Source organism: Acidovorax carolinensis, from assembly GCF_002157145.1.
In the GTDB taxonomy this organism is placed as follows: domain Bacteria; phylum Pseudomonadota; class Gammaproteobacteria; order Burkholderiales; family Burkholderiaceae_C; genus Acidovorax; species Acidovorax carolinensis.
Window position 1 is genome coordinate 1,245,669 of the sequence record NZ_CP021361.1, and the last position, 57,166, is coordinate 1,302,834.

Genomic DNA, 57,166 nt, shown 5'->3' on the forward strand with positions numbered 1-57,166 from the left:
GCTCGAAGTGTTTGGCGATGTGTTGCCAGTTTGAACGTGAACGGCGCCCCAGCATGCGCAGGCACGGTGGCCGTGTCGCCAGACCAGGGCGAAAATAATCGGGGTCGGATTCCAATTAATCCTTCAAACGTTGTAAACGTTGGATGACCGCTTCTTCTTGGCGTCACCCGCAGCCCCTGGCTGTTAACGGGCGTATCGAACCGACGCCTCGACGTTGCGTGACCCTTAACCCCACGCCATCGCCGCCGCAACGTCCACCCCACCTCCGCGGTCTTTGCCTTGCTCCAGATTCGGCATGTGCGACCTCGTCGTGATGGCGTCCGCAGACTGCGGTAGCGCAGGCGCTGTCGATCACACGAGATTCAAGCAAAAATAGCTGCCAGCGCTTGTCTATCAGGCGCTGGCAGCTATCAAAATAATACTGGCCGTCGTGTGACCAGTTGGGGGCTATCTCTCTATCAGCTCGCCAGCGCGGCTTTCACGGCGGCCGAGACCTGGCCCATGTCGGCCTTGCCGGCCAGGCGGGTCTTGACTACGCCCATGACCTTGCCCATGTCGCCGGGGCCTGCAGCGCCCAGCTCGGCCACGATGGCTTTGACGGCGACCAGGGTTTCTTCGGCCGACATGCGTTCGGGCAGATAGGCTTGCAGCACCGCCATTTCGGACTTTTCCTTGTCGGCCAGGTCTTGGCGGCCTGCGCCTTCAAAGGCGGTGATGGAATCCTTGCGCTGCTTGATGAGCTTGTCCACGATGGCCACGATGGCCACATCGTCCAGCACGACGCGTTCGTCCACTTCCTTTTGCTTCATCGCGGCCTGCAGCAGGCGGATGGTGCCCAGGCGCTCGCTGTCCTTGGCGCGCATGGCGGTTTTCATGTCTTCGGTGATCTGGTCTTTGAGGCTCATGGCGGCTTCCTTTTTTGGTTTTCAAACAGGGAAAAGGGTTTGCCAAAAGGCTTTCTGGCTAGGCGTCAACGCCGCAGGCAGTAGTGCTGCTACGACAAGGCGTTGCAACGACGCCAGAAAGCCTTTTGGCAAACCCGAAAAACAAAAACCCGCGCTTGGCGTCCCTAGCGCGGGTTCTGGGACCCAAGCAGGCTTGGGGTCCGAAGATCAGTACATCTTCTTGGGCAGTTGCATGCTGCGAACGCGCTTGTAATGGCGCTTCACGGCGGCTGCCTTCTTGCGCTTGCGCTCGGCGGTGGGCTTTTCATAAAACTCACGGGCGCGCAGGTCGGTCAGCAGGCCGAGCTTTTCAATGGTGCGCTTGAAGCGACGCAGTGCAACGTCAAAGGGTTCGTTTTCTTTTACGCGGATCGTAGTCATTAGCTAATGGTTTCCAAAATGTTGCTCGCAGAGGGGCTTGGGGAGATCGGGCCTCAAGACCATACGTAGCGGTTTCCCCGTCTGTAACTAGTATTTGGCCGACGGGGCATTGCCAGCAAAGCCGGAGATTATAGCCCGGCCGCAGCAAATTTCAAGCGGGCAGCGCCTGGGCACAGGCGTGGGCGCTGGCCCAGGCCCACTGAAAGTTGTAGCCACCCAGCCAGCCCGTCACGTCGACCACCTCGCCAATGAAGTACAGGCCGGGCTGCGTCTTGCACTCCATGGTCTGCTGGGACAGCACGCGCGTGTCCACGCCGCCCAGCGTGACCTCGGCCTTTTTGTAGCCCTCGGTGCCCGTGGGCGTGAGCTCCCAGCGCGCCAGTTGCTCGGCCAGCCGCGCCAGGGCCTTGTCGCTGGCCTCGTTGATGGGGCGCTGCCAATCGGCCTCGCGCTGGGCCCAGGCGTCGGCCAGGCGGCTCGGGACCAACGTGGCCACCTCATTGGCGATCAGCTTGCGTGAGCGGGCCTTGGCCTGCGCCAGCGCGGCGGGCAAGTCCACCGTGGGTGCCAGGTTGATGGCCAGTGGTGTGCCTTCTTGCCAGTAGCTCGATATCTGCAGCACCGCCGGGCCCGAGAGGCCACGGTGGGTGAACAGCAGGTCTTCGTCAAACGCCATGCGGTTTTTCTTGCTACCGGTGCTGATCTGCACCGGCAAAGCCAGCCCCGCCAGCTGCGCATAGGGGGCCCAGCCCGCACCGTCAAAGGTCAGCGGCACGAGGCCCGGGCGGCGTTCTATGAGCGCAATGCCGAACTGCTGCGCCAGCCGATAGCCAAAGTCGGTGGCGCCGATCTTGGGGATCGACAGGCCGCCGGTGGCAATCACCAGCGAGCGCGCTGCTACCGGCCCGCGATCGGTATCCATTTGATAGCTTCCTGCGCTTTGTGCATCGGCGCCAGGGGCTGAAAAGGCTATTTTTTTGACACCGCAGGGTTGCCAGTGCGTGACGCCACCGGCGGCGCATTCCGCCAGCAGCATGGCGATGATGTCCTCGGCCGAGCGGTCGGCAAACAGCTGGCCCTTGTGCTTTTCATGAAAGGCAATGCCGTGCTTTTGCACCAGCGCGATGAAGTCCGCCGGTGTGTAGCGCGACAGCGCCGAGCGGCAGAACTGCGGGTTCTGCCCCACAAAGTGTTTGTGCGGCGCGGCGGGGTCGAGGTCGCGGTTGGTGAAGTTGCAGCGCCCGCCGCCCGAGATGCGAATCTTTTCGGCCACCTTGTCGGCATGGTCGATGAGCAGAACTCTCAGGCCGCGCTGGCCGGCCTGGGCGGCGCAGAACAGGCCGGCGGCGCCGGCACCGATGACGATGGCGTCGTAAAAAGGAATGGACACGGGGGTGGTGTGGGTCAGAGCGGAAACGGCAATTTTGCCCGGTGAGCGCGGGCGCGCTTCTAAAATTGGTGCATGAACATCCCCTCCCACCAGCTCAGCATGACCGTGCTGATGTCCCCCGACATGGCCAATTTTTCGGGCAACGTGCACGGCGGCGCCATTTTGAAGCTGCTCGACCAGGTGGCGTATTCCTGCGCCAGCCGCTATTCGGCCTGCTATGTGGTCACGCTGAGCGTGGACCAGGTGATGTTTCTGCAGCCCATCCATGTGGGCGAACTGGTGACGTTTCTCGCCAGCGTCAACTACACGGGCGCATCGTCGATGGAGGTGGGCATCAAGGTGGTGGCCGAAGACATCCGCTCGCAGGTGGTGCGGCATGTGAACAGCTGCTTTTTCACGATGGTGGCGGTGGACGAGGCGCGCAAACCGGTGAAGGTGCCGCCCCTGGCGCCTTCCACGCCCGATGAGCGCCGCCGCTGGGACGCCGCACTGCTGCGCAAATCGCTTCGCAAGGAGCTGGCCATGCGCTTTGAGCAGGCACGCCTGGCGCCGGGTGCAGCGCAGCCGGTCTGATCAGCAACTGTGCTGCTTGCTTGCTGCCGCGCCGAGGCGTCAGCCCGCGCGGCGGCGTGCGGCAGCGGGCAGCGCGTGCGATGCCAGCGCCACGCCCCGCACCACATCGCCCACCACGATCACCGAGGGGCTGGCCAGCCCTTCGCGCGTGATGGTGGCGTGCAAACTGCCCAGCGTGGTGATGGCATGGCGCTGCTGGGGCAGGCTGGCGTGCTGGATGATGGCTACGGGTGTTTCGGGTGGCAGGCCGGTGAGCAGATCTTGCTCGATCTGCGCTGCGCCGCTCACACCCATGTAGATGACCAGTGTGAGCCGGGCATCGCGCGCGGTGGCGGCCAGCTGGCGCCAGTCGGTTCCGGCATCGCCGGGCTTGGCGTGGCCGGTGATGAAGACCACGCCGTGGGCATGTTCGCGGTGCGTGAGCGGCGCGCCCAGCGAGGTCAGGCCCGCCAGGCCCGCCGTGATGCCGTTGATGACGGTGACCGGCACACCCGCTGCACGCAGGTGCTCGACCTCTTCGCCACCACGGCCAAAGATGAACGGGTCGCCCCCCTTGAGGCGCACCACGTTCTCGCCTTCGTTCACGGCCATGAGCATCAGCTTTTCGATGAAGGCCTGCGGCGTGCTCTTGCAGCCGCCGCGCTTGCCCACATAGACGATGCGCGCCGTGGGCGATGCGTGCGCCACGACGGCATCGCTCACCAGGTCATCCACCAGCAGCACGGTGGCCGCCTGGATGGCCTTGAGGGCCTTGATGGTGAGAAGTTCCGGGTCGCCCGGGCCCGCGCCCACCAGCGTGCATGTTCCCCCGGAGGTGGCTGGCGGCGGCAGGCTGGTGGCGGGCACGGTGGGTTTCATGGTGTTGGCGATGGGGTCGATGTGGTTTGTGCAGCCAGACGCAATATGTGTTCCACCTGCTGCGCCAGCGCTGCTGGAACGGGCAGGTGGCCGTCCAGAACCTGCCGGGTGTAACGCGCGGTGGTGTCGATGTCAATCTCGGTGGGCAGGCCTGGCACATCGGGCGCGGTGCCGGGTTGCTGCTCTTGCAGCAGCTGGTGCACCCCGGCCACGAAGGCGTCGTAGCGGGGCGTGCGGCGCGGGTCGGCCGCCACCTCGCCTTCGAGGCCGCGCGAGAGCAGGGCGGTCATGTGCATGGCGCCAAAGGTGGCCTGCAGCATGTCGTAATACTCGGGATGGGTGTAGCTGGTCACCACCACGGCGGCGCCCGCGCAGGGGTTCATGATCTTCACGGCGCTGTGCCCCGCGTTGCGCAGCCCCACTACTTCGCGCACGGCCAGCAGGCGTGCCAGGCCGGCGTGCAGGTGCCGGGTATCGATATGGGCCACGCTTCCGGTTGATATTTTTTCAGGAGCTGTTAGCGCAGGAATACCAAGCGCCAGCAGCACATCGGATGCCAAAACCCGGCGTTTTTCGGTGCGCATGCCGTGCAGCAGCACGGGCAACCCCTCGCGCGCCAGAAGCAGTGCCAGCAGCGGCGTCAGCACGGGCAGCTTGCGCGCACCGTTGTAGCTGGGCAGCACGACCAGGGGGCGGTCGCTGGCGGGCAGCAGCGCCATGCGGCTGTGGGTGGCGTCAAGAAAACCGCACATTTCCTCAGCCGTTTCGCCCTTGATGCGCATGGCCAGGCAGAAGGCGCCAACCTCCAGGTCGCTGGCGGCGCCGTCTAGCACCTGGCCGAACAGGTCGGCCGCCTGCTCCCGCGTGAGCGGCTTGGAGCCGCGTGGCCCACGGCCGATTTCCTTGATGTACTGGCTAATGCCCATGGTTTTGGTTGGCGGGATGGGTGAAAAAGGGCTCCAGCGTCGTTATTTCGGCTTGCCGTATGCAAGTACTGTCTGCGCCGAGATGCCTAGCTGGAGCCCAGTTGCACCCATCCTGATGCTGTGGGTGATTGGTTCGCTATTTTCCTTGAGATCAGACAACTTTTGGTTATATGGCGGCCTGCGCCAGCGGCTTGGGCGCCAGCGGCCCCGCGGCGCGCACCATGCGCTTGAGTTCGGGCAGGCACGAGCCGCATTGGGTGCCGCAGCGCAGTTGGCCTTGCAGCTGGGCCAGGCGGTCGTCGTCGGTGCCGTGGCATTGGGCCAGCTTCGCGTTGATGGCGGTGTCGGTCACGTTGAAGCAGGTGCACACCGGCTTGCCGCGCGACTGCACCGCCACGGGTGCCTTGGCGCCGGGCACCAGCAGCAGGCGGCCATAGGTCTGTGCGGGCAGTTCTTCTTGCAGCAGGGTCTTGAGCCAGCCTTCGGCGCTGGTGTCACCCGCCAGCACGATGCCTTCCAGCGTGGTGTTGTCCCCATGGCGTGCCAGCCGCGCCGCGCGGCGCTGGCCGCGCTTCTTGTCGGCGTAGCGCAGCGTGTCGGTGGTGGCCAGGCCCAGCAGGGATTCGATGCGTTCCACCATGGCGTCCGGCGGGGCCTCGTGCGCGGCGGCGCGCAGCAGCACACCCACGCGCTCGCGCCCGGGTTCACCCAGCGGCGTGTTGTTGCTGAAGGGCACACAACTGGTGAACTGGAAGACGGGAAACTGTGCCATGAGTGCGGACAAGGCTTCGCGCGCAGCCAATGCCCTGTCAGCGGGCAGCCAGGCCATGGCCAGTAGCGTCCACGGCAGTTCGGCCTTGAGCACTTTGACGGCGGCGTGTTTCAGCTCGGGCTGTTTGGAGGTGGGGCAGAACGCCGAGGTGGTGAGCGCATTCACGCCCGCCAGCCGTTCGCCGGTGGAGGAGCAGCCGCTCAAGAATTCGCTGCCCCAGTGCATGGCTATGAAGGCCTGCGACAGGCCCAGCGTGGCATCGGCCTGCACGGGCACCACGATGGAGCCGCGCTTGCTGGTCACATGCACGAGGTCACCGTTTTTCAGGCCGCGTCGTTCCATGTCCTGCGGGTGCAGTTGCACGCTGGGCTCGGCCACATGGCCGAACAGGCGGCCCAGGGTGCCGGTGCGGGTCATGCCGTGCCACTGGTCGCGCAGGCGGCCGGTGGTCAGGCTGAAGGGGTAGCGCGAGTCGCGTTGTTCGGCGGTGGGTTGCCAGGCATGTGCTGCAAAGCGTGCGCGGCCGTCGCTGGTGGGGAAGATGCCGTCTTCGTACAGGCGGGCCTTGCCCGAGGCTGCACCCTCAGGCAGTGGCCATTGCTGCGGGCCTTGGGATTCGAGCAGGTCCCACGACAACCCGGTGATGTCCAGGTCGCGCCCGCGCGTGCTTTCGCGGTGTTCGTTCCACACCATTTCAGCGCCCTGGTCGGCGTGGTCGGTGGTGTAGGGAAACAGCGTGGGCTGGCCGGGGCGCAGGCGTGCCTCGAGCTGGTGCGCAAACTGCACCGCAATGGCCCAGTCGTGGCGCGCCAGGCCGGGTGCGGGCACGGCAGTGCGCACGCGGGAAATGCGGCGCTCGCTGTTGGTCACGGTGCCGGTTTTTTCGCCCCAGGTGGTGGCGGGCAGCAGCAGGTCGGCGAATTGCGCGGTTTCAGCCGTGGCAAAGGCCTCCTGCACCACCACGAACTCGGCGCGCTGCAGCGCGCGGCGCACGGTGGCCTGGTCGGGCATGCTTTGCGCGGGGTTGGTGCAGGCAATCCACAGGGCCTTGACCTCGCCATCGGCAGCGGCCTGGAACATTTCTACCGCTGTCTTGCCGGGCTGGCTGGGCACATCGGCCACGCCCCACAGCGCGGCCACTTCGGCACGGTGCTGGGGGTTGGCCAGATCACGGTGCGCGCTGAGCAAATTGGCCATGCCACCCACCTCGCGCCCGCCCATGGCGTTGGGTTGGCCGGTCAGGCTGAACGGCCCCGCGCCGGGCTTGCCGATCTGGCCCGTGGCCAGGTGCAGGTTGATGAGCGCGGCGTTCTTGGCGGTGCCGCTGCTGCTCTGGTTGAGGCCCTGGCAGTAGAGGCTCAGCGTGGCTTTGGACGTTGCAAACCACTTTGCGGCCGTGGTCAGGTCGGCCACCGAGATGCCGCACACCTGCGCCACGCGCTCGGGTGTGGCGTCGCGCACCAGGGCCTTGAGTTCATCGAAACCTGTGGTGTGTGCGGCAATGAAAGCCGCGTCGATCCAGCCCTCCCACAGCATCAGGTGCAGCATGCCGTTGAACAGCATCACGTCGCTGCCCGGCTGTATGGGCAAAAACAGGTCGGCCATGCCGGCGGTGTCGGTGCGGCGCGGATCGGCCACGATGAGCTTCATGCCCGGGTTGGCGGCGCGTGCGTCTTCGATGCGGCGGAACAGCACAGGGTGGGCCCAGGCCGTGTTGCTGCCCACGATGAACAGGCACTGCGCGTGGTTCAAATCGTCATAGCAGGCGGGCGGCGCGTCGGCGCCCAGCGTGCTCTTGTAGCCCGCCACGGCGCTGCTCATGCACAGGCGCGAGTTGGTGTCGATGTTGTTGGTGCCGATCAGGCCCTTGGCCAGCTTGTTGAAGACGTAATAGTCCTCGGTGAGCAGCTGGCCGCTGACGTAAAAGCCCACGGCATCGGGGCCATGCTGTGCGATGGTGTTGGCGAATTTGTCTGCGGCCATTGCCAGCGCTGATTCCCACGGTAGAGGCAGTGCTGCTGCGTTGCGCTGCGCGCGGTGCAGGGGGTGCAGCAGACGGGTCTGCAGTGTGATGGGGCTGGTGGCAGTGAGGTGCAGGGTCGAGCCCTTGGTGCACAGGCGGCCGAAGTTGGCGGGGTGGGTGGGGTCGCCGCGCACACCGGTGATTTGCGCGCCTTCGGATTCGATGATCACGCCGCAGCCTACGCCGCAGTAGGGGCAGGTGGATTTGGTTTCTTGCATGGCGTGGGTTTTGGGTGTTTTTGGGCTCTAGCGCTTATTCATCAAGCGCTGGTAGCTATTTTTTCTGTAGTGTCTATTTTTCACTGGCCGTTCGTGCTGAGCTTGTCGAAGCCGGAACGTGCCAGTTGGGACAGCATGCTTGGTTTCAAGGCGGAGGCCGGGAGTCGCCCGGCATGCGAGTAACTTTCTTTTGCTTCGCCAAAAGAAAGTCACCAAAGAAAAGGCGACCCCCAGTCTGCGACCCCTTCGCTGCGCTACGGGGCGACCTGCGTCGGTGCGGTTGCGGGGTGCGCCGCAGAACTCACTGCGCTGCTGTGCAGCTCCGTTCAAACAACTGCGGCGAGTCAGATCACGAGGCATGCGCGCTTCGACGCGCATGCTCACCCCGCAAGCGCCCCGACGCAGGCGCAGCCAGCAGGGGTTGGACAGCCGAACAGCCGAATATCCACACGGGCCATTGCTTCGCTCGGCCCAGTTTGCGCAGCGCGTGGCGCTTGCGCCTGCGATGTGGGGCCGAGCGCAGCGCAGCGAAGCAATGGCCCGAATGGATGTTGGTTCCCCAGCCCCTCTGTATGTGCCGAGGAGCGCAGCGGGCGGGGTGGCATGTGTGCCGCAGGACACACATGCATCGTGGTCTGACTCGTCGCAGTTGTTTGAGCGGAGCGCGTCAGCGCGCAGCGAGTTCTGCGACGCACCCCGTCGGCGAGCACCACAGGTTGCCCCAGCGCGCAGCGCTGGGGACGCAGACAGCGGGGTCGCCTTTTCTTTGGTGACTTTCTTTTGGCGACGCAAAAGAAAGTTACTGCGCCGCCGGGCGCATACCCCGGCCTCCGCCCTCTGCAAAGGCAAGCCAGCAAAAATAGGCAGCCCCGTAAACAAATCAAACCCCCACAGTCCTGCGTGCAGGCCCCGCCACAGGCCGGGTCAGATCGGTCGCTACAGATGCCAACTCCTGCGAATCCATATACACCGCCCCATCCTCCACCCTCACCGCAAACTTCGGCGTGCACCCCTCATCCGGCGCCGCCGCCTGCCCATCGCACAAGCCAATCGTCCAGTTGTGCATCGGGCAAGCCACCTGCGTGCCAAACACAATGCCTTGGCTCAGCGGCCCGCCCTTGTGCGGGCAGCGGTCCAGCAGCGCAAAAACGCCGCCCGCATCGTTGCGGAAAACCGCCACATCCAGGCCCTTTTCGCGGGCGACGCGGCGCGAGCCGAGCACCGGGATGTCTTCCACGCGGCAGATCAGTTTCCAGGCATTCATTGCTATTCCTTTGGTAGCTGCTTGCGCTTATCCATCAAGCGCTAGAGACATTTTTTAGGCTCTTCTAGCGAATAGTAGTGATGGCATGCTCCGTACGTCCTCAAACAGCGTTTTTGGAGTACGGCGTTTATCGAGTGCATCACTAGCATTCGCTAGAAGAGCCATTTTTTATTCAATAAATGGGATCAAGCCACGGCAATCGGAATGAACTGGCGCTGGTCCACTGCTGCCTTGTCAAACTCGAACCAAGGGTCGGGCTCGCCGTCGAGCGCAAACTGCAGCTGCTCCCACAGCGCCTTGCGGCCCTCGTGGTCTTCCAGAATGCGCTTTTTCACATAGTCCAGGCCCACGCGGTTCACGTAGTGCACGGTGCGCTCCAGGTACCAGCCTTCCTGGCGGTACAGCTCGCAAAACGCGCCGGTGTACTCCAGCACTTCTTCTGCGGTTTTGAGCTTGGTGAAGAAGTGGGCCACCTCGGTCTTGATGCCGCCGTTGCCGGCCACGTACATCTCCCAGCCGCTGTCCACGCCGATGATGCCCACGTCCTTGATGCCGGCCTCGGCGCAGTTGCGCGGGCAGCCGCTCACCGCAAACTTGACCTTGTGCGGGGCATACATGCGCCACATGGCGCGCTCCAGGTCCTTGCCCATCTGCGTGCTGTCTTGGGTGCCCATGCGGCACCACTCGCTGCCCACGCAGGTCTTCACGGTGCGCAGCGCCTTGGCATAGGCGTGGCCGCTGGGCATGCCGATGTCCTTCCACACGTTGACCAGGTCTTCCTTCTTCACGCCCAGCAAATCGATGCGCTGGCCGCCCGTGACCTTGATGGTGGGGATGTGGTACTTGTCGGCCGCATCGGCAATGCGGCGCAGCTCGTCGGCCGTGGTCTCTCCCCCCCACATGCGGGGGATGACGCTGTAGGTGCCGTCTTTCTGGATGTTGGCGTGGCTGCGCTCGTTGATGGCGCGGCTTTGCGGGTCGTCCTTGGCGTCCTTGGGCCAGGTGCTGATGAGGTAGTAGTTGACGGCGGGGCGGCAGGTGGCGCAGCCGTTGGGCGTCTTCCACTCCATGAATCGGAACACGTCGCCAATGCTCAGCAGCTTGTTGGCGCGGATCGCGTCGCGCACGGCCTGGTGCCCATGGTCGGTGCAGCCGCACAGGGCCTTGGTCTTGGGTGTGGCGCTGTAGTCGCCACCGGCGGTGAACATGATGATCTGCTCAACCAGCCCGGTGCACGAACCGCAACTCGCGCTGGCCTTGGTGTGCTTGCGCACTTCATCGAGCGTGAACAGGCCCTTGTCCTTGATGGCCTTGCAGATGGCGCCCTTGGTCACGCCGTTGCAGCCGCACACTTCGTCGCTGTCCTGCATGGCGGCGGCCTTGCTCTGGCCCTGGTGGCCGGTGTCGCCCAGGTGCGATTCGCCGAACATCAGCTTGTCGCGGATGTCGTTCACCGTGCGGCCGTCGCGCAGCAGCTTGAAGTACCAGCTGCCGTCCACGGTGTCGCCATACAGGCAGGCGCCCACCAGCTTGTCGTCCTTGATGACGAGCTTTTTGTACACGCCGCCAAAGGGGTCGCTCATCACGATCTCCTCGGTGTCGGCGCCGCCCTGGAAGTCGCCCGCACTGAACAGGTCGATGCCCGTCACCTTGAGCTTGGTGGACGTGAGCGAGCCCTGGTAGCGGCCAATGCCGAACTCGGCCAGATGGTTGGCCAGCACCTTGCCCTGCTCGAACAGCGGCGCCACCAGGCCATAGGCAATGCCCCGGTGCGCGGCGCATTCGCCCACGGCGTAGATGCGGGCGTCGGTGGTGGTCTGCAGCGTGTCGCTGACCACGATGCCGCGGTTCACATGCAGGCGCATCTTTTCAGCCAGTGCGGTGTTGGGGCGGATGCCCACGGCCATCACCACCAGGTCGGCGGGCACCTCGGTGCCGTCCTTGAACTTCACTGCCTTCACGCGGCCCGTGTCGTCACCCAGCAGCTCCTGCGTCTGTGCCTTCATGAGGAACTGCATGCCGCGCTCGGCCAGCGACTTTTGCAGCATCCGGCCGGCCACGTCGTCGAGCTGGCGTTCCATCAGCCAGTCGCCCACATGCACCACGCTCACCTGCATGCCGCGCTTCATGAGGCCGTTGGCGGCCTCCAGGCCCAGCAGGCCACCGCCGATCACCACCGCATGTTTGTAGGTGGCGGCCGCGTCGATCATGGCCTGCGTGTCGGCAATGTCGCGGTAGGCCAGCACGCCCTGCAAATCCTTGCCCGGGATGGGCAGGATGAACGGGTTGGAGCCCGTGGCCATGATGAGGCGGTCGTATTCGGCGGTGATGGTCTCGCCCGCTGCATTGGTGGCGTGGACGGTGCGGTGCACGCGGTCCACGTCGGTCACGGTGAAACCCGTGTGCAGCGTTATGTGGTGATCGGCATACCACTGCCAGTCGTTCAGGATGATCTCGTCAATGGTCTGCTCGCCGGCCAGCACGGGCGACAACAGGATGCGGTTGTAGTTGGGGTGCGGCTCGGCGCCGAACACCGTGATGTCGTACAGGTCGGGCGCAATCTTCAGCAGCTCTTCGAGCGTGCGCACACCGGCCATGCCGTTCCCCACCATCACCAGCCTGGATTTTTTCATCGTGACCTCCGTAGGCGTTTCGGAAAAACAAAAAGGCGTCCGCACGGTGCGCTGGCCTGGCAGCCAACACCCTCGCAGGGACGCCATCGTCTTCGTCAGCCCAACACGCCATTGCACCGGGCTCAACATGCGGCCTACCTTGGCCACACCCGGGGTAATGCAAGGCCTGTGCCAGCGGTGAGCGGAATGGAGGGTTTTGGCGAAATCGGGCTGCAACGCTTATGTATAAAGCGCGAATAGCTATCAAAAAAGAAGTAGCGATAGAGGCGGGCTCGCGTTGCCGGTGCAAGGCCAGCGTGGCGGTTGGGCCAGCTTGGTGCGTGTGCACCACGGGGAGCTGGCCTCAACGTGGTGGGCATGGCGGATCAGCGCCCACGCTTCACCAAAGGGCTTGCACCGCCCTGCGCTGGAAACTGCTTGTCTCACAGCGCAGTGCGAAAACCTTCGCGCGCCGCTTCAGGTGCCGGGCGTTGTCGTGCTATCGCCCGTGGCGGCGTCGTTCCATCCGCCGCCCAGCACCTTGTACAGCGTGATGCGGTTGGCCTGTTCGGCCAGCGCCAGACCGATCAGCGTCTGCTGCGCGCTGTAGAGCGAGCGCTGGGCGTCCAGCACGGGCAGGTAGCTGTCGGCGCCCAGGCGGTAGCGGGCTTCGGACAACTGCAATGCCTTCAGCGTGGCCGCCTGCAGCGATTGCTGGGCCTGCAGGCGCTCGGCCAGCGTGGCGCGTTCGGCCAGGGCATCGGCCACTTCGCGGAACGCGGTTTGCACGGCCTTGTCGTATTGGGCCAGGGCGGTGTCGCGCGCGGTTTCGGCGATCTGGAGGTTGGCGCGGTTGCGGCCAGCATCAAAGATGGGCAGGCGGATCTGTGGCGCAAAGCTCCAGGTGCCGTTGCCGCCGTCAAACAGGCCCGACAGCGCGTTGCTGGCGGTGCCCGCCGACGCCGTGAGCGTGATGCTGGGGAAGAACGCGGCACGCGCCGCGCCAATGCTGGCGTAGGCGCCGCGCAGGGTGTATTCGGCGGCGCGCACGTCGGGGCGGTTGAGCAGCACCGACGAGGGCAGGTCGGCCGGCACCGCCAGCAGGGTGGCGGCGGGCGTGGCAGTGCTGGGGTTGGGGGCGACCGACGTCGTTGTCGTTGCCGGTGCGGCCTGGGTGGGCGACGCCTCGGTCGCCCCGGCTGCCGGGTTCGCGCCATCAGGCAGCAGGGCCGCAGGCACTGGCGCGCCCGCCAGCAGGGCCAGTGCATTGCGGTCGCGCGCCACCTGGCTGGTGAAGGCGGCCACATCGGCGCGGGCGGTGTCCACCGTGGTCTGGGTTTGCGCCAACGTCAGGCCCGAGGCAGCGCCCAGCTCGTAGCTGCGCTGGGTCAGCTCGTATGACTTCTGGCGGCTGCGCAGGGTGTCTTGCGCCAGTTGCAGGCGCCGGCCATCGGCGTCCAGCGTGAGCCAGGCGTTGGCCACCTCGGCCACCAGGCTCAGTTGCACGCTGCGGCGGTTCTCGGTGGTGCGCAAAAATTCCTGCAGCGCGGCCTCGTTGAGGTTCTTCACGCGGCCAAACAGGTCAATCTCGTAGCTGCTGAAGCCCAGCTGCGCGCTGTACTGGCTGCTGGTGGGCGAGCGGCCGCTGGCGGTCAGGTCGTCGGCCGTGCGCGTGCGCGTGCCGGCGGCGGTGGCGCCCACGGCAGGGAAGCGGTTGGACTGCTCCACGCCATATTGCGCGCGGGCCTTCTCGATGGCCAGCATCGCCACGCGCAGGTCGCGGTTGTTTTGCAGCGCCAGCGCCACCAGCGCGCGCAGGCGCGGCTCCTGCAGAAATTCCTGCCAGCCCATCGGGCCGATCTCGGGTGCCAGCGCGGTGCCGTCCGCCACGCTCGTGCCGGTCAGCGTGGCAGGCACGGGCAGTGCGGGACGCGCATAGTCTGGCGCCAGGCTGGTGCAGCCAGCGAGGCTCAGCAGAGCCAGCAAGGCCAGTGCGCTGGCGGCGGTGGCGCGCACCACGGTGCGGCGGGGGGCGATCAGGGGGGTGCGGCTCATGCGGCGGCTCCGGTTTCGCTGGCTGTCTGCTTTGCCTTGCGGTCGGCAAAGTAGCCGCGAATCAGGACAAAGAACACCGGCACAAAAAAGATGCCCAGCACGGTGGCCGACACCATGCCGCCCAGCACCGCCGTGCCGATGGCCTGGCGCCCACCGGCGCCCGCGCCGCTGCCCAGGGCCAGGGGCAACACGCCAAAACCAAAGGCCAGCGAAGTCATCAAAATGGGGCGCAACCGCAGGCGCACGGCTTCCAGCGTGGCATCGAGCACGCTGCGGCCGCGCTCTTGAAGCTGGGTGGCAAATTCCACGATCAAGATGGCATTTTTGGACGACAGCCCCACGGTGGTGAGCAGGCCCACCTGAAAGTACACGTCGTTCGACAGCCCGCGAAACCCGATGCCCAGCAGCGCCCCGACAATGCCCAGCGGCACCACCAGAATCACCGAGAACGGCACCGACCAGCTTTCGTAGAGTGCGGCCAGACACAGGAACACGAACAGGATGGACACCGCATACAGCAGCGGCGCCTGCGAGCCCGACAGCCGCTCCTGGAACGAGGCGCCGGTCCATTCGTAGCCAATGCCCGGAGGCATTTCCTTCATGATGTCTTCGACCGCCGCCATGGCCACGCCCGAGCTCACGCCCGCCGCCGCATTGCCCACGAACTCGTAGCTGGGGCTGCCGTTGTAGCGCTGCAGCTGCGGCGAGCCATAGGTCCAGCGGGTGCTCGAAAACGCCGAGAACGGCACCATCTGCCCCTGGTTGTTGCGCACCGTCCAGGGCGCCACGTCCTGCGGCAGCATGCGAAACGGCGCATCGCCCTGCATGTAGACCCGTTTGACGCGCCCCTTGTTGAGAAAGTCATTCACATAGGTGCCGCCCAGCGCGCTCGACAGCGTGTTGTTCACGTCCACCGTGGCCAGGCCCAAGGCGCCGGCCTTGCTGTCGTCAATGTCCACACCCAGCTGCGCGGTGTCGTCCAGGTTGGTGCTGCGCGTGTTGCTCAGCTCGGTGCGCTGGGCTGCCAGTTCGAGCACCTTGTCGCGCGCGGCCACCAGGGCGTCGTGGCCCAGGCCGTTCAGGTCCTTGAGCTGGAAGTTGAAGCCCGCATTGGCCCCCAGCCCGCGCACGGCGGGCGGCAGCAGCACGAAAATGCGCGCATCGCGGATGGCGGCCAGGTCCTTGGTGGCCTTGCGGGCAATGGCGTCGGCGCTCTGGTCGGGGCGTGTGCGCTGGCTCCAGTTGGTCAGCCGCACAAAGCCGCGCGCCGAGCTCTGGTCGCCGCCTGAGCCGGTGATCGAGTTGAAGCTGATCACATCGGGCTGGGCGGCAAAGTATTTCTGCACCTGGGCCATCACCGCCTGCAGCCGGGCGTTGGACGAACCTGGCGGCAGGGTGATCTGCACCGACACCGCGCCCTGGTCCTCATTGGGCAAGAACGACGTGGGCAGGCGCAAGAACAGCACCGCCATGCCCGCGCAGATCAGCAGATACACCAGCATCATGCGTTTGCCCCGGCGCACCACGGTGCCCACGCCGCGCTGGTAGCCGTCGGCCGTGCGGTCAAAACGGCGGTTGAAGCCGACAAAAAAGCGGTCGATCCAGCCCGCAACGCCCTTGCGCGGCGCGCCATGGGGGCTGTGCTGCCCTTTGGCAATGGGCTTGAGCAAGGTGGCGCACAGCGCGGGCGTGAGCGTCAGGGCCACCAGCACCGACAGCACCATGGCCGACACGATGGTGATGGAAAACTGCCGGTAGATCACCCCGGTGGAGCCGCCGAAGAACGCCATGGGGATGAACACCGCCGACAGCGTGAGCGCAATGCCCACGAGGGCCGGCGTGATCTCGGCCATCGACTTGCGCGTGGCCTCTTTGGGCGACAGGCCTTCCTCGCTCATAACGCGCTCGACGTTTTCCACCACCACGATGGCGTCGTCCACCAGCAGGCCAATGGCCAGCACCAGGCCGAACATGGTCAGCGTGTTGATCGAAAAGCCCGCTGCCGAGAGCACGCCAAAGGTGCCCAGCAGCACCACCGGCACCGCAATGGCCGGAATCAGCGTGGCGCGGAAATTCTGCAAGAAGACATACATCACCAGCACCACCAGCACCATGGCTTCGAACAGGGCCTTGACGACTTCTTCGATGGAGGCGCTCACGAATGGCGTGGTGTCGTAGCTGGTAAAGGGCTTGAGCTGGTAGGGAAAAAAGGGCTGCAGCTCGGCGATCTTGGCATTCACGGCCTCGGCCACGGCCATGGCGTTGGCGCCGTCGGCCAGCACCACGCCCATGCCGGCGCCGGGCTGGCCGTTCAGGCGCGAGGTGATGGTGAGGTTTTCCGCACCGAGCTCGATGCGCGCCACGTCCTTCAGGCGCACGGCGGCGCCGTCGCTGGTGGACTTGAGCACGATCTGCTCGAACTCTTCCTTTGTCTGCAGCTTGCTGCGCGCCGTGATGGTGGCGTTGAGCTGCTGCTCGCCCACGGCGGGCAGGGCGCCGAGCTGGCCCGCCGAGACCTGTGCGTTCTGCGCGTTGATGGCGCTGTCGATGTCCGACGGCATGAGCGCGAATTTTTCGAGCTTGCCCGGATCGAGCCACACGCGCATGGCGTAGCCGGTGCCCAGCGTGAGGACGTCGCCCACGCCGTCAATGCGGCTGATCACGTCGACCAGGTTGCTGGCAATGTAGTCACCAATGTCCACCTGCGACACGCTGGGGTCGGGCGAGGTGAAGGTGATGATCATCAGGTAGTCGTTGCCGCCCTTGGTGACCGAGACGCCGCGGCTTTGCACGGCCTGCGGCAGGCGCGACATGGCCTGCTGCAACTTGTTTTGCACCTGCACCTGGGCCACGTCGATATTGGTGCCAGCGTTGAAGGTGAGCGTGGTGCGCGAGCTGCCCGAGGCGTCGCTGGTCGATCCCATGTAGATCAGGTTGTCCAGGCCCTTGAGCTGCTGCTCGATCACCTGCGTGACCGAGTCTTCGACCGTCTTGGCCGAGGCACCGGTGTACTGGGCGCTGATCGACACGCGCGGCGGCGCGATGTCGGGATATTGCTCCAGCGGCAATGTCTTGATGGACATGGCGCCGGCCAGCATGATGATGATGGCGATGACCCACGCGAAGATGGGCCGGTTGATGAAGAACTGAGCCATGGCGGGCCAGCCCTCAGCGCGCAGCCGCTGCGGCGGATGCGGTTGCTGCAGCGCCTGCAGCCGGGCCTGCTGGCGCTGCCGGTGTTGCGGCGGCAGGGGGTGTGGCCGCCATCGGCTTGACCACCACCTCGGTCGGCTTCACGGCGTCGCCGGGCTTGATGCGCTGAAAGCCATCCACCACCACACGATCACCGGCTGCCAGCCCGCTGCCCACCAGCCAGCGGTTGCCCACCGCTGCGTCTACCGCAATCTTGCGCCGTTCGATCTTGCCTTCGGCGTTGACCAGCAGCACGCTGGCATTGCCCGCGGTGTCGCGGTTCACGCCCTGCTGGGGCACCAGCAGCGCCTGTTCGTTGATGCCGGTTTCCAGCACCGCCCGCACATACATGCCGGGCATGAGCAGGCCGTCGGGGTTGGGCACCACGGCACGCAGCGTCACGGCGCCGGTGCCGGGGTTCACGCTCACGCCGGCAAACTGCAGCTTGCCGGGGTGAGGGTAGCGGCTGCCATCTTCCAGTTGCAGGGTGATGGGCGCTTCGGCCTGCCCGCTTTTCTGGATGCGCCCGCGCGCCAGGTCGCTTTTGAGGCGCAGCACCTCGGTGCTGGACTGGGTGACATCCACATACAGCGGATCGAGCTGCGAGATGGTGGTGAGCGCGGCGGTCTGGTTGGCGGTAACCAGTGCGCCCGGCGTGACGGTGGAGGTGGTGGTGCGGCCCGAAATCGGCGCCTTGATGCGCGTGTAGCCCAGGTTGATGCGCGCGTTGTCCAGCGCGGCGCGGGCAACGGCCAGGTCGGAGCGGGCCTGCACTACAGCGGCCTGGCTGTCGTCATACACCTGGCGGCTGACCGCATCGATCTTCACCAGTTCGGCATTGCGCCGGGCGTTGACCTCGGCCGTGCCCACGCTGGCCTGCGCCTTGGCCACCGAGGCCTGGGCGCTGGCCAGCGCCACTTCATACGGCGAGGCATCCAGCTGGTACAGCACCTGGCCGGCCTTGACCTGCGCGCCCTCGGTGAACAGCCGCTGCTGCACGATGCCACCCACCTGGGGGCGGATTTCGGCGCTGAGGAAGGCGCTGGTGCGGCCGGGCAGTTCGGTGGTGACGGTCTGGCGCTCGGGTTGCAGGGTGACCACGCCCACTTCGGCCGGTCCCTTGGGCGCCGCAGGCGCCTTCTTGTCAGAGCAGGCGCCCACCAGCAATGCCAGGCCCGCCAGGGTAGCCACGGCCAGCCGGCGGGACGAACGGAAAGCTTGCAGGGGCGTGGTGGAGCAGGGAGGCAGCGTGGGGGCAGGCAAGTGGTCAGTGAAAAGAGGTGTCATGGGCGCGCGCGGTCCTTGGTTGCGAAACATTCTGACGCAAAAAGTAGGAGGAACGTGGAAGTCTGCGGCGCCTGGGGATATGGCGCGCCCTGCGGCACCGGCGGTGCTCTAATTCATGCGCGGCAGCGCCCGTTGCGCTGCGCCATCCGCCATTGATGCGGCCTATTTCCACTCCAACGTGTCACCTGCCTTGCTCCGTCTCAAACCCGGCATCACGGCCAAGTTGTTTCTGGCCGTGCTGGCCACGGCCGTCTTCGTGGTGATTGCCATGGGCCTGGCCGCGCAGTGGAGCTTCAGCCGGGGATTTGTCGGCTATCTCAACGAGTTGGCGGTGGAGCGTCTCGAAGCCGTGCGGCCGCGGGTGATCGAGGCCTACCTCGCCAACGGCGCTAGCTGGGATTTTCTGCGCGACGAAAAGGGCAAGTGGCGCAAGCTGCTGCGCCCCGTGGCGGGCGTGGATGCGCCGCTCACCCCGGCGTCGGTTGCGGCAACCCCCCCGATGTCCGACCTCACCGGCGCCATGCTGCGCTTTGCGCTGCTGGATGCCGACGCGCGCCTGGTGGTGGGCTATGCCGATGTGCGGCCCAATGCCCCGCGCCTGCCCCTGGTGGTGAATGGCCACACCGTGGGATGGCTGACCACGGCACCGTTCGAAACCGTGAGCGCCGCCGGCGACGTGCGTTTTGCGCAAAGCCAGTTGCGCGCCAGCTGGACCATGGGCGCGGTGTCGGTGCTGCTGGCGGCCCTGATCGCCCTGTGGGCCGCGCGCGCCTTGCTGCGCCCGGTGCGTCAGGTGGCCGAGGCCACGCACCGGCTGGCGGCTGGCGACTACGCCACGCGCGTGGACATTGCCTCGCGCGACGAGGTCGGCCAGCTGGCCCGCGACTTCAACCGCCTGGCGGTCGCCCTGGAGCGCAACGAGCAGATGCGCCGCGATTTCATGGCCGATATTTCGCACGAGCTGCGCACGCCGCTCGGGGTGCTCAACGGCGAGCTGGAAGCCCTGGAAGACGGGGTGCGCCCGCTGACGCGACAGTCCCTGCAATCGCTGCAGGCCGAAGTGGCCACGCTCAACAAGCTGGTCAGCGACCTGTATGACCTGTCGCTGGCCGATGCCGGCGCCATGACGCACCGGCCCGTGCCGGTGGACCTGGCCGGCGTGTTGCAGGCCAGCGTGGCATCGTTTCGTGCGCGCCTGGCCGAAGCCGGCATTGCGCTGGAGCTGCGGCTCGATGCCCGGGCGCTGGTGGTGGCGGCCGATGCGCGCCGGCTGGGGCAGCTCTTTGGCAACCTGCTCGAAAACGCGGTGCGCTACACCGACGCGGGCGGCACGCTGCGCGTGGCGGCCCGGCGCGAAGGCGGCGCCATCGTGGTGGAGTTTTGCGACTCGGCCCCTGGCGTTTCGCCCGAGCACCTGCCGCGCCTTTTTGACCGCTTTTACCGCGTCGAGGCCTCGCGCAACCGCGCCAGCGGCGGGGCGGGCCTGGGCCTGGCCATCAGCCGCCGCATCGTGGAGGCGCACCGGGGCGAGATCAGCGCACACGCCTCAGCGCTGGGCGGGCTGTGCATCGCCATGCGGTTTCCGCTGCTGTCTGCCGACGCCACGCAGCAAGGTGGCCGCGCGTGAACGCGCCCCTTGCCAGCGGTGCGCCACAGCCCGCCCATATCCTGGTGGTGGAAGACGAGCCCAAGATGGCGGCGCTGCTGATGGACTATCTGCACGCCGCCGGGCACCGGGCCGACTGGCTGGCCGATGGCCGCGGGGTCAGCGCGTTTGTGCAGGCCCGGCACCCCGACCTGGTGCTGCTGGACGTGATGCTGCCGGGGCGCGACGGCCTGCAGGTGTGCCGCGATCTGCGCGGCTTCAGCGACGTGCCCATCATCATGCTCACGGCCCGCGCCGACGAGGCCGACCGCCTGGCCGGGCTCGAAGGGGGCGCGGACGACTACATCTGCAAAACCCCCTTCAGCCCCCGCGAGATCGTGGCCCGCGTCAAGGCCATCCTGCGGCGCAGCCGGCGTGCGCAGGCCGGCGTGGCGTCCGAATCAAAGGGGTTGGCGGCGCTGCACATCGACGCGGCGGCCTACCGTGCCAGCTTTCATGGGGTGGCGCTGGAGCTGACGCCGGTGGAGTTCCGGCTGCTGCGGTCGCTGGCGGCCGTGCCGGGGCAGGTGCTGTCGCGCGAAGTGCTGCTCAACAAGCTGCACGATGACCGCCGCGACGTCACCGACCGCGCCGTGGACGCCCACATCAAGAACCTGCGCCGCAAGCTGGAACAGGCGGCGCCGGGCTGCGAGCCGATCCGGGCCGTCTATGGCGTGGGCTTTCGGCTGGAGCTGTAGGGGCCGGGCCGGTGGGGCATGCCTGCACGGATGCCCTGTTTTGCATCAAAAGTGCCGCTGGCGCATATGGATAAAGCGCAAGCAGCTACTGAATTAATAGTGTTTACCGCCCGCCCCGGAATCAGGCCGGCTTGCTCGAAGCGCTGGCGTCGTCCTCGTTGCGAAAGCGCTGGAACAGCGTGGCCACCAGCGGACCGGAGATGTTGTGCCACACGCTGAAAATCGCGCTGGGCACCGCCGCCAGGGGCGAAAAATGCGCCGTGGCCAGCGCCACGCCCAGGCCCGAGTTCTGCATGCCCACCTCGATCGACAAGGCCTTGCGCTTGGACACATCCATGCCCGTGAGCTTGCCCAGCCAGTAGCCCAGCAACAGGCCCAGGCCGTTGTGCAGCACCACCACGGCAAAGATCATCAGGCCGCTGGTGGCGATGCGGGCCTGGTTGCCCGCCACCACCGCCGCCACGATGGCCACGATGGCGGCCACCGACACCAGCGGCAGCACCGAAACGGCCGCCTTGACCTTGTCGCGCAGCAGCGACTGCGCCACCACGCCCAAGGCAATCGGCAGCACCACCACCTGCACGATGGACCAGAACATGGCCGAGGCGCTAACCTCCAGCCACTGGCTGGCCAACAGGTAAATGAGGGCGGGCGTTACCACCGGCGCCAGCAGCGTGGTCACCGAGGTGATGGCCACCGACAGGGCCACGTCGCCGCGGGCCAGAAAGGTCATCACGTTCGACGCCGTGCCACCGGGGCAGCAGCCCACCAGGATCACGCCCACGGCCACTTCGGGCGGCAGGTTCAGCGCCTTGGAAAGCACCCATGCAAGCCCCGGCATGATGATGAACTGGCCGAGTACGCCGATGGCCACGTCCAGGGGGCGCTTGGCAACTTCCTTGAAATCATCCTTCGAGAGCGTCAGGCCCATGCCGAACATGATGATGCCCAGCAGCGGCACGATGTAGGGGCCGATCCATTTGAACTGGGCCGGTGCATAAAACGCCAGCACGGCGAACACAAGAACCCAGAGGGCAAACGTTTTGCCAACGAACTGGCTGAGGCGGGCAATGGCCTGCATGGTGCATATCCTTGAAAGGCGCGGCGGTCGCGGCAACGCGGTGCTGTCGTGCAGCACGCGGGGGCAGCGCAACGGCTGCGAAAGATTGAACGGGGAAAGCCTGTGAACGCCGTGCGGTACGCGGCGATGGACATGCACAGTGCGCAGGTGTGGAGCACACAGCGTGCAATTGCCTGCACCAACCGGGTGGGTTGCTGCTGCGGCACTAGGGTTAACCCTGATTGTAGTAATTGGTAAATCCCTTGTCCGCGGCTCGGTTGATGGCCCGGCAAGGGTGCACATTGCTGTGGGATGTCACCCATTGGGCCTACCATGTCTGTCGGGCCCTGTGGTCCGTGCATTTTTTTGAAAGGATGCCAGTCATGAACTCCCCTGCCTCCCTTGTTGACGAACTCATGGCCCAGCTTCAGGGCGCGCCGCTGCAGCAGATGGCCCAGCAACTGGGCACCAGCCCCGAGCAGACCGAGGGCGCCGTGGGCGCGGCCCTGCCGCTGCTGCTGGGTACGCTGGGGCGCAATGCGGCCCAGCCCCAGGGTGCCATGGACCTGTTTGGCGCCTTGCAACGCGACCACAGCGGCGGCCCCGATCTGGGCGGGCTGCTGGGTTCGCTGCTGGGCGGTGGTGGCGGCAGTGCGGGCGGTGGCGCGCCCGACGGCGCGGCCATCCTGGGTCACATCTTTGGCGGCAATCAGCAGCGTGCCGAGGCCGGCCTGGGCCAGGCCACGGGCCTGGGCGCCAATGCCGGGCAGTTGCTGCAGATGCTGGCCCCCATCGTGATGTCGTTCCTGGCGCAGCGCATGGGCTCTGGCGGCATGGACGCCAGCGGCCTCGGCCAGGTGCTGGGCCAGGAGCAGGCGCGCGTGCAGCAGCAAGGCGGCCTGGGCGGTGGTTTGCTGGGCAGCCTGCTCGACCAGGATGGCGACGGCCAGGTGGGGCTGGGCGACCTGCTCAAGATGGGCGGTGGCCTGCTTGGTGGACGGCGCTGAAGTGTTGTAGATTGCTCTGTTTTTGATAGCTTTCAGCGCTTTATGGATAGGCGCTGGAAGCCAATCTGATCAAAAAATAGGCTGCGGTGCCAAGGGCGCTGCGGTGTTGCCCAATACCGCCAGACCGGGCTCTTGTTCATGCCGGAGTTGCGCACAAGGCAGGATGCGTTGAAACTCTTTCACGTCCGCCATCATTTTTGTAGGGAGGCCCTTCATGACTGCCGTTGCTGAAATTCTCAAATCCAAGAACGACAACACTGTTCACGCCATCGCTCCGGGAGATTCGGTGCTGGATGCGCTGCAGCGCATGGCCGACAAGCACATCGGGGCCCTGCTGGTGATGGAGGGCGAGACCATCGTGGGCATATTCACCGAGCGCGACTACGCCCGCAAGATTGCCCTGATGGGCCGCACCTCGTCGGTGACGTTGGTCAGCGATGTGATGACCGCCGACGTGATGTATGTGCGCCCCACCCAGACCAGCCAGGAATGCATGGCGCTCATGACCGAAAACCGCCTGCGCCATCTGCCCGTGGTCGATGGCAGCAAGCTGGTGGGCTTGATCTCCATCGGCGATCTGGTCAAAGACATCATTTCCGAGCAGAAATTCATCATCGAGCAGCTCGAGCACTACATCACGGGCGGTGGCCGCTGAAATTAAACACCCCCCCTGAGCCGCTTCGCGTCATCCCCCCAGGGGGACGCCACCAGCGCGGCGGGGCGGCCCTTGCGCGGTGGCTGCTGGCCTGGTCCGCGCCGTGTCGTGGTTTGTGGTGCGGTGGCGCGCCTGAAATGCAAAAAACACTGGCTGCGTGCAGCCAGTGCCTTTGATGCGAGCACCGGGTCAGGCTGCTTTTTCGACATGCCCCTGGCGCGTGTACAAAAAGTCGATCACGGCCTTGCGGCAATGCACGTAGCGCGGGTCTTCGGCCAGTGCCACGCGGTTGCGCGGGCGCGGCAGGTCTACCGCCAGCACCTCGCCAATGGTGGCGGCGGGGCCGTTGGTCATCATCACGATCTTGTTGGACAGCAGCACGGCCTCGTCCACATCGTGCGTCACCATCACCACGGTGCTTTGCGTGCGCGCCACGATCTCCAGCAGCTCGTCCTGCAGTCGCGCGCGGGTGAGGGCATCCAGCGCTCCAAAGGGCTCGTCCATCAGCAGCACCTGCGGCTGCATCGATAGCGCCCGCGCAATGCCCACGCGCTGCTTCATGCCGCCCGAGATCTCGCCAGGGCGCTTTTGCGCCGCGTGCGCAAGGCCCACCAGCGCCAGCGCCGCATCGGTGCGCGCCGCAAGCTGGGCCTTGCTTTCGGTTTTGCCGAACACCCGTTCCACCGCCAGATGCACGTTGTCAAAGCAGGTCAGCCAGGGCAAGAGCGAGTGGTTCTGAAAGACCACCGCGCGTTCGGGGCCCGGGCCCTTGATCTCCTTGTTGGCGCACAGCAGGGCGCCGCTGGTGGGCGTGGTAAGCCCGGCGATCAGGTTGAGCAGGGTGGATTTGCCGCAGCCCGAGTGCCCGATGAGGGCCACGAACTCGCCCTTGGCGACCGTGAGGTTGATGCCCTGCAGCGCCGGGAACAGGCCCTTGGCCGTCTTGAAGGTCTGCTCGACGCCCTGGATTTCGATGAACTTGGTGGTGAGAGATGTATGCATGAGGAACTCCTGGTTATTCCGAGGACCACCGTGGAGCCGGCTTTGCCGGGCCACTGGTGGTGCCCCCTGGAGGGGGTGACGCGCCGCAGGCCCGGCTCAGGGGCGGGTCAAGCTTTGACCTCTTCAAACGTAAATGCGGTGGCCAGCTTGATGAGTGCGAACTCCAGCACCAGCCCGACGATGCCGATCACGAAGATGGCGATGATGATGTTCTTGACGTTGAGGTTGTTCCACTCGTCCCACACCCAAAAGCCGATGCCCACGCCGCCCGTCAGCATCTCGGCGGCCACGATCACCAGCCACGCCGTGCCCACGGCCAGGCGCACACCGGTCAGCATGTAGGGCAGCACGGCGGGGAACAAGATCTTGGTGGCAATCTTCCACTCAGACAGGTTCAGCACGCGGGCCACGTTCATGTAGTCCTGCGGTACGCGCTGCACGCCCGTGGCGGTGTTGATGATCATGGGCCAGATCGAGCAGATGAAAATCGTCCAGATCGCCGCCGGGTTGGCGCCCTTGAACACCAGCAAACCAATCGGCAGCCAGGCCAGCGGCGACACCGGCCGCAGCAGGCTGATGAGCGGGTTGAACATGCGCGACAGGAAGTTGAAGCGCCCGATCACAAAGCCCGCCGGAATGCCCACCACGGCCGCCAGCCCGAAGCCCACGGCCACGCGCTGCAGCGAGGCCAGCACGTTCCAGCCCACGCCCTGGTCGTTGGGGCCGTTGCTGTAGAACGGGTTGCTGAACACCTCCAGCGCCTGCAGCCACGTTTCGCGCGGCCCGGGAATGCTATTGCCGGTGCTGGCCGACACCAGCGCCCACAGCCCCACGAGCAAGCCCAGTCCGCACAGGGGCGGCAGAACCGCCAGCCAGAAACTGCGCGACAGGGCCGCCCAGTCACGCCCCGGCATGGGGGCAGGCGCAGTCGCTGGTTTCAAGTGATTTTGGCCACTGGCGCTTGCTGGCTGTGCGCTGATAGCTACATTTATAATAGCATCATGTGGAGCGGGCGTGGGCTCCAGAGGGGAGTGGAAGATGGCGCTGACCATGGTGATCTCCTATTGCTCAGGCTTTGATCTTGAAACCGTCGGCGTACCTGGCGGGGTCCTTGCCGTCCCAGACCACGCCGTCGATCAGCTTGCTCGTGCGCAGCACATCCTTGGGCACGTTCACCTTGAGGGCGCTGGCCACCGACCTGTAAAGCTCCACCTGGTTCACCTGCTTGGCCACGGCCAGGTAATCGGGGTGGCTCTTGAGCAGGCCCCAGCGCTTGTGCTGGGTGAGGAACCACATGCCATCGCTCAGGTAGGGGAAGTTCACCGCGCCATCGTTGAAGAACTTCATGTGGTTCGGGTCGTCCCAGGTCTTGCCCATGCCATTCTGGTAGCGGCCGAGGATGCGCTGGTTGATGGCGTCCACGCTGGTGTTGATGTAAGACTTCTGCGCCACCGTCTCGGCCATCTTCATCTTGTTCGACAGGCTGGCATCAATCCACTGGCTGGCCTCCAGCACCGCCATCATCACGGCGCGCGTGGTGTTGGGGTTCTTTTTTACGAAGTCGGCCGTGGTGCCCAGCACCTTCTCGGGTGGTCCTTCCAGATGTCCTGCGTGGTGTTGGCCGTCACGCCGATGCCGTCCATGATGGCGCGGTGGTTCCAGGGCTCGCCCACGCAAAAACCGTCCATGTTGCCCACGCGCATGTTGGCCACCATCTGTGGCGGCGGCACGGTGATCAGCTTGGCGCCCGACAGCGGGTTGATGCCCGCCGCCGCCAGCCAGTAGTGCATCCACATCGCGTGCGTGCCGGTGGGGAAGGTGCCGGCAAAGGTGTATTCGCGCTTTTCCCTGGCCATCAGCGCGGCGAGCGACGGGCCGTCCACCGCGCCCTTGTCGGCCAGGGCTTTGGACAGCGTGATCGCCTGGCCGTTGTGGTTCAGGTTCATCAGCACCGCCATGTCCTTCTTCGGGCCGGCCGTGCCCAGGTGCACGCCATACACCAGGCCATACAGCACATGGGCAAAGTCCAGCTCGCCGTTTACCAGCTTGTCGCGCACACCGGCCCAGCTGGCCTCCTTGGTGGGGATGATGGTCACGCCGTACTTCTTGTCGAAGCCCAGCACCGAGGCCATCACCACGCTGGCGCAGTCGGTCAGCGGAATGAAGCCGATCTTCACTTCTTTCTTCTCCGGGCGTCCGAGCCCTGGGCGTGGACGAGCGCGCGCAGCGCGGGGCTGATGCCCACGGCGCCCACGGTGGCGGCTTGCAGCACGGTGCGGCGGTTGAGGCTGGTTTTCAACAGATCGGTCATGGGGCTTCCCTTGGGCGTGGCAAACAAAAAAGGCGTCCTCACACCGCGCCAGCTGCATGGAGCAGCGGTGCGCGGGTGGGGACGCCTTTGTCCGGGTTCTGGCCACATCCGCCCGCCGTTGGGCGGATCGGCCAATGCAGACCTGTGAGGGTCTGATTGCATCAATGCAAGCCCTGTGCCAGCTTGTCGAACTGGTGTTTGCTATTGAATGTAGAGCGTGTTGCGCAAGGCAGGTGGGCGCTACAAGGCTACTTGTTGCAAAAAGGGCGTGAGCACCTGTGCACCGCTGTTGTGCGATGCACCATCAGGGCGACAGGAAGGTCGCGGTGTTGTGAGGCGAGGGCGGCGGAAAGCTGAAACGGCAAAAAGGACATTGCTCCGTGTCGCTTCACGGATACCAACAACCTATGAGGCTTGTGGATTGCATATAAAACACTATTTTTATATCAACAATTGGCTAAAGAACGGGTTCCAAGTGGGTTCGTTGTTACACTTTCCGTCAAGCGTCAGGGTAATTCCGTATTTTCGAGAACCTGCCGTGCATTCGTTGATTCATTGAAAGAGCCTGTCATGTTGAAAAACACCCTGTCCGCACTCGCCCTCGCAGCTCTGGCCCTCAGCGCCCATGCAGCAGACGTGCTGAAAGTGGCCGCCACGGCCGTGCCGCACGCTGAAATCCTGAACTTCGTCAAACCCCAGCTCAAGGCGCAGGGTGTGGACCTGCAGGTCAAGGAGTTCAGCGACTACATCCAGCCCAACGCGGCGGTCGAAGACAAGCAGCTCGATGCCAACTTCTTCCAGCACCAGCCCTACCTGGACAGCTACAACAAGGACCGCAAGAGCAGCCTGGTGCAGGTGCCCAACGGCAAGGTGCATGTGGAGCCCTTCGGCGCCTACTCCAGCAAGATCAAGAACGTGAAGGACCTGAAAGATGGCGCCACGGTGGCGATTCCGAACGACCCATCCAATGGTGGCCGCGCGCTGATATTGCTGGCCAAGCAAGGGCTGATCGAGCTCAAGGACCCCAAGAGCCTCACGCCCACGCCGCTGGACGTGGCCAAGAACCCCAAGAAGCTGAAGTTCAAGGAACTCGAAGCGCCCCTGCTGCCCCGCGCACTGGCCGACGTGGATATGGCTCTGATCAACACCAACTACGCGATCGAAGCCAAGCTCAACCCCACCAAGGACGCGCTGTTCATCGAAGGCGCAGATTCGCCCTACACCAACATCGTTGCAGCCCGCGCAGACCGTGCAAACGACGCGAGCATCGCCAAGCTGATCAAGGCCCTGCACACGCCGGAAGTGAAGAAGTTCATTCAGGACAAGTACAAGGGTGCCGTGGTCCCTGCGTTCTGAGTGCACATCAACCAACTTTTCACGCCTTCCAAAACGCTGCCTTCGGGCAGCGTTTTTTTTGCGCCCGACTGAGGTACTTTCTGCCGTTGCGTCTTTGCGGCAGGTGGTTCGTCAGGCCGCGCTGTGTGGGGATTCTGTCGCGCCATGGCTGTGCAGGCGAAGGCGGGGCATGAGCGCAAAGACCAGGAGCAGGGCCAGATACACGGCGCCCGAAACCCGGTCGCGACTGAGGATGAACTCGGTCAGTGATTGGCTCTGAACGACGAGCGCAAGGCCCAGCTCCGCCGCAATGGAGAGTGCCAATGCCAATAAACCCGTTGCGATGGCTCGGGCGGGATGCCGGATGTGCGGAAAGTGCCGCAAGATGAAGCCGGCTGCAAGGTAGATGACGATGGCCATGACAGGCATCTCGGCCAGCTCGGCCCATCGCTCGCCGATGCGCGGAACGAGCAACGGAACACGGACGACGCCCAGGACAAAACCCGTGCCGAGCACGATGGCGAAGTACACAACGGCCGCAGCGATGGTTTTTTTCATGGGAGCTCGCTTTTCAGTGGGGTGACGGGGTGTCCAGGCGGACGGCTTCCTGATCGCCGGTCACAGGTCGGAAATGGCTCGGGGGTTGCCGATGTTGGCACCGAATCCAATGCGGCTCGATCCGCGTGGCTTGGCCACGGCCCCATGAATGTGCCGTGCATCTGCCAAGGGCCAGGGCCTCAGCCCAGCAAGTCCATCACATCCAGCATCCGCTGCGCCACATCGGCCAGCTTCAGGCCCTTGTCCATGGCGGTCTTGCGCAGTTTTTCATAGGCGGCCTGTTCGCTCAGGCCCTGGCGCTGCATGAGCAGGCCCTTGGCGCGGTCGATGGTTTTGCGGTCTTTGAGCTCGGTGCGGGCGTCGGCCAGTTCGGTGCGCAGGGCCTGCTCGTGCTGAAAGCGCGCCATGGCCACATCCAGGATGGGGCGGATGCGCTGCGGCGCCAGGCCCGCCACGATGTAGGCAGACACACCGGCGGCCACGGCGTCTTTCACATGCGTGGTGTCTTCATCGTTGGTGAACATGACGATGGGGCGGCGGGCGTCGCGCGTGGCCATCACCACATGCTCCAGCGCGTCGCGGGCCTCGCTTTCGGCGTCCACGATGATCAGGTCGGGCTGCAACTGGGCCAGCCGCTCGCTCAGGAACACATCGGCCGGCAGCGTGGCAATGAGGTTGAAATTGTTTTCCAGCAGGCCAATGCGCAGCGCCCGCGAGCGCTCGGCCTGGGTGGCGGCGTGTTCGTCGTCGGGGTCGGCAATGGCCAGGTCGGGGACCACCACCACAATGCGCAGGGCGTCGGTCATGCGTGGGGGTAAGCAAGATTTACGCCACATGCTGGTGCGCCGGTCTGGTGCACAGCACTGGTGCGGGCAATGAACCTGGTGGTCGCCAGGCTGGGTGTGGCACCTGCATTCCGGCTGCAGGCGTGGCCGCGCTGGTCCCGGGTTTTACACTCGGGGCATGAGCTTGCTGATCCTGGGTATTGAATCTTCGTGCGATGAAACCGGCGTGGCGCTGGTCCGCTCTACGGGCGGGGTGGCTGTGCCCACCTTGCTGGCGCATGCATTGCACAGCCAGATCGAGATGCACCAGGCCTATGGCGGTGTGGTGCCCGAGCTGGCCAGCCGCGACCATATCCGCCGCGTGCTGCCCCTGACCGAGGCCGTGCTGGCCGAATCCGGCCAGCGCCTTGCGGACGTGGATGTGGTGGCCTACACCCGCGGGCCGGGCCTGGCGGGCGCACTGCTGGTGGGCGCTGGCGTCGCCTGCGCGCTGGGCGCGGCACTGGGCAAACCGGTGCTGGGCGTGCACCATCTTGAAGGGCATTTGCTGTCGCCGTTTTTAAGTGCCGACCCGCCTGAGTTCCCCTTCGTCGCCTTGCTGGTGTCGGGCGGCCACACCCAGCTCATGCGGGTGGACGGCGTGGGCCGCTACGAACTGCTGGGCGAAACCATTGACGATGCGGCGGGCGAGGCCTTTGACAAGTCGGCCAAGCTGATGGGCTTGGGCTATCCCGGCGGCCCGGCCTTGTCGCGCCTGGCCGAGCAAGGCAGCGCCACGGCCTTCAAGTTGCCGCGCCCGCTGCTGCACAGCGGCAACCTCGATTTTTCGTTTGCCGGTCTCAAGACTGCGGTGCTCACGCAGGCCAAGAAGCTGGGCGATGCGCTGGAAGCGCGCAAAGCCGATCTGGCTGCGAGCACCGAGGCGGCGATTGTAGACGTGCTGGTCAAGAAAACCCTCACTGCACTCAAGCAGACGGGCCTCCAGCGCGTGGTGGTGGCGGGTGGCGTGGGCGCCAACCGCCATTTGCGTGCCCAGCTCAATGCCGCCTGCGCGCAGAACCAGGTGCGTGTGCATTACCCGGAACTGCACCTGTGCACCGACAACGGCGCCATGATTGCGATGGCGGCGGCCATGCGGCTGCAGGCCGGCCAGCAGACGGCCAACCGCGACTATGCGTTTGACGTCAAGCCCCGCTGGCCGCTCGACGCGCTGGCGTCCTGAGTTGCCCGGGCGTTGAACAGCGCCGCCCGGCCCCAACGCTCGGGTGCCATGTGCGCGGCGGTGTGCAGCTTTACGCGGGCTTCACTTTTCCGTATCGGGCAGGACATGACCGCATCGCACAATGGGGCATGCCATGCACGTTGCCTCTTTCCCATGAATGACCATTCCTTTGCCAACACAGGGCGCGCTACGCCCCGCGCGCCCTTTCGTCTGACTGCTTCTGCGGGACATTGGGTATTGATCTCGACAGTGGTGCTGCTGGCTGGCTGTGCCAGCCTGGTGCCGCCCGACAGCCGCCTGCCGCAAACGCCCGTTCCGACGGCCTGGTCCGCGCAAACGCCTGCGGACATGCCCGCCACGCCGCTCGCTCAATGGTGGCAGCGGTTCAACGACCCGCAGCTTACGCGGCTGGTCACGCAGGCCTTGCAGGCCAACACCAGCCTGCGCAGTGCGCAAGCCGCCTTGCAGCAGGCGCGTGCGCAGGTGGATGTGCAGACCGCCGGCCTGTTGCCCAGCGTGGGGGCTTCGGCGTCGGCGCAGCGCAGCCGGGCATCGAACAGCACCGGCAACAGCTTTCAGGCGGGGTTTGACGCCAGCTGGGAGCCCGATGTGTTTGGCCGCCTGCGCAGCGGCGTGAATGCCAGCGAGGCCGATGCACAGGCTGCGCAGGCCAGCCTGGCCGACGTGCAGGTGTCGCTGGCCGCTGAAACCGCCGTGAACTACATCGAGCTGCGCGGGCTGCAGCAGCGGCTGGCCATTGCGCGCAGCAATCTGGCCAGCCAGCAGGAAACCCTGCAGATCACCCAGTGGCGGCTGCAGGCCGGCCTCACCACCTCGCTGGTGGCCGAGCAGGCCCGTGCGGCGGCCGAGCAGACGGCCGCGCAGATTCCGGCACTCGAATCGAGCCTGGCCCAGTCGCGCCACAGCCTGGCCGTGCTGACCGGTCAGGCCCCCCTGGCGCTGGATGCGCTGCTGGCCGACACGGTGGCCGTGCCGCAACCCGCGCAAGACCTGGCGCTGGCCATTCCCGCAGAAACGCTGCGCCAGCGGCCTGACGTGCGCGCGGCCGAGCAGCGCATTGCCGCTGCGCTGGCCCGGGTGTCGCAGGCCGACGCCGCGCGCTACCCCGACTTCAACATCTCGGGCAATCTGGGCCTGCGTGCGCTGACGCTGGGCGCCCTCACCAACGGCGGCTCCATTGCCAGCGCGTTGCTGGCCAGTGTGTCGATGCCGGTGTTCGATGGCGGCGCGGCGCGCGCCCAGGTGCGCGTGCAGGAGGCGGCGCTGGAACAGGCCCGTGTGGCTTACGAGGCCTCGGTGCTCACGGCGCTCAAGGATGTGGAGGACGCCCTGGTGGCCCTGCGCGGAAATCGCGAGCGCCTGGTGCGGTTGCAGGCGGCGGCCGATGCCGCAGGCAATGCGGCCTTGCTGGCGCAGCAGCGCTACAGCAGCGGTTTGATCGACTTCCAGTCGGTGCTGGAAACCCAGCGCACGCTGCTGTCCACCCAGGACAGCGTGGCCACCACCGTGGCCAGCGTTTCGGCCGACCATGTGCGGCTGTACAAGGCGTTGGGCGGCGGCTGGCAATAGCCCCGCAGTAGCCCGCGCCTGCCACCCCAACCGACTCCCACCCCCTACCGAATCTGATGGCCATGACTTCTCCTGAAAAAAACACCGCTGCCGCCAGCCCGTCCACCGCCGCTGCCGACCTGCAAACGCTGATCGGCGGTGGCAAGCCGCGCCGCTGGTGGCAGCGCTCGACCCTGTGGCTGGGCGTGGCGGTGCTGGTGCTGGCGGGCGGCGGCATCACCTACTGGCAGAGCCAGCAGCGCGCCAGCGCAGCCCCGGTGTATGTGACCGAGGAGGTGCGCCGGGGCAACCTCACGCTCAACGTGTCGGCCAACGGCACCTTGCAGCCCACGCGGGCGGTGACCATTGGCAGCGAGCTGTCGGGCACGGTCAGAAACGTGCTGGTGGACGTGAACGACAAGGTCAAAAAGGGCCAGGTACTGGTTGAGCTAGACACCGCCAAGCTCGATGCGCAGGTGCTGCGCTCGCGGGCCTCGCTGGCGGCGGCGCAGGCGCGGCTGGCGCAGGCGGTGGCCACCACCAAAGAGGCGCTGGCCGGCTTTGGGCGGCTTGAAGAAGTGGCGCGCCTGTCGGGCGGCAAGGTGCCTTCGGCCGCAGAGCTTGACAGCGGCCGGGCCACGCTCGACCGTGCCCGGGCCGACGAAGCCAGTGCCCGCGCCTCGGTGGACGACGCCCGGGCAGCGCTTTCCACCGATGTCACCAACCTGTCCAAGGCCTCGATCCGCTCGCCCATCGACGGCGTGGTGCTGACCCGCACGGTCGAGCCAGGCAACGCCGTGGCTGCCTCGCTGCAGGCCGTCACGCTGTTCACGCTGGCCGAAGACCTCACGCGGCTGCGGCTGGACGTGAGCGTGGACGAGGCAGACGTGGGCTCGGTGAAGCTCGACCAGAAGGCCAGCTTCACGGTCAGCGCCTATCCCTCGCGCCGCTATCCGGCCAAGGTCACGCGGGTGTCGTTCGGCTCCACCAAAACCGACAACGTGGTCACCTACATCACTTGGCTGGAGGTGGACAACTCCGACCTGAGCTTGCGCCCCGGCATGACAGCGGCGGCCACCATTACCTCCACCGAGCGCAACGATGTGCTGCTGGTGCCCAACACGGCGCTGCGTTTCACCCCCGCCATTGCGGCGGGGGCGGCAGCCAAACCGGCGTCGTCCGGCGGCGGCATCATGTCGCAGCTGATGCCGCGCATGCCGCGCTCGGGCGCGCGCCGGGCGGGTGGCAGCGGTGAAGCGGCCGACGGTGCGGGCCGGGTGCGCCAGGTGTGGGTGCTCAAGGACGGCACCGCGCACGCCGTGGCGGTGCAGGTGGGCATCAGCGATGGCCGCCGCACCGAGGTCAGCGGCGAAGGCCTGTCCGAGGGCATGGCCGTCATCACCGACCAGCGCTCAGCCGGGGCGGCGCCATGAGCGAGGCATCACCCCTCATCCGCCTGCGCGGCGTGACCAAGGTGTACGGCGAGGGCGCGCTGGCGTTTCAGGCGCTCAAGGGCGTGGATCTGGACATCACCCAGGGCGACTTCGTGGCCATCATGGGCCCCAGCGGTTCCGGCAAATCCACCGCAATGAACACCCTGGGCTGCCTGGATCGGCCCACCGCGGGCGAATACCTGTTCAAGGGTGTGCATGTGGAATCGCTCTCGCGCGACGAGCGCGCGCGCCTGCGCCGGCAGTACTTTGGCTTTGTGTTCCAGGGCTTCAACCTGCTGGCGCGCACCTCGGCGCAGGAAAACGTCGAGCTGCCCCTGCTGTACCGGGGCGAATCGGCCACCGCGCGCCACGCTGCGGCGGCGCGCGCGCTCGATGCCGTGGGCCTCAAGGGCTGGGAGCACCACACCCCGTCCGAGCTGTCGGGCGGCCAGCAGCAGCGCGTGGCCATTGCCCGCGCCATCGTCACCGAGCCGGCCGTGCTGCTGGCCGACGAGCCCACCGGCAACCTCGACACCCAGCGCAGCCAGGAAATCATGGAGCTGCTATGGCGGCTCAATGCCGACCAGGGCATCACTGTGCTGATGGTCACCCACGAGCCCGACATGGCGGCCTATGCGCGGCGCATTGTGCGCTTTGTCGATGGCAGGGTGGACAGCGATGCGCCCAACCCGCACCCCGTGGGTCTGCGCGCCCCCATGCCTGCACTGCCGCAGGCGGAGGTGGCCTGATGCTTTTGAACACCCTTCTTCTGGCGCTGCGCTCGATCCGGCGCAACCTGATGCGCTCGTTTCTCACCATCCTGGGCATCGTGATCGGCGTCAGTGCCGTCATCACCATGGTTACGCTGGGCAATGGCGCCACCATGGCGGTGCAAAACCAGATCTCGGGCCTGGGCACCAACCTGCTGCAGGTGCGCCCCGGCCAGCGCATGGGGCCCGGCGGCGGCTCGGGCGCCCCCGCGTTCAAGGACACCGATGCCGACGCCATTGCCCAGCAGATCGGCGGCATTCTGGCCGTGGCGCCCGAGGCGCGGGCCAGCGCCACCGTGGTGGCCGGTGGGCGCAACTGGACCACCAGCATCATCGGCAGCACCAATGCCTGGCTGCAGACGGGCAACTGGGCCGTGCGCACCGGGCGGGTTTTTTCGGACGCCGAGCTGCGCGCCGGTGCCGCCGTGTGTCTGATTGGCGAAACCGTGCGCCGCGAGCTCTATGGCACACGCGACGCCGTGGGCGAGCAATTGCGGGTGAAGGCGTTTTCGTGCGAGGTGGTGGGCGTGCTGGCCTCCAAAGGGCAGGGCGCCTTTGGCAACGACCAGGACGACACCGTGCTGGTGCCCCTGCGCACGCTGCAGCGCCGCGTCACCGGCAACACGCGCGTGAACACCCTGCTGGTGTCCATGCAGGATGGCAGCGACCCCGAGCGGGTGAAGGCCAGCCTCACGCAGCTGCTGCGCGAGCTGCGCAAGCTCGCCGATACCGACGAAGACAACTTCAACGTGCTTGACACCAAGCAGCTGGCCGACACGCTTTCGGGCACCACCAAGGTCATGACCATGCTGTTGGGGGCCGTGGCGGCAGTGAGCCTGCTGGTGGGCGGCATCGGCATCATGAACATCATGCTGGTGAGCGTGACCGAGCGCACCCGTGAGATCGGCCTGCGCCTGGCCATTGGCGCCCTGGAGCGCGAGGTGCTGCTGCAGTTCCTGATCGAGGCCGTGGTGCTGGCCGCCCTGGGCGGGCTGATCGGCATCGTGCTGGCCACCGGGGCATCCATCGGCTTGTCGGCCCTGATGGATGTGCCCTACATCTTCAACCCCGGCGTCAACCTGCTGTCGTTCGTGTTCTCGGCCGGGATCGGGGTGGTGTTTGGCTACTTTCCGGCGCGGCGCGCAGCGCGCATGGACCCGATTGACGCGCTGCGGCATGAGTGAAGCGCGGTGGGCACCGTCTTTTGCCGGTGGTTGCTATCAATAGTTGAGCTGTTGGCGCTTGCCAGACAAGCGCCAGGGCCTGATTTCATCTCAAGCCCTGCGGGGCTCGACGGATCTGCCGCCAGGCAGCGCCAGATGCAGTGCGTTGTCGGCCGCCACGCACACGCGGTTGCGGCCGCTGTTCTTGGCCTGGTAGAGCGCGCTGTCGGCACTGGCGATCAGCGCGTTGGCATGAAACGGGCCGCTGGTCCAGGTGGCTGCACCGGCGCTGACGGTGACCGGCACCGGGCTTTGCTGCCAGCAAAACGGCGTGTTCTGCACCGCCAGCCGCAGTTGCTCCGCCACCTCGCGCGCGCCGGCGGGCGAGGTGTCGGGCAGAAGCACCAGGAACTCCTCGCCACCCCAGCGCGCCACCAGGTCGGTGGCGCGGGCGCGCTCTTGCAGCAGCCTGGCCAGTGTCTGCAGCACATGGTCGCCGGCGGCATGGCCGTGCTGGTCGTTGACCTTCTTGAAAAAGTCGATGTCGATCATCAGCGCAGACAGGGGCGTGCCCCGCCGCTGCGCGCGCAGGGCTTCGTGGGCCAGAAAATCATCGGCAGCGCGGCGGTTGGGCAGGCCGGTAAGGGCGTCCTGGGTGGCCGCCTGGCTCAGCTTGCGCTGCAGCCTGTAAAGCACCACGCCCACCAGCGCCAGGGCCATGCCCAGCGAAAGAAAGAGCCACAGCAGCGCGCCTGGCATGCCGATCGACTGGTCGAGCCGGTCATCGCGAATGATGCGCTCGGGGGCCTGCAGCACGAGCAGGGCGCGCATGGCAAACAGCGCGCTGCCGATGACCGAGGGGGCACTCAGCACCAGCGCCAGCAACCGGGGCGCACGCGCATCCTCGTGGCGAACGCAGCGCAGCATGGTCGCTCCGGTCCAGGCGCTGATCCCGCTGGCCAGGGCTGAAATGGCAGCCATGCGCCAGGCAGATTGTTCGTGCGCCAGCCAGACCACTTGCACCACGCCGGCGCAAAACAGCAGGGCGATGAACAGGCTGTCGGTGGGCGGGCGCCCCATCGCCCGCTGCAGCCCGCGCACCTGTAGCACAAGGGCCGCCACCAGCAGCATGTTGGCGGCTGCATGGGCAGGAAAACCCGCCCAGTTGCCGCTAATGAGGTAAACGAAAAAAGCAGCGCCTTGCAAAAATGCAAAGCCCGCCCAATGCAGTGAAGCGCGGCGCATGGGCAGCAGCAGCCCGGCTGCGAGCAGCCAGCCCAAGGCCACAAAGCATTCGAGAAGGATGCCGACCAGCAAAGTGGCATGTACGGCGGAGAGATTTTCGAGTGAGGCCATGGCGGTGGACAGGTGGGATGGCGCCAGAGCCCCAGATCTGGCGTTCCAAGTCCGATGGCTTCCCGACTCCCACCCTCGGTCTTGTGAACGGTATGCCCGCTTATTATCCAACGTCCCTGCGCCGGCCCCCGGGCTTGAAACCGGTTTTCCGATGCGCGTCGTGAATGGTGTGCCCGATACACAAAAAGCTGGTTGAAGCGCATGCGCTTCAACCAGCTTTAGCTATTGAATGCGTAGCTATCGAGGGTTGCCCCTCTCGGCCATTTAATGCACGACCAGCTGCACCGACTTGTCGGCCGGCACCAGCCGCGCCAGCGTCAGCGTGAGCACGCCGTTTTCGAGCTTGGCCGTGCTGGCCGAGGCGTCGATTTCATCGGCCAGCTCCCATGCCCGCTGCACCTGGCGGGGTGCGCCTGCCACGCTTTGCAGCTTGACCACATTGCCCTCGATGCTGATCTGCAATTGCTCGCGCGCCAGGCCGGGCACATCGAGCTGCAGCGTGGTGGCCTTGTCGTCGCGCGTCACGGTGCAACCGGCGGCGGTGCTGGCGCGGGCCGGTGTTGGAAGGGTGCCCATCAGGAAGCGTTGCAGCGCCAGATCGGCAGAGCGGGGTGCGTTGGCGTAGGCGGCGCGGCGGATCACGGGGGCGAAAATCATGGGTTGCTCCTATACACTGCGCGGCTCCCGGTGTGGTCGCCGCATGTCCAAGAGGTGTGTACGGTCACGCCGCATTTCAAGGAAAAAATGGCATGAATAAATTGCAGTCGGTGGGCTTGAAATCAGGCGCGGCGGTATTACGTCCATGCGTTTTGGCGGTGATTGCCGCCGTGGCTGGCACGCTGGCCCCGGTGTCCGCCAGCGGGGCACAGGCCACCGCACCCAGCGCTGCCGTGTCGCAGGCCAAGCCGGTGAAGCTGGCTTTGATCGAAAGCCTGTCGGGGCCTTTCGCCAACACGGGCGAGGCGGTTTTTCGCAACGTCTTCTGGGCCATAGAGCGCGTGAATGCGCGCGGCGGCGTGCGCCTGCCCGCAGCCGCCGGCGGTGCGCGCCCGCTGGCGCTGGAGCGCTACGACAGCAAGGGCCAGAACGAAGAGGCCCTGTCGGCCCTGCGCGCGGCCATCGACGATGGCGCGCAGGTCATCCTGCAGGGCAATTCGTCGGCCACGGCGGCGGTGCTGATCGACGCCATCAACAAGCACAACGAGCGCGAGCCGGGCAAGCGCGTGCTGTTTCTCAACTACTCGGCGGTGGACCCCATCCTCACCAACGAGAAATGCAGCTTCTGGCATTTCCGCTTTGATGCCCATGCCGACATGCGCATGGCCGCGCTCATGGAAGTGGTGCGTGAGGACAAGGCGCTCAAAAGCGTGTACCTCATCGGCCAGGACTACAGCTTTGGCCAGGCCGTGCTGCGCGAGGCCAAACGCCAGCTGGCCGCGCAGCGCCCCGATGTGGCCGTGGTGGGCGACGAGCTGCACCCCGTGGGCCGCGTGAAGGACTTCGCACCCTATGCCGTCAAGATCAAGGCCAGCGGCGCGCAGGCCGTCGTCACTGGCAACTGGGGCAACGATCTCACGCTGCTGGTCAAGGCCGCGCGCGAAGTGGGCTTTGACGGCAGCTTCTACACCTTCTATGGCAACGCGCTGGGCGCTCCCGCCGCTTTGGGCGATGCCGGCGTGGGCAAGGTGGTGGCCGTGGCCGACTGGCTGCCCAATGTGCCGGGCGCGCAAAGCGAGGCGTTCTACCAGTCGTTCCGCAGTCGATTCCCCAAGCCGGAGGATGACTATGTGCACATGCGCATGCAGCTCATGGTGGAGGCGCTGGCCCAGTCCATCGAGCGCGCGGGCAGCACCGACGTGGTGGCCGTGGCCCGGCAGATGGAAAAATCCAGCGTGCAGCTGGCCGGCCAGGGCGGCAGCATGCGCGCGGCCGACCACCAATTCCAGCAGGCCCTGGCCGTGGGCGTGATGGACAAAAAGGGCGCACCCGGCGTGAAGTTCGACGTGGAAGGCTCGGGCTACGGCTTTCGCGTGGTGCGGCAGATTGCCGCGGCCAAAGCGCAGCAGCCGCACAGCTGCACCATGCAGCGGTTTTGAGCGCGTCAGCGCCGCAGCGCGGCGGGTGGGCGGCTGGCTGCTGCCGTACCGCTGCGCTGGTCGCAGCGTCGGCCCCAGCGCTCAGCGCCGAATCCGGTAGCCCGTCTTGAAGACCCACCACACCGCGGCCAGGCACGCCGCCATGAATGCCAGCGTCATGCCCACGCTCACGCCGATGTGCACGTCGGCTGCGCCGTAGAAGGCCCAGCGCAGGCCGCTGATGAGATAAACCACCGGGTTGAACAGCGAGACGGTCTGCCAAAACGGCGGCAGCATGCTGATGCTGTAGAACGCGCCGCCCAGAAACGTCAGCGGCGTGATGACCAGCAGCGGAATGATCTGCAGCTTCTGAAAGCTGTCGGCCCATAGGCCGATGAGAAACCCGAACAGGCAGAAGGTGATGGCCGTCAGCACGAGAAAACCGAGCATCCACACCGGGTGCGCGACCTCGTAAGGCACGAACACCCGCGCCGTCGCCAGGATCAGCGCACCGACGATCAGCGATTTGGTGGCCGCCGCGCCCACATAGCCCAGCAGCACCTCGACCCAGTTGACCGGTGCGCTCAGCAGCTCGTAGATGGTGCCCGACCACTTGGGCATGTAGATGCCAAAAGCCGAGTTGGAAATGCTCTCCGAGAGCAGCGACAGCATCAGCAGCCCCGGGATGATGTAAGCCCCATAGTCCACGCCCCCAATGTCGCCCATGCGCGAGCCAATGGCCGAGCCGAAAACGATGAAATACAGCGAGGTCGAGAGCACCGGCGCAATCAGGCTTTGCGCCCAGGTGCGAAAAGCGCGGTGCATCTCGAAGCGGTAAATGGCGCGCACGCCGTGCAGGTTCAAGCCCATCATTGGCCCGCTTTCTGTTCGTGGACGAGGCTGACGAAGATGTCTTCGAGCGAGCTCTCCGACGAATGCAGGTCCTTGAAATCGATACCGTGCTCGCCCAGCGCGCGCAGCAGCGCGGCGATGCCGGTATCTTCCTGCTGACTGTCGAAGCTGTAGGTCAGCGCATGACCGTCGGCAGACAGGGCCAAAGGCCAGCGCGCCAGCGACTCGGGCACGCGCTCCATGGGGTGCTGCAGCGTCAGCGTGAGCTGCTTCTTGCCGAGCTTGCGCATCAACACGTCTTTGTCTTCCACCACGATCAGTTCGCCCTGGCGGATCACGCCAATGCGGTCGGCCATGTCCTCGGCTTCCTCGATGTAGTGCGTGGTCAGGATGATGGTGGTGCCTGCATCGCGCAGCGCGCGCACCAGGCGCCACATGTCGTGTCGCAGCTCCACGTCCACGCCAGCGCTGGGTTCATCGAGGAACAATATTTTCGGCTCGTGCGACAGCGCCTTGGCGATCAGCACTCGGCGCTTCATGCCGCCCGAAAGCGCCAGGATCTTGGTGTCCCTCTTGTCCCAGAGCGAGAGGTCTTTCAGGATCTTTTCGATCAGCGCCGGGTTAGGGGGCTTGCCAAACAGCCCGCGGCTGAAGCTCACGGTGGCCCACACGGTCTCGAACGAGTCGGTGTGCAGCTCCTGCGGCACCAGGCCGATGGCAGAGCGGGCCGCGCGGTAGTCGCGCACGGTGTCAAAGCCGTCGGCCGTCACGCTGCCTTCGGTGGCATTGGTCATGCCGCAGATGACGCTGATCAGCGTGGTTTTGCCGGCACCGTTGGGTCCGAGCAGGGCAAAAATTTCGCCACGGCGGATATCCAGGTGGACGTTCTTGAGCGCCTGGAAGCCACCCGCGTAGATTTTGCTGAGGCCGCGCACGCGCACAATGGCGTCGGCAACAGGCGTCGAAAGGAGGGTGGCTGACATGCGGTGTTTGCTTGAAAGTGGTGGGTCGGCTTAGCGTGCACGCGCTGCGGCTACCTCGCGCCCCAGTTCGATCACGGCCATGGCGTAGTAGCTTGACCAGTTGTAGCGCGTGATGGCATAAAAATTCTCGGTTCCGGCCACATAGCTCGGCGCGTCGCCGCCGTTTTGCAGCTCCACCAGCGCCAGCGGTCCGGTGTGCTGGGCGCCTGCGGCATCGAGCACGGCGCCCTTGGCTTGCATGCTGGCGGCGCTGAAGGTGGGCAGGATGTCGGGGCCAGCAACTCGTCAAGCTGCACGCGCGCGGGATCGGCGTCGAACTGCACGCTGTAGTGCGTGGGCATGCCCGGCTTCCAGCCATGGGCGATGAAATAGTTGGCTACCGAGCCGATGGCGTCGGCGGGGCTTGTGAACAGGTCCACGCGGCCATCTCCGTCGAAATCGATGGCGTGGCGTACCCAGCTCGATGGCATGAATTGTCCCAGGCCCATGGCGCCGGCGTAGCTGCCGCGCGGCTCGAACGGATCAACATTGCTGCGGTGCGTGAGGCTCAGAAACTGCTCCAGCTCGCGCTTGAAAAACTCGGTGCGCTCGGCGGCGCGCGGGTGCGCGGCCGGAAAGTCAAAGGCCAGCGTGGCCAGCGCGTCCATCACCCGGAAGTTGCCCATCTGCTGGCCGTAGATGGTTTCCACGCCGATGATGCCCACGATGATTTCGGCGGGCACGCCAAATTCGCTTTCTGCGCGTGCCAGCGTTTCGGCGTTGTCCTGCCAAAAGCGCAGGCCCGCACGGATGCGCACCGGGTCGATGAAGCGGCTGCGGTACACCCGCCAGTTCTTGGCCGTGCCTTTGGGCGGCGGCAGCATGAGCTTGGGCACCTGGGGCAGAAAGCGGGCCTGGCCGATGGCCTGGCGCACCCATTCGTGGTCGAGGTTGCGGCGCTCGGCCAGGTCGTCGGCAAACAGCAGCGCCTCGGGGCGCGTGGCGTAGGCGGGGCCGATGGGCGCGGCGGCGTTGCGCGATGGCGCGGCAGCCCGGGATTTTGCAGGTTTGTGGTGTTTTTGGGCCATTGCGCTTGCAGGTATTGCGCAAGCAGCTATCAATAAAATAGCGGTTGATACGGTTTTCAGCATGTCAATGGGCTCAACGGCGCGCGGTGGCGGCGGGCCAGGAAAGGGTTCGGAATTCGCGGCGCAGGGCGCCGAGCTGGTGGGCCGCGTTCTCGGGTTGCGCGGCATAGCGCCATTGCTCCAGCCGCAGCAGCCAGTCGGCAACGCCTTGCGCGGCGTCGCCAAATTGTGCCTGCACGCGGTGGGCCATGGCGCGCGGTGGCAGGGTGTCGGGCAGGGTCAATCCACTTTGGGCAAGGCGCTGGCGGGCGCGGGCCAGCAGGCGCAGCCAGGGGTCGTGCTGGCTGCGCTCCCACAGCGTCCAGCCGGCACCGCCCAGCGCGGCCAGCCCCACCAGCGCGCCCAGCGCAGTGACGAGGTCTTGCCAGCTGGGTGATTCAAACCCCAGCGCCTTCAATAGGTCGAGCTGGCGGCTTTGCGTGTAGTTCAACACCCACTGGTTCCAGCCGTTGTTCACCGCTTCCCACATGGCGCGCAGGTTTTGCGCCAGGCCGGGGCTCATCACGGTGCCCATGGCGGTGGCCAGCGCACCGCGCGGGGCCTGCAGGCGCTCGAACGCACCGGTGCGCCCGGGGGCCACCGCGCTGGTGGGGTCCACGCGCACCCAGCCGCGCCCGGCCATCCACACTTCGGCCCAGGCGTGGGCGTCGCTCTGGCGCACGGTCCAGTAGCCGTCCACGGCGTTGCGCTCGCCGCCCTGGTAGCCGGTGACGATGCGCGCGGGAATGTCCATGGCGCGCATCAGCACCACAAAGGCCGAGGCGATGTGCTCGCAAAAACCTTCTTTGCGGTCGAACCAGAATTCGTCGGCCGTGTGCTGGCCGTACACGCCGGGCTCCAGCGTGTAGCGGTAGCCGCCGGTGCGCAGGCGCGCCAGCGCGGCGCTGACCAGCGCGGGCGTGGCGTCAAGGGTTGGGTCGGGGGCGATGCGCGGGTCGCTGCGCAGCTCCTGGGCCAGGGCGAGCGTGCGCGGGTTGAAGCCTGGGGGCAGCTCGGTGTAGGCGCGCAGCGCGGGGGTGGCGGTGTCGGGCCCGTGGCGGAACTGCGGGTAGCTTGTTGCCTGGTAGCGCGTCACGTCGGTGATCGGGCGGCTGGTCAGCCACTGCAGGTCGTCCGTCATGAAGGTGCCCATGCCGGCTACGCCGGGCTTGTCGCGCGCGGCGTCCAGCACCAGCAGCCAGGGGCGCTTGTGGGGCTCCAGCGTGACTTCGTAGCGCAGCGCCGGGCCTTGGACCCGAAGTTGCGCGGGGCTGTTGGGCCGCTCCAGCGCGCGGTTGCCCGCCCGGTACGACAAGGGGTGCCACTCGCTGCCATCAAAGGTGGCAAACACCGGCCCCCGAAAATACAGATCGCTCTGGGGTGGCGGGGCCCCGCCGGGGGTGTCGAAGCGCACGCGCAGCGCCACGCTGTCGTCCAGCGCCAGCTCGGCGATGTTGCCCACCTTCATCACCCCCGACAGCCCGCTGCGCCCGGCCATGGTGTCGCTGGGCATGCCCCACAGTGGCGCCATGCGCGGAAACAGCAGGAACAGCGCCGCCATGATGGGCGCCCCCAGCAGCGCCATGGTGCCGGCCACGCGAAACGCGTGCGCCAACGGCGGGCGTCCCACCGGCATGTGGGCGTTGACCAGGGCCGTAAGCAGCCCCAACAGCGCCACCAGCATGGCCACGGCCGTGGGCAGCGATTGGGAGAAGAAGAAGTTGCTGAGCATCGTGAAGAAGCCCAGGAAGAACACCACCATGGCGTCGCGCCGCGCACGCAGCTCCAGCGTCTTGAGCGCCAGCAGCATCACGATGAGCGTGACGCCGGCATCGCGTCCCAGAATGGTTTGGTGGGTGAACAGGGTGCCGGTCACGGCCAGCACCAGCAAACCGGCCACGGCCCAGCGCCCCGGCAGTGGCCGGCCCCTCCAGGCCAGCCAGCCGCGCCACAGCAGCACGGCGCCGGCCATCAGGCTGGCCCACGCTGGCAGATGGGTGACCTGCGGGGCCACCACCCAGGCAATCACCAGCAGCAGGAACAGCGTGTCCCGCGTGTCGCGTGGCAGGGTGGCAAGGGTTTGGCGCAGGGTCATGGGGCGAGGCGCAACGCCCGCGCACAGGGCGGACGATTGCTATTAAATGAAGAGCAAATACCGCTTGATGGGTAAGCGCTACAGGCCATTTTTATGCATATTATTAGAGTGGGGCTCAGCACAGCGCCAGGGCTTCGAGGCAGCGCTGGCGGTGGGCCGCGCCGGTGTCGGGGGGCAGTTCCAGCGCGGGCAGGCGCAGTCCATAGTCGATGCCCAGCCGGTCGGCCTGCAGCACCCAGGCCGTCAGGCGCGAGATGCGGGCTTCGTGGTCGGGCAGGGCGGCATGGGCCAGGTCCAGCCACAGCTCATGGCGCTGGGACTGCTGGGTGTCGCGGCTGACGAGGTCGTCCGTGCCGGTGGCCAGCGATTTGGCGGCCTTCTTCCAGACCACCAGCTTGAGCGGATCGCCCCGCCGGTAGGCACGCACGCCGTCGAATTCGCCAATGCCCTGGGTGCTGGCGCTGCCCGTGCCGCTGGCACGCGGCTCGCCGGGCGGCAGCGGCGGTGCGGGCGCCTCGGGGGCGGGGTACACCAGCACTTGCGCGGCGGGGCGCCAGTAGCTCCAGACACGGAAGGTGCCCAGCGGAAAGCGGGTTTCGGCCATTAGCGTGGGTACCCGGTGCAGGCCCCGGCGCTGGGGCCGGAACGCCACCTGCACGCTGGCGCTGCCCTGCGCGGGCACATCGGTCAGCGCCCAGTCATGGCTGGCCTTGCCATGGCCGTGCACGGACAGCGCAATGGCGTGGCGCGGCGTGCGCCGGTCGCTGAAAAGCTGCACTTCAAACGCCGTGCTGCCGCCCAGAAAGTGGGGCTCGGGCGCTTTGAGGTGCAGCGTGATGCCGCGCAGCGTGGCGTGGCACACATGCATGCCCACCACCGCGCTACCCGCCAGCAAGAAGGTCAGCAGATAGCCCAGGTTGAGCTGGAAATTGATGGACGCAATGAGCAACACGAGCAGCGTCAATGCCAGCATCCAGCCGGCTCCGGTGGGCAGGATGTAGACATTGCGCTGCGTAAGCACCAGGGTGTCGGACAGCGGCAGGCGTGCCTCCCACCAGCGCTGAAAGCGTGCACGCGCCAGGGCCAGCGGATTCAGCCCGAACCCATGCGACGCTGCGGCGCCGCGTGCGGATGGCGTGGGTGCAAGTAGATCGGCAGCTGCGGCGGAGGCGCCGGACTTGGGCGGCATGGCTTGCTGCGTCAAGGCAGGGGCACCGACTCAGCCATCGCGCGCACCTGTTCCACGGCGCCGCGCCGCGCATCGCCCACGGGTACCAGGCGGTGGGCGATGGTCTGCGGCAGCACGGCCTGCACATCGTCGGGCGCCACATAGTCGCGCCCTTCGACAAGCGCCTGGGCCTTGGCGGCGCGCACCAGCGCGATGCCCGCGCGCGGCGACAGTCCCTGCAAGAACCAGCGGCCCGTGCGGGTGGCGGCAATCAGGTCCTGCACATAGTTGAGCAGCGGCTCGGCGGTGTGCACGGCCAGCACCTGGCGCTGCAGTTGCGCCAGCTCGTCCTGCGACAGCAGGGGTAGCAGGCCGTCGACCAGGTCGCGGCGGTCGCCACCGGCCAGCAACACGCGCTCGGCGGCGCGGTCGGGGTAGCCGATGGAGATCCGCATCAGGAAGCGGTCGAGCTGCGATTCGGGCAGCGCAAAGGTGCCCAGCTGGTCGTGCGGGTTCTGGGTGGCAATCACGAAAAACGGGTGGGGCAGGGCGCGGGTTTCGCCTTCCACCGACACCTGTTTTTCTTCCATGGCTTCGAGCAGGGCGCTCTGGGTCTTGGGGCTGGCGCGGTTGATCTCATCGGCCAGCAGCACCTGGGCAAACACCGGGCCGGGGTGGAACACGAAGGCTTCCTTGCCGCGCTCGTACACCGACACGCCGGTGAGGTCGCTGGGCATGAGGTCGGCGGTGAACTGCACGCGCGAGAACTGCAGGCCAAACGTGCGCGCCAGCGCATGGGCCAGCGTGGTCTTGCCCACGCCCGGCACATCCTCGATGAGCAGATGGCCGCCCGCCAGCAGGCAGGCCACGCAGTCTTGTACCTGGGCGGTTTTGCCCACAATCACCGTGTTAAGCTGATCTAAAAGAGATTTGATTTTTGGCTGTGCATGCATGGCGCCACGTTATCCGAAAAAAGAGACACGGGGATTTCACTGTGAGCAAGACAGGCTATTTCACCCATCCCGACTGCCGAAAGCACGAAATGGGGCCGGGGCATCCCGAATGCCCCGAGCGGCTGGACGCCATCGAAGACCGTCTGCTGATCACCGGCGTGGCCGATGCCCTGGAGCGATACGAGGCGCCCGAGGCCTCACTGGCCGACATCGAGCTGGCGCACAACCGGCTCCATGTGGCGGCCATGCGCGGCCTGTCGGATCTGCTCAACGAAGAACTGCTGGCGGGTGGTCCCGCTTATTCGCAGATCGACACCGACACCTCGATCAACGCGCACACCTGGAAGGCCTCGTTGCGCGCCGCCGGAGCGGCCCTGGCCGCCACCGACGCGGTGATGGCCGGCGAGATCACCAACGCGTTTTGCGCGGTGCGCCCGCCTGGTCACCATGCCTGCCATGACAAGGCCATGGGTTTTTGCTTTTTCAACAACGTCGCGGTGGCGGCCAAATATGCGCTGCAGCGCTACAACCTGCAGCGCGTGGCGGTGGTGGACTTCGACGTGCACCACGGCAACGGCACCGAAGACATCCTGGCGGGCGACCCGCGTGCGCTGATGGTGAGCATCTACCAGCACCCGTTCTACCCCTACAGCGGTGACCAGAATCCGGCGCCCAACATGGTGAACGTGCCTGTGCCGGCCTACACGCGCGGCATGGATATCCGCGAAATGATCGAGATGATGTGGATTCCGCGCCTGGAAGCCTTCAAGCCCGAGATGATCTTCATCAGTGCCGGCTTTGACGGCCACCGCGAGGACGACATGGGGCAGCTGGGTATGGTGGAGGCCGACTACGCCTGGATCACCCACCGGATCATGGACATCGCCCGGCGCTATTCCAAGGGTCGCATCGTGTCGTGCCTGGAAGGGGGCTATGTGATGAGCGCCCTGGCGCGCAGCGTGGAAGCGCATGTGCGCGTGCTGGCGGATCTTTGAACTCCCCCTGAGCCGCCTGCGGCGTCTTCCCCCTGAGGGGGACGCCACCCGTGGCCTGGCAAAGCCAGTTCCACGGTGGCACTGGCCTGGAGATGCGCCGGTTTCGGCGGTCCTGGGTCGTGCGAAACACTGGAGAAAAAATGACGAAGAATCCCAATGATCTGCTGCAGATCACCCGTGACACGCGTGGCGTGGTGACACTGACCCTGAACGACTCCGCCCGCTTCAATGCGCTGGGCTCAGAGATGCTGGCCGCGCTGCAGCAGGCGCTGGACGATGCGGGCCGCGACGAATCCGTGCGCGTGGTGGTATTGGCCGCAGCGGGCAAGGCGTTTTGTGCCGGTCACAACCTCAAGGACATGGCGGCCCACTCCGAGCTGGCCTGGTACCAGCAGCTCTTTACGCAGTGCAGCCGCGTGATGCTGAGCATCCACAGACTGCCGGTGCCGGTGATCGCCCGGGTGCAGGGCATGGCCACCGCGGCCGGTTGCCAGCTGGTCGCGCAGTGCGATCTGGCCGTGGCGGCGGACAACGCCAGCTTTGCCACCAGTGGCATCCATTACGGCCTTTTCTGTGCCACGCCCAGCGTGCCGCTGGTGCGCAACATGCCGGCCAAGCGCGCCATGGAAATGCTGCTCACCGGTGATTTCATCGACGCCCCCACGGCGCTGGCGCAGGGCCTGGTAAACCGCGTGGTGGCGCCCGATGCGCTGGATGCCGAGGTGGAGAAACTCGTGCAATCCATTGTGCAAAAGCCCCGCGTGGCGGTGGCCATGGGCAAGGCGCTGGTCTACCAGCAGCGTGAGCTGGGCCTGGATGCGGCTTACCAGCTGGCTGGCCAGACCATGGCCGCCAACATGATGGACGCGGCAGCGCAAGAGGGCGCGCGGGCCTTTGCCGAGAAACGTTCTCCTTCGTGGAAGGCGTGATGCCCGTGCAAACTGGTTCGCCGATGTTGGATGACGTGCAGCAATGGTTTGGAGCGTTTGCGAAAACCACGGTATTGATTGAGCTGGGTGCGCTGGCCGTGTGCGTGGCACTGGCCTGGCTCATGGTGTCGGCCTTGCGCCGCGCGCTGCACCGCGACGAGCCGCGCTCCATCCTGTTTGGCCGCAAGGTGGTGGACGGCGTGCTGTTTCCACTGACCTTGCTGGGCCTGGGTTATGTGGCCCGATCGGTGCTGGCGCTGTGGGTGCCGCTGGCCGCGTTCAAGGTGGTCATTCCGGTGCTCATTTCGCTGGTGGTGATCCGGGTGGGGGTCAAGGTGCTGCAGGCGGCTTATCCGCAGTCCGGCTGGGTGCGGCCGATCGAGCGCACCATTTCGTGGCTGGCCTGGCTGGTCATGGTGTTGTGGGTCACGGGCCTGTTGCCGCTGGTGCTGGAGCAACTCGACGAAATCACCTGGAAGGTGGGGACCACCACGCTGTCGGTGCGTACCATGATCGAAGGCTTCGTGACGGCCTGTGCCGTGCTGATTGTGGCCCTGTGGATCTCTTCGTCCATCGAGTCGCGCCTGCTGCGCTCGGTCACGGGCAGCGAGCTGTCGGTGCGCAAGGCGTTCAGCAATGCCGCGCGCGCCTTGCTGATGTTTCTGGGCCTGATCCTGGCCCTCTCGGCCGTGGGCATCGACCTCACGGCCCTGTCGGTGCTGGGCGGCGCCGTGGGCGTGGGCATCGGCTTTGGCCTGCAGAAGCTGGCGGCCAACTATGTGAGTGGTTTCGTGATCCTGGCCGAGCGCAGCGTGCGCATTGGTGACAACGTCCGCGTGGATGGCTTTGAGGGCCGCATCACCGACATCACGGGGCGCTACACGGTGATCCGTTCGGGCGTGGGCCGTGAATCCATCGTGCCCAACGAGATGCTCATCACCCAACGGGTGGAGAACCTCTCGCTGGCCGATCCGCGCGTTTGGCTGTCCACGGTGGTCAGTGTGGGCTATGACAGCGATGTCGATCTCGTCATCCGACTGCTGGGGGAGGCGGCGCTGGTCAACCCGCGCGTGCTGCGCGAGCCAGGGCCGGCCGTGTCACTGTCGGCTTTTGGAGCAGACGGCCTGGAGTTCACGGTCGGGTTCTGGATCACCGACCCCGAAAACGGGGTGCTCGGTTTGCGCTCGGACATCAACCGCGCCATCCTCGCGGCGCTGCGTGCCCACCGCATTGATATTCCCTATCCGCAGCGCGTAGTGCATCTGCGGCCGCAGGATTTGCCCGCTTCCGGCGAAGCGGGTCGCGCGTCGCCAGGCCCAGTACCGGTCACCTGATCCGCAGGGGATGGCTTCTGGTGCGGCAGGGAGCTTGACCCTCCGGTGACAGCGTGGACTGGACAAGTGCAGCGCCCACTGGCCTATAATCTATAAAAAAGCACGGTCGTTCTTTTTGTCATGTCTTTGTATCGCGGGCAGCAGCGGTTTCGTTGCGGTGCGGCATAGAATGTTTTAGTTAACGTAAACGTCAATTCAACAAGTCTATTTAGGAGCTGCAGTAATGAAGGTCTTGGTCCCAGTCAAGCGCGTGGTGGACTACAACGTCAAAGTCCGCGTCAAATCGGACGGCACGGGCGTGGACACCGCCAACGTCAAGATGAGCATGAACCCCTTTGACGAAATCGCCGTCGAAGAAGCCGTGCGCCTGAAAGAAAAAGGCCTGGTGACCGAAGTCATCGCGGTGAGCTGCGGCGTGGCCCAGTGCCAGGAAACCCTGCGCACCGCCATGGCCATCGGTGCCGACCGCGCCATCCTGGTGGAAACCCCTGCCGATCTCGACCTCCAGCCCCTGGCCGTCGCCAAGCTCTTGAAGGCCCTGGTCGACAAGGAACAACCCGGCCTCATCATCCTGGGCAAGCAAGCCATCGACGACGACGCCAACCAGACCGGCCAGATGCTCGCAGCCCTGGCCGACCTGCCCCAGGCCACCTTTGCCAGCAAGGTCGAGCTCACGGCCGACAGCGTCAGCGTCACCCGCGAAGTCGATGGCGGCCTGGAAACCCTGGCCTTGACGCTGCCTGCCGTCATCACCACCGACCTGCGCCTGAACGAGCCCCGCTACGTCACCTTGCCCAACATCATGAAGGCCAAGAAAAAGCAGCTCGACACCGTCAAGCCCGAAGACCTCGGAGTGGACGTCACCCCCCGCTTGAGGACCCTCAAGGTCACCGAACCCGCCAAGCGCGGTGCCGGCATCAAGGTGGCCGACGTGGCTGCCCTGGTCGACAAACTCAAGAACGAAGCGAAAGTGATTTGACCCCCCTGAGCCGCTTCGCGTCATCCCCCCAGGGGGACGACACCCTCGGTGCGGGGCGGCCCTTCCTTGGTGTCCCGCGCATCGGCCCCGGTGGATCGAGGGCCGCGGTGGATACCGACACCACTAAAGAATCAAGAGAAAGACGACCGTCATGACATCTCTCGTTATTGCTGAACACGACAACGCCACCATCAAAGGCGCCACCCTCAACACCGTCACTGCCGCCGTCCAGTGCGGAGGCGACGTCCATGTGCTGATCGCCGGCCACAACGCCAGCGCCGCCGCCCAGGCCGCCTCCAAAATAGCCGGCGTCGCCAAAGTCATCCACGCCGAAGCCCCCGGCCTGGAACATGGCCTCGCTGAAAACGTCGCCGCCCAGGTCCTCGCCATCGCCAGCAACTACAGCCACATCCTCTTCCCCGCCACCGCCAGCGGCAAGAACGTGGCCCCCCGCGTGGCGGCCAAGCTTGACGTCGCCCAGATCAGCGACATCACCAAGGTGATCGCGGCCGACACCTTCGAGCGCCCCATCTACGCCGGCAACGCCATCGCCACCGTGCAAAGCGCAGACAGCGTCAAGATCATCACCGTGCGCACCACCGGCTTTGACGCCGCAGCGGCCACCGGAGGCAGCGCAGCAGTGGAAACCACCGCCGCCACGGCAGACAACGGCAAAAGCCGCTTCATGGGCAGCGAAATCGCCAAGAGCGACCGCCCCGAACTCACCGCCGCCAAGATCATCGTCTCCGGTGGCCGGGCCCTCGGGAGCAAGGAAAAGTTCGACGAAGTCATGACCCCGCTGGCCGACAAGCTCGGCGCCGCCCTGGGCGCCAGCCGCGCCGCGGTCGACGCAGGCTACGCCCCCAACGACTGGCAAGTGGGCCAGACCGGCAAGATCGTGGCACCCCAGCTGTACATCGCAGCGGGCATCTCGGGCGCCATCCAGCACCTGGCCGGCATGAAGGACTCCAAGGTGATCGTGGCGATCAACAAGGACCCGGAGGCGCCGATCTTCAGCGTGGCCGACTATGGGCTGGAGGCGGATCTGTTCACGGCCGTGCCGGAACTGGTCAAGGCGCTGTAAGGTCTGCGGGCCCGCAAAAAGGCATCGCTTGCGGTGCCTTTTTTTTGACATTCACATCCCCTGGAGATTCCCATGAGCTACACCGCCCCCGTCAAGGACATGCTGTTCAACATGCAGCACCTGGCGAATATTGAACAGATCGCACAAATCCCTGGCTTTGAAGACGCGGGCCTCGATACCGCGCAGGCCGTGCTGGAAGAATGCGCCAAGTTCACCGAGGGCGTGCTGGCTCCGCTGAACTTCGAGGGTGACAAGAACCCGTCGTCGTGGAAGGACGGCGTGGTCACGGCCACGCCCGGCTTCAAGAACGCCTTTCGCCAGCTTACCGAGGGTGGCTGGCAGGGCCTGCAGCACCCGGCCGACTTTGGTGGCCAGGGCCTGCCCAAGACCATTGGCGCGGCCTGCATGGAAATGCTCAACAGTGCCAATATGAGCTTTGCCCTGTGCCCGCTGCTGACCGACGGCGCCATCGAGGCGTTGCTGACGGCCGGCAGCGATGAGCTCAAGGCCATCTACCTTGAAAAGCTCATCTCCGGCCAGTGGACCGGCACCATGAACCTGACCGAGCCGCAGGCCGGCTCGGACCTGGCCCTGGTGCGCACCAAGGCCGATCCGCAGCCCGATGGCACGTACAAGATTTTCGGTACCAAGATTTTCATCACCTGGGGTGAGCACGACATGGCCGAGAACATCGTGCACCTCGTGCTGGCCCGTGTGGCGGGAGCGCCCGAAGGCGTGAAGGGCATCAGCCTGTTCGTCGTGCCCAAGTTCCTGGTGAACCAGGATGGCAGCCTGGGTGCGCGCAATGACGCGTATTGTGTGAGCATCGAGCACAAGCTCGGTATCAAGGCCAGCCCCACGGCCGTGCTGCAGTTTGGCGACGGCACGGCGGCGAGCATCGCAGACAGCGCCGGTCCCGGCGCTGTGGGCTATCTTGTGGGCCAGGAAAACCGTGGCCTCGAATACATGTTCATCATGATGAACGCCGCGCGCTTTGGCGTAGGGGTCCAGGGCATTGCGATCGCCGAGCGCGCCTACCAGAAGGCCGTGGGCTACGCCAAGGACCGCGTGCAAAGCCGCCCGGTGGATGGCAGCATCAACGCCAGCGCGGCCATCATCCACCACCCCGATGTGCGCCGCATGCTCATGACCATGCGCGCCACCACCGAAGGCTGCCGCGCCATGGCCGCCGTGGCCGCCGCCGCCTATGACGCCGCCCACCACCACCCGGACGCTGACACGCGCAAGCAGAACGCCACGTTCTATGAATTCATGGTGCCGCTGGTCAAGGGCTACAGCACCGAGATGAGCCAGGAAGTCACGAGCCTGGGCGTGCAGGTGCATGGCGGCATGGGCTTTATCGAGGAAACCGGCGCGGCCCAGTACTACCGCGACGCCAAGATCCTGACCATCTACGAAGGCACCACCGCCATCCAGGCCAACGACTTGGTGGGCCGCAAGACCGCGCGCGATGGCGGTCAGACCGCCAAGGGCATTGCCGCACAGATCGAAAAGACCGAGGGCGAACTGCTGGCCAGCGGCACCCCCGCCGCCAAGGCCGTGGCGCGCCGGCTGGCGGCGGCGCGCCAGGCCTTTCTGGATGTGGTGGACTTTGTCGCCGGTGGCGCCAAGGCCAGCCCCAATGCCGTTTTTGCGGGCAGCGTGCCTTACCTCATGCTGGCGGGCAATTTGGTGGCCGGCTGGCAGTTGGCGCGCAGCTTGCTGGTGGCCGAGGCACTGTTGCCCAAGGGACAGGACGAAGCCTTTCTGCGCGCAAAAATCACCACGGCGCAGTTCTATGCCGAGCACATTCTGGTCAAGGCACCGGGCCTGCGCGACAGCATCGTCGAAGGCGCTGGCAGCGTGACCGATCTGGCGCTGGAATCGTTCTGAGTCTGTGACCAGGCTGCCTGCGCTGCAGGGGGTTTTTTGATATAAAAATGATAGCTACTAGCGTTTTATGAGTAAGCGCTAGGGGCATTTTCATCCCTATTTTCGTTCAGGAAGTTGTTGCCATGTCCAAACTGCCTCCCGCGTTGCAGAACTTGTCGTTGCCCGTCATCGGCTCGCCGCTGTTCATCATCAGCAACCCCAAGCTCGTGATCGAGCAGTGCAAGGCCGGTATCGTGGGCTCGATGCCCGCGCTCAACGCGCGCCCCGCAGAATTGCTGGATGAGTGGTTGGCCGAGATCACCGAGACGCTGGCCGCCTACAACAAGGCCCACCCCGACAAGCCCGCCGCGCCCTTTGCCATCAACCAGATCGTGCACAAGAGCAACGACCGGCTGGAGCACGACATGCAGGTCTGCGCCAAATACAAGGTGCCGATCATCATCACGAGCCTGGGCGCGCGCGAAGACGTGAACCAGGCCGTGCACGCCTGGGGCGGCATCGTGCTGCACGACATCATCAACAACAAGTTTGCGCACAAGGCGATTGAAAAGGGCGCCGACGGCCTGATCGCCGTGGCCGCGGGCGCTGGCGGCCATGCCGGCGTGAAGAGCCCGTTTGCGCTGATCCAGGAAATTCGCCAGTGGTTCGACGGACCGATCGCCCTGAGCGGCTCCATCGCCAGCGGCGACGCCGTGCTGGCCGCGCAGGCCATGGGCGCGGACTTTGGCTACATCGGCTCGGCCTTCATCGCCACGCACGAGGCGCGGGCATCGGATGCCTACAAGCAGGCCATTGTGGAGGGCAACTCCGACGACATCGTTTACAGCAACCTGTTCACCGGCGTGCACGGCAATTACCTGGCGCCGTCGATCCGCGCTGCGGGCATGGACCCGGACAACCTGCCCGAGTCCGACCCGAGCAAGATGAACTTTGGCGGCGATGCGAAGAAGGCGTGGAAGGATATCTGGGGCTGTGGCCAGGGCATTGGGGCCATCAATGCGGTAACGAGCACGGCGGAGCTGGTGACCAAGCTGCGTGGTGAGTATGAGGCGGCGCGGGCGCGGTTGAAGCTGTAGGTTCTGGTCTTTTGTGGCTGTAGTGCTTGGCTGCTGAGCGCTGGTAGCTATTTTTTTGATAGTTCTTTGCGTGCTTTTGCGAAGGACGGAGGCCGGGGCGAGACCCGGCCTCCGCCCTCAACCCAGGCACCACCCAAAAAACAGCTATGAACTAGATAGCGATTAACGCTTGTTCCATCGGCGCTGGAAGCCAGTTCCACGGTGTGGTTGATGCCCCAGCGGCTACCCAGTCATCCGAAATGGGCTACGAACTGGCGGTTCTAGGGTCGTAAATGGTTAACGCAGGTCATAGAAACGCATTGCGCCTGTGATTTATCGGATTTTCAGTAATTGCTGAAAGTTCGATAACGGCGAAGGGCCATCGCAGGTTTGGCTTTGTGGGTGGCCCCCGCAACCTAGGTCTGCGGGCCTACCCAGCGAGCGCTCTTCAGCGCGCTTCGGCAAACATTGCGTTGTCCGACGACAATAGAAGATTTTGCGGCTTTGCCGCCTGGTGGACTTCCAGCCGCCGATTCTTTTTGCCGCATGACATCTCCTCACTCCCGCACGCCGCTGATCGATATGGTCAAGGGCATTGCCTGCGCCACCATCGTGTGGCACCACCTCGCTTTTTATGGCCCCATGTCTGACATCGCGCAGCCGCTGGCGCCCGGGTTGATGGCCTGGCTCTACGACTATGGGCGCATGGCCGTGCAGATCTTTCTGGTGCTGGGCGGGTATCTGGCCGCGAGCAGCCTGGCGCCCCAGGGGCTGGCGCGGTTTGACAGCGCCAGCCAGCAGATCGCACGGCGCTTTGTGCGGCTGGTAGTGCCTTATGCGGTGGCGCTGGTGCTGGCCGTGGTGGTGGCGGCGCTGGTGCGCAGCTGGCTGGACCATCCCTCGGTGCCCGGTGAGCCCAGTCTGGCCCAGCTGGTGGCCAATGCGCTGCTGCTGCAAGATATCGTGGGCGAAGAGGCCCTTTCTGCGGGCGTGTGGTACGTCGCCATTGATTTCCAGCTGTTCGTTGGCTCGGTGCTGCTGCTGACGCTGGTGCGGTCGGTTTGTGGCGAGGGGCGCGCGCACCATGCTGCCTGGTTGGGGCGTGCGCTGGTGGTCGTCGGCACGGCGGCGTCGCTGCTGGTTTTCAACCGCGAGCCTGAACTTGACATGTGGGCCCTGTATTTCCTGGGGTCCTATGGACTCGGCATGATGGCCTTCTGGGCCGTGCAGACCCCGCGCCGCGGCGCGTGGATGGCGGTCATCGCAGTGTTGGGCGCCGCCGCCCTGGCGCTGGATTTTCGGGAGCGCATTGCCTTGGCGCTGGTGACGGCGCTGACTCTGGCCTGGGCGCTGCGGTCAGCCCGCTGGCGGCAATGGCAGGGGTTCGCGCCCGTGGTGCGGCTCGGTCAGATGTCGTATTCGGTGTTTCTGGTGCACTTTCCGGTGTGCCTGCTGCTCAATGCGGTGGTCAGCCACCTCTGGCCGCAAGCGCCCGGGTGGAATGCCCTGGGCATGCTGGCAGCCTTCACCCTGTCGCTCATGGCAGGGCGGCTGCTGTATCAGCGCGTGGAACGCCACGTGCCATCATGGACCACGGCGCTGCGCTGGCAGGCCGGGCTGGTCGGCACCGGTATGCTGGTGGCGGTTACCGCCAGCCATTGGGGCTAATCCAGCGCGCCCGGTCCTCGGTGTGGCGCAGGGCTGTCCGTCCGCCGGGCGGGTCAGCGGTGCAGTTCGCCCGCGCTCTCGGGTTGGTAGATGATGCTTTTGACCCGCACCGTCATCGACTTGCCACCAGGCCCGGGCCATGCCAGTTCATCGCCCACCGACAGGCCGAGCAGGGCGCTGCCCACGGGTGCAAAAATCGAGATGCGGTCGGCGCTGCCATCCATGTCGCGCGGGTACACCAGCGTCAGGCAAAACTCCTTACCGCTCTCCTGGATCGTGAACTGCACCGTGGAGTTCATGGTCACCACATTGGGCGGAATTTCCTCGGGCGCCACCACGTCGGCGCGGTCCAGCTCTGCCTGCAGGTCGGCCTTGCCCGGAAAGACACTGGCCGGAATCGCCGCCAGCAGTGCTTCAATGCGATCCAGGTCCAGGGAAGACAGGGTGATCTGGGGTTTGCGCGCCATGAAGTACCTCGAAAGCTGGTTGTAAAGGCTGGGACTGTAGTGGATCGCTAATCTCGCACTGCGCCGCGTGGTCAAAAGCGGTGTCTTGGTCCACACGGATAAATTCGAAAAACTGTACATTCATACAGTTATGAAAAATGATGTCGATCCCGCAGATTCGCCCAGCGGCCCGCCACCGGAGGCGCGAATCCCCATACAAGCCATTCGCGGGCGGGGTGCCGCCACCGCCATGCCGCACCGGTTCATGCGCGAGACCCGCGCGGTGGTCGATGACGGCTGGGATTTTTCGCCCGATGGCGAGGCGCAGGCCGCGCTGCCGCCCACCCGCGTGCACCTGGAGACCGCCCGCAGCGCGCTGTGCGCCAACGATTCCCCCGACATCTTTTTTGAACATTCGGTGAACCCCTACCGGGGTTGCGAGCATGGCTGCGTCTATTGCTACGCCCGGCCCACGCACAGTTATGTG

46 protein-coding genes and 2 pseudogenes (2 of these 48 only partly in view) are annotated in these 57,166 nt (G+C 65.8%); 22 read left to right on the forward strand and 26 right to left on the reverse strand.

Going from position 1 to position 57,166, the window contains the following annotated elements:
* A protein-coding gene (locus CBP34_RS05805; protein ID WP_094097539.1) for a saccharopine dehydrogenase NADP-binding domain-containing protein crosses the window boundary here: on the forward strand, positions 1–34 show its final stretch. Its footprint begins 989 nt before the window's first position; the window shows 34 of its 1,023 coding nt (coding positions 990–1,023); the start codon falls outside the window, past its left edge; it ends in the stop codon at positions 32–34.
* A gap of 424 nt (positions 35–458) precedes the next feature.
* Here the strand turns inward: CBP34_RS05805 and CBP34_RS05810 are convergent, their stop codons facing one another.
* The 3 genes from CBP34_RS05810 to CBP34_RS05820 all read right to left on the reverse strand — a co-directional run bounded on the left by CBP34_RS05810 (position 459) and on the right by CBP34_RS05820 (position 2,715).
* On the reverse strand, positions 459–905 hold the full coding sequence (locus tag CBP34_RS05810; RefSeq protein ID WP_094097540.1) for a GatB/YqeY domain-containing protein: 447 nt from the start codon (positions 903–905) through the stop codon (positions 459–461).
* Positions 906–1,112: 207 nt separating this feature from the next.
* Entirely contained in the window at positions 1,113–1,325 is a 213-nt protein-coding gene (rpsU, locus tag CBP34_RS05815; RefSeq protein WP_005799779.1) for a 30S ribosomal protein S21, read from the reverse strand.
* Between the two features lie 151 nt (positions 1,326–1,476).
* Positions 1,477–2,715, reverse strand: a complete 1,239-nt coding sequence (locus CBP34_RS05820) for a BaiN/RdsA family NAD(P)/FAD-dependent oxidoreductase (protein ID WP_094097541.1) — start codon at positions 2,713–2,715, stop codon at positions 1,477–1,479.
* Between the two features lie 72 nt (positions 2,716–2,787).
* Here CBP34_RS05820 and CBP34_RS05825 point away from each other — a divergent pair, with 72 nt between their 5' ends.
* Positions 2,788–3,288: an acyl-CoA thioesterase gene (locus CBP34_RS05825; protein ID WP_094097542.1), complete on the forward strand. Its 501-nt coding sequence runs from the start codon at positions 2,788–2,790 to the stop codon at positions 3,286–3,288.
* A gap of 39 nt (positions 3,289–3,327) precedes the next feature.
* Here CBP34_RS05825 and cobA read toward each other — a convergent pair whose 3' ends face one another.
* The 8 genes from cobA to CBP34_RS05865 all read right to left on the reverse strand — a co-directional run bounded on the left by cobA (position 3,328) and on the right by CBP34_RS05865 (position 18,495).
* Entirely contained in the window at positions 3,328–4,146 is an 819-nt protein-coding gene (cobA, locus tag CBP34_RS05830; RefSeq protein ID WP_094097543.1) for a uroporphyrinogen-III C-methyltransferase, read from the reverse strand.
* Positions 4,143–5,072 (reverse strand): DNA-binding protein YbiB, encoded by a 930-nt coding sequence (gene ybiB, locus CBP34_RS05835; RefSeq protein ID WP_094097544.1) that lies wholly within the window; start codon positions 5,070–5,072, stop codon positions 4,143–4,145. Before ybiB ends, cobA begins: the two co-directional genes overlap by 4 nt.
* A gap of 166 nt (positions 5,073–5,238) precedes the next feature.
* Positions 5,239–8,085, reverse strand: coding sequence for a nitrate reductase (locus tag CBP34_RS05840; RefSeq protein WP_094097545.1), 2,847 nt, complete (start codon positions 8,083–8,085; stop codon positions 5,239–5,241).
* An 880-nt stretch (positions 8,086–8,965) separates the two neighbouring features.
* Positions 8,966–9,349 carry a nitrite reductase small subunit NirD gene (gene nirD, locus CBP34_RS05845; RefSeq protein ID WP_086911832.1) on the reverse strand — a complete coding sequence of 128 codons (384 nt, stop codon included), beginning with the start codon at positions 9,347–9,349 and terminating at the stop codon, positions 8,966–8,968.
* Positions 9,350–9,534: 185 nt separating this feature from the next.
* A complete protein-coding gene (gene nirB, locus CBP34_RS05850) occupies positions 9,535–11,982 on the reverse strand; it encodes a nitrite reductase large subunit NirB (RefSeq protein WP_094097546.1) in 2,448 nt (815 codons plus the stop codon).
* 456 nt (positions 11,983–12,438) lie between these two features.
* The gene (locus CBP34_RS05855) at positions 12,439–14,016 is read right to left on the reverse strand and encodes an efflux transporter outer membrane subunit (RefSeq protein WP_094097547.1); all 1,578 of its coding nucleotides are present in this window, start codon (positions 14,014–14,016) and stop codon (positions 12,439–12,441) included.
* Positions 14,013–17,171 (reverse strand): efflux RND transporter permease subunit, encoded by a 3,159-nt coding sequence (locus tag CBP34_RS05860; RefSeq protein WP_094097548.1) that lies wholly within the window; start codon positions 17,169–17,171, stop codon positions 14,013–14,015. Before CBP34_RS05860 ends, CBP34_RS05855 begins: the two co-directional genes overlap by 4 nt.
* Before the next feature lie 13 nt (positions 17,172–17,184).
* Entirely contained in the window at positions 17,185–18,495 is a 1,311-nt protein-coding gene (locus CBP34_RS05865; protein ID WP_094099082.1) for an efflux RND transporter periplasmic adaptor subunit, read from the reverse strand.
* 190 nt (positions 18,496–18,685) lie between these two features.
* Between CBP34_RS05865 and baeS the strand changes: the two genes are divergently transcribed.
* Positions 18,686–20,122, forward strand: coding sequence for a sensor histidine kinase efflux regulator BaeS (baeS, locus tag CBP34_RS05870; RefSeq protein WP_236748525.1), 1,437 nt, complete (start codon positions 18,686–18,688; stop codon positions 20,120–20,122).
* Positions 20,123–20,187: 65 nt separating this feature from the next.
* On the forward strand, positions 20,188–20,838 hold the full coding sequence (locus tag CBP34_RS05875; protein WP_094099083.1) for a response regulator: 651 nt from the start codon (positions 20,188–20,190) through the stop codon (positions 20,836–20,838).
* A gap of 121 nt (positions 20,839–20,959) precedes the next feature.
* Here the strand turns inward: CBP34_RS05875 and CBP34_RS05880 are convergent, their stop codons facing one another.
* The gene (locus CBP34_RS05880) at positions 20,960–21,919 is read right to left on the reverse strand and encodes a bile acid:sodium symporter family protein (protein ID WP_157896438.1); all 960 of its coding nucleotides are present in this window, start codon (positions 21,917–21,919) and stop codon (positions 20,960–20,962) included.
* Between the two features lie 362 nt (positions 21,920–22,281).
* Between CBP34_RS05880 and CBP34_RS05885 the strand changes: the two genes are divergently transcribed.
* Both CBP34_RS05885 and CBP34_RS05890 read left to right on the forward strand, forming a co-directional pair.
* The gene (locus CBP34_RS05885; RefSeq protein WP_094097550.1) at positions 22,282–22,905 is read left to right on the forward strand and encodes a DUF937 domain-containing protein; all 624 of its coding nucleotides are present in this window, start codon (positions 22,282–22,284) and stop codon (positions 22,903–22,905) included.
* Positions 22,906–23,119: 214 nt separating this feature from the next.
* The gene (locus CBP34_RS05890; protein WP_086911837.1) at positions 23,120–23,560 is read left to right on the forward strand and encodes a CBS domain-containing protein; all 441 of its coding nucleotides are present in this window, start codon (positions 23,120–23,122) and stop codon (positions 23,558–23,560) included.
* 189 nt (positions 23,561–23,749) lie between these two features.
* Here CBP34_RS05890 and CBP34_RS05895 read toward each other — a convergent pair whose 3' ends face one another.
* The 3 genes and pseudogenes from CBP34_RS05895 to CBP34_RS05905 form a co-directional block, all read right to left on the reverse strand.
* Positions 23,750–24,562 carry an ABC transporter ATP-binding protein gene (locus CBP34_RS05895; RefSeq protein WP_094097551.1) on the reverse strand — a complete coding sequence of 271 codons (813 nt, stop codon included), beginning with the start codon at positions 24,560–24,562 and terminating at the stop codon, positions 23,750–23,752.
* Positions 24,563–24,669: 107 nt separating this feature from the next.
* Entirely contained in the window at positions 24,670–25,614 is a 945-nt protein-coding gene (gene ntrB, locus CBP34_RS05900; RefSeq protein ID WP_094097552.1) for a nitrate ABC transporter permease, read from the reverse strand.
* 16 nt (positions 25,615–25,630) lie between these two features.
* Positions 25,631–26,873, reverse strand: a pseudogene (locus CBP34_RS05905) (CmpA/NrtA family ABC transporter substrate-binding protein).
* A gap of 570 nt (positions 26,874–27,443) precedes the next feature.
* Here CBP34_RS05905 and CBP34_RS05910 point away from each other — a divergent pair.
* A complete protein-coding gene (locus CBP34_RS05910; RefSeq protein ID WP_086911841.1) occupies positions 27,444–28,229 on the forward strand; it encodes a MetQ/NlpA family ABC transporter substrate-binding protein in 786 nt (261 codons plus the stop codon).
* A 111-nt stretch (positions 28,230–28,340) separates the two neighbouring features.
* Here CBP34_RS05910 and CBP34_RS05915 read toward each other — a convergent pair whose 3' ends face one another.
* Positions 28,341–28,766: a hypothetical protein gene (locus CBP34_RS05915; RefSeq protein WP_086911842.1), complete on the reverse strand. Its 426-nt coding sequence runs from the start codon at positions 28,764–28,766 to the stop codon at positions 28,341–28,343.
* A gap of 179 nt (positions 28,767–28,945) precedes the next feature.
* The gene (locus CBP34_RS05920) at positions 28,946–29,572 is read right to left on the reverse strand and encodes an ANTAR domain-containing response regulator (RefSeq protein ID WP_094097553.1); all 627 of its coding nucleotides are present in this window, start codon (positions 29,570–29,572) and stop codon (positions 28,946–28,948) included.
* A gap of 157 nt (positions 29,573–29,729) precedes the next feature.
* Here CBP34_RS05920 and tsaD point away from each other — a divergent pair, with 157 nt between their 5' ends.
* The 5 genes from tsaD (at position 29,730) to CBP34_RS05945 (ending at position 35,729) form a co-directional block, all read left to right on the forward strand.
* Positions 29,730–30,773, forward strand: a complete 1,044-nt coding sequence (tsaD, locus tag CBP34_RS05925; RefSeq protein WP_086926932.1) for a tRNA (adenosine(37)-N6)-threonylcarbamoyltransferase complex transferase subunit TsaD — start codon at positions 29,730–29,732, stop codon at positions 30,771–30,773.
* Between the two features lie 153 nt (positions 30,774–30,926).
* Positions 30,927–32,363 carry an efflux transporter outer membrane subunit gene (locus CBP34_RS05930; protein ID WP_094097554.1) on the forward strand — a complete coding sequence of 479 codons (1,437 nt, stop codon included), beginning with the start codon at positions 30,927–30,929 and terminating at the stop codon, positions 32,361–32,363.
* Between the two features lie 62 nt (positions 32,364–32,425).
* A complete protein-coding gene (locus tag CBP34_RS05935; RefSeq protein WP_086928660.1) occupies positions 32,426–33,775 on the forward strand; it encodes an efflux RND transporter periplasmic adaptor subunit in 1,350 nt (449 codons plus the stop codon).
* Positions 33,772–34,524: an ABC transporter ATP-binding protein gene (locus CBP34_RS05940; protein WP_086911846.1), complete on the forward strand. Its 753-nt coding sequence runs from the start codon at positions 33,772–33,774 to the stop codon at positions 34,522–34,524. Before CBP34_RS05935 ends, CBP34_RS05940 begins: the two co-directional genes overlap by 4 nt.
* Positions 34,524–35,729 carry an ABC transporter permease gene (locus CBP34_RS05945; RefSeq protein ID WP_086911847.1) on the forward strand — a complete coding sequence of 402 codons (1,206 nt, stop codon included), beginning with the start codon at positions 34,524–34,526 and terminating at the stop codon, positions 35,727–35,729. Before CBP34_RS05940 ends, CBP34_RS05945 begins: the two co-directional genes overlap by 1 nt.
* A gap of 90 nt (positions 35,730–35,819) precedes the next feature.
* Here the strand turns inward: CBP34_RS05945 and CBP34_RS05950 are convergent, their stop codons facing one another.
* Both CBP34_RS05950 and CBP34_RS05955 read right to left on the reverse strand, forming a co-directional pair.
* Positions 35,820–37,064, reverse strand: coding sequence for a GGDEF domain-containing protein (locus tag CBP34_RS05950; RefSeq protein ID WP_086911848.1), 1,245 nt, complete (start codon positions 37,062–37,064; stop codon positions 35,820–35,822).
* 264 nt (positions 37,065–37,328) lie between these two features.
* Positions 37,329–37,721 (reverse strand): Hsp20/alpha crystallin family protein, encoded by a 393-nt coding sequence (locus CBP34_RS05955; RefSeq protein ID WP_086911849.1) that lies wholly within the window; start codon positions 37,719–37,721, stop codon positions 37,329–37,331.
* A 92-nt stretch (positions 37,722–37,813) separates the two neighbouring features.
* Between CBP34_RS05955 and CBP34_RS05960 the strand changes: the two genes are divergently transcribed.
* Positions 37,814–39,160 (forward strand): branched-chain amino acid ABC transporter substrate-binding protein, encoded by a 1,347-nt coding sequence (locus CBP34_RS05960; protein WP_086911850.1) that lies wholly within the window; start codon positions 37,814–37,816, stop codon positions 39,158–39,160.
* An 81-nt stretch (positions 39,161–39,241) separates the two neighbouring features.
* On the opposite strand, the gene CBP34_RS05965 is transcribed toward CBP34_RS05960, so the two are convergent.
* The 6 genes and pseudogenes from CBP34_RS05965 to CBP34_RS05990 form a co-directional block, all read right to left on the reverse strand.
* Positions 39,242–40,003 carry an ABC transporter permease gene (locus CBP34_RS05965; protein ID WP_086913997.1) on the reverse strand — a complete coding sequence of 254 codons (762 nt, stop codon included), beginning with the start codon at positions 40,001–40,003 and terminating at the stop codon, positions 39,242–39,244.
* Between the two features lie 5 nt (positions 40,004–40,008).
* A complete protein-coding gene (locus CBP34_RS05970; RefSeq protein ID WP_094097555.1) occupies positions 40,009–40,974 on the reverse strand; it encodes an ABC transporter ATP-binding protein in 966 nt (321 codons plus the stop codon).
* Between the two features lie 30 nt (positions 40,975–41,004).
* Positions 41,005–42,104: pseudogene (gene mltB, locus CBP34_RS05975) on the reverse strand (lytic murein transglycosylase B).
* Between the two features lie 10 nt (positions 42,105–42,114).
* On the reverse strand, positions 42,115–44,175 hold the full coding sequence (locus tag CBP34_RS05980) for a transglutaminase TgpA family protein (protein WP_094097556.1): 2,061 nt from the start codon (positions 44,173–44,175) through the stop codon (positions 42,115–42,117).
* Between the two features lie 115 nt (positions 44,176–44,290).
* Positions 44,291–45,364, reverse strand: coding sequence for a DUF58 domain-containing protein (locus tag CBP34_RS05985; RefSeq protein WP_094097557.1), 1,074 nt, complete (start codon positions 45,362–45,364; stop codon positions 44,291–44,293).
* Positions 45,365–45,375: 11 nt separating this feature from the next.
* Positions 45,376–46,296: an AAA family ATPase gene (locus CBP34_RS05990; protein WP_094097558.1), complete on the reverse strand. Its 921-nt coding sequence runs from the start codon at positions 46,294–46,296 to the stop codon at positions 45,376–45,378.
* An 89-nt stretch (positions 46,297–46,385) separates the two neighbouring features.
* On the opposite strand from CBP34_RS05990, the gene CBP34_RS05995 reads away from it, so the two are divergent.
* From CBP34_RS05995 to CBP34_RS06030, 8 genes are all read left to right on the forward strand, one after another.
* Complete coding sequence (locus CBP34_RS05995) at positions 46,386–47,291, forward strand: histone deacetylase family protein (protein WP_094099084.1); 906 nt, start codon at positions 46,386–46,388, stop codon at positions 47,289–47,291.
* A gap of 140 nt (positions 47,292–47,431) precedes the next feature.
* Positions 47,432–48,220 carry an enoyl-CoA hydratase gene (locus CBP34_RS06000; RefSeq protein ID WP_094097559.1) on the forward strand — a complete coding sequence of 263 codons (789 nt, stop codon included), beginning with the start codon at positions 47,432–47,434 and terminating at the stop codon, positions 48,218–48,220.
* Positions 48,220–49,554, forward strand: coding sequence for a mechanosensitive ion channel family protein (locus tag CBP34_RS06005; protein WP_094099085.1), 1,335 nt, complete (start codon positions 48,220–48,222; stop codon positions 49,552–49,554). Before CBP34_RS06000 ends, CBP34_RS06005 begins: the two co-directional genes overlap by 1 nt.
* 223 nt (positions 49,555–49,777) lie before the next feature.
* A complete protein-coding gene (locus CBP34_RS06010; protein WP_094097560.1) occupies positions 49,778–50,533 on the forward strand; it encodes an electron transfer flavoprotein subunit beta/FixA family protein in 756 nt (251 codons plus the stop codon).
* A 151-nt stretch (positions 50,534–50,684) separates the two neighbouring features.
* Positions 50,685–51,617, forward strand: a complete 933-nt coding sequence (locus tag CBP34_RS06015; protein WP_094097561.1) for an electron transfer flavoprotein subunit alpha/FixB family protein — start codon at positions 50,685–50,687, stop codon at positions 51,615–51,617.
* A gap of 72 nt (positions 51,618–51,689) precedes the next feature.
* Positions 51,690–53,510 carry an acyl-CoA dehydrogenase gene (locus tag CBP34_RS06020; protein WP_094097562.1) on the forward strand — a complete coding sequence of 607 codons (1,821 nt, stop codon included), beginning with the start codon at positions 51,690–51,692 and terminating at the stop codon, positions 53,508–53,510.
* A 122-nt stretch (positions 53,511–53,632) separates the two neighbouring features.
* On the forward strand, positions 53,633–54,586 hold the full coding sequence (locus tag CBP34_RS06025) for an NAD(P)H-dependent flavin oxidoreductase (protein WP_094097563.1): 954 nt from the start codon (positions 53,633–53,635) through the stop codon (positions 54,584–54,586).
* Positions 54,587–55,111: 525 nt separating this feature from the next.
* Positions 55,112–56,233 (forward strand): acyltransferase family protein, encoded by a 1,122-nt coding sequence (locus CBP34_RS06030; protein WP_094097564.1) that lies wholly within the window; start codon positions 55,112–55,114, stop codon positions 56,231–56,233.
* A 53-nt stretch (positions 56,234–56,286) separates the two neighbouring features.
* Here CBP34_RS06030 and rnk read toward each other — a convergent pair whose 3' ends face one another.
* Positions 56,287–56,700: a nucleoside diphosphate kinase regulator gene (rnk, locus tag CBP34_RS06035; RefSeq protein WP_086911862.1), complete on the reverse strand. Its 414-nt coding sequence runs from the start codon at positions 56,698–56,700 to the stop codon at positions 56,287–56,289.
* Between the two features lie 130 nt (positions 56,701–56,830).
* Here rnk and CBP34_RS06040 point away from each other — a divergent pair, with 130 nt between their 5' ends.
* On the forward strand, positions 56,831–57,166 hold the 5' end (the start) of the coding sequence (locus CBP34_RS06040) for a PA0069 family radical SAM protein (protein ID WP_094097565.1). 816 nt of this gene lie beyond the right edge of the window; only the first 336 of its 1,152 coding nucleotides appear in the window; it begins with the start codon at positions 56,831–56,833; its stop codon lies off the right edge, out of view.

Excerpts from the sequence above, each read along its gene's own strand:
- CBP34_RS05940 (WP_086911846.1), top strand. The coding sequence starts at position 33,772 with ATGAGCGAGGCATCACCCCTCATCCGCCTGCGCGGCGTGACCAAGGTG.
- CBP34_RS05985 (WP_094097557.1), bottom strand. The coding sequence starts at position 45,364 with ATGCCGCCCAAGTCCGGCGCCTCCGCCGCAGCTGCCGATCTACTTGCA.
- CBP34_RS05960 (WP_086911850.1), top strand. The coding sequence starts at position 37,814 with ATGAATAAATTGCAGTCGGTGGGCTTGAAATCAGGCGCGGCGGTATTA.
- CBP34_RS06020 (WP_094097562.1), top strand. The coding sequence starts at position 51,690 with ATGAGCTACACCGCCCCCGTCAAGGACATGCTGTTCAACATGCAGCAC.
- CBP34_RS05875 (WP_094099083.1), top strand. The coding sequence starts at position 20,188 with ATGGCGGCGCTGCTGATGGACTATCTGCACGCCGCCGGGCACCGGGCC.
- CBP34_RS06030 (WP_094097564.1), top strand. The coding sequence starts at position 55,112 with ATGACATCTCCTCACTCCCGCACGCCGCTGATCGATATGGTCAAGGGC.
- CBP34_RS05920 (WP_094097553.1), bottom strand. The coding sequence starts at position 29,572 with ATGACCGACGCCCTGCGCATTGTGGTGGTGGTCCCCGACCTGGCCATT.
- CBP34_RS05865 (WP_094099082.1), bottom strand. The coding sequence starts at position 18,495 with ATGACACCTCTTTTCACTGACCACTTGCCTGCCCCCACGCTGCCTCCC.
- CBP34_RS05930 (WP_094097554.1), top strand. The coding sequence starts at position 30,927 with ATGAATGACCATTCCTTTGCCAACACAGGGCGCGCTACGCCCCGCGCG.
- CBP34_RS05955 (WP_086911849.1), bottom strand. The coding sequence starts at position 37,721 with ATGATTTTCGCCCCCGTGATCCGCCGCGCCGCCTACGCCAACGCACCC.
- CBP34_RS05945 (WP_086911847.1), top strand. The coding sequence starts at position 34,524 with ATGCTTTTGAACACCCTTCTTCTGGCGCTGCGCTCGATCCGGCGCAAC.
- CBP34_RS05935 (WP_086928660.1), top strand. The coding sequence starts at position 32,426 with ATGACTTCTCCTGAAAAAAACACCGCTGCCGCCAGCCCGTCCACCGCC.
- CBP34_RS05995 (WP_094099084.1), top strand. The coding sequence starts at position 46,386 with ATGGGGCCGGGGCATCCCGAATGCCCCGAGCGGCTGGACGCCATCGAA.
- CBP34_RS05860 (WP_094097548.1), bottom strand. The coding sequence starts at position 17,171 with ATGGCTCAGTTCTTCATCAACCGGCCCATCTTCGCGTGGGTCATCGCC.
- CBP34_RS05980 (WP_094097556.1), bottom strand. The coding sequence starts at position 44,175 with ATGACCCTGCGCCAAACCCTTGCCACCCTGCCACGCGACACGCGGGAC.
- CBP34_RS05810 (WP_094097540.1), bottom strand. The coding sequence starts at position 905 with ATGAGCCTCAAAGACCAGATCACCGAAGACATGAAAACCGCCATGCGC.
- CBP34_RS06015 (WP_094097561.1), top strand. The coding sequence starts at position 50,685 with ATGACATCTCTCGTTATTGCTGAACACGACAACGCCACCATCAAAGGC.
- CBP34_RS05910 (WP_086911841.1), top strand. The coding sequence starts at position 27,444 with ATGTTGAAAAACACCCTGTCCGCACTCGCCCTCGCAGCTCTGGCCCTC.
- CBP34_RS05950 (WP_086911848.1), bottom strand. The coding sequence starts at position 37,064 with ATGGCCTCACTCGAAAATCTCTCCGCCGTACATGCCACTTTGCTGGTC.
- nirD (WP_086911832.1), bottom strand. The coding sequence starts at position 9,349 with ATGAATGCCTGGAAACTGATCTGCCGCGTGGAAGACATCCCGGTGCTC.
- cobA (WP_094097543.1), bottom strand. The coding sequence starts at position 4,146 with ATGAAACCCACCGTGCCCGCCACCAGCCTGCCGCCGCCAGCCACCTCC.
- CBP34_RS05855 (WP_094097547.1), bottom strand. The coding sequence starts at position 14,016 with ATGAGCCGCACCCCCCTGATCGCCCCCCGCCGCACCGTGGTGCGCGCC.
- CBP34_RS05895 (WP_094097551.1), bottom strand. The coding sequence starts at position 24,562 with ATGCATACATCTCTCACCACCAAGTTCATCGAAATCCAGGGCGTCGAG.
- CBP34_RS06025 (WP_094097563.1), top strand. The coding sequence starts at position 53,633 with ATGTCCAAACTGCCTCCCGCGTTGCAGAACTTGTCGTTGCCCGTCATC.
- CBP34_RS05915 (WP_086911842.1), bottom strand. The coding sequence starts at position 28,766 with ATGAAAAAAACCATCGCTGCGGCCGTTGTGTACTTCGCCATCGTGCTC.
- CBP34_RS05880 (WP_157896438.1), bottom strand. The coding sequence starts at position 21,919 with ATGCAGGCCATTGCCCGCCTCAGCCAGTTCGTTGGCAAAACGTTTGCC.
- ntrB (WP_094097552.1), bottom strand. The coding sequence starts at position 25,614 with ATGGTCAGCGCCATCTTCCACTCCCCTCTGGAGCCCACGCCCGCTCCA.
- rnk (WP_086911862.1), bottom strand. The coding sequence starts at position 56,700 with ATGGCGCGCAAACCCCAGATCACCCTGTCTTCCCTGGACCTGGATCGC.
- CBP34_RS05885 (WP_094097550.1), top strand. The coding sequence starts at position 22,282 with ATGAACTCCCCTGCCTCCCTTGTTGACGAACTCATGGCCCAGCTTCAG.
- CBP34_RS05840 (WP_094097545.1), bottom strand. The coding sequence starts at position 8,085 with ATGCAAGAAACCAAATCCACCTGCCCCTACTGCGGCGTAGGCTGCGGC.
- CBP34_RS06005 (WP_094099085.1), top strand. The coding sequence starts at position 48,220 with ATGCCCGTGCAAACTGGTTCGCCGATGTTGGATGACGTGCAGCAATGG.
- nirB (WP_094097546.1), bottom strand. The coding sequence starts at position 11,982 with ATGAAAAAATCCAGGCTGGTGATGGTGGGGAACGGCATGGCCGGTGTG.
- CBP34_RS06010 (WP_094097560.1), top strand. The coding sequence starts at position 49,778 with ATGAAGGTCTTGGTCCCAGTCAAGCGCGTGGTGGACTACAACGTCAAA.
- CBP34_RS06000 (WP_094097559.1), top strand. The coding sequence starts at position 47,432 with ATGACGAAGAATCCCAATGATCTGCTGCAGATCACCCGTGACACGCGT.
- tsaD (WP_086926932.1), top strand. The coding sequence starts at position 29,730 with ATGAGCTTGCTGATCCTGGGTATTGAATCTTCGTGCGATGAAACCGGC.
- CBP34_RS05890 (WP_086911837.1), top strand. The coding sequence starts at position 23,120 with ATGACTGCCGTTGCTGAAATTCTCAAATCCAAGAACGACAACACTGTT.
- CBP34_RS05990 (WP_094097558.1), bottom strand. The coding sequence starts at position 46,296 with ATGCATGCACAGCCAAAAATCAAATCTCTTTTAGATCAGCTTAACACG.
- CBP34_RS05825 (WP_094097542.1), top strand. The coding sequence starts at position 2,788 with ATGAACATCCCCTCCCACCAGCTCAGCATGACCGTGCTGATGTCCCCC.
- CBP34_RS05970 (WP_094097555.1), bottom strand. The coding sequence starts at position 40,974 with ATGTCAGCCACCCTCCTTTCGACGCCTGTTGCCGACGCCATTGTGCGC.
- ybiB (WP_094097544.1), bottom strand. The coding sequence starts at position 5,072 with ATGGGCATTAGCCAGTACATCAAGGAAATCGGCCGTGGGCCACGCGGC.
- rpsU (WP_005799779.1), bottom strand. The coding sequence starts at position 1,325 with ATGACTACGATCCGCGTAAAAGAAAACGAACCCTTTGACGTTGCACTG.